This is a genomic window from Thalassospira australica (assembly GCF_044790785.1).
GTDB classification, from domain to species: domain Bacteria; phylum Pseudomonadota; class Alphaproteobacteria; order Rhodospirillales; family Thalassospiraceae; genus Thalassospira; species Thalassospira australica_A.
The window spans coordinates 277,844-333,330 of record NZ_CP085258.1; the positions used below are offsets into that span (position 1 = coordinate 277,844).

General features: G+C 56.3%; 58 protein-coding genes (2 of these 58 running past the window's edge). 25 read left to right on the forward strand and 33 right to left on the reverse strand.

All coding sequences use genetic code 11. The annotated features are described in order from the left end of the window. The 3 genes from LG297_RS01275 to LG297_RS01285 all read left to right on the forward strand — a co-directional run. Positions 1 to 386, forward strand: the 3' portion of a protein-coding gene (locus LG297_RS01275; protein ID WP_404424344.1) for an SIMPL domain-containing protein. The gene continues 349 nt to the left of window position 1, outside the view; the window shows 386 of its 735 coding nt (coding positions 350-735); the start codon falls outside the window, past its left edge; it ends in the stop codon at positions 384 to 386. Between the two features lie 80 nt (positions 387 to 466). Beyond that, positions 467 to 1,183: an rRNA large subunit pseudouridine synthase E gene (locus tag LG297_RS01280; protein WP_404424346.1), complete on the forward strand. Its 717-nt coding sequence runs from the start codon at positions 467 to 469 to the stop codon at positions 1,181 to 1,183. A 5-nt stretch (positions 1,184 to 1,188) separates the two neighbouring features. Next, positions 1,189 to 2,076, forward strand: coding sequence for a 23S rRNA (adenine(2030)-N(6))-methyltransferase RlmJ (locus tag LG297_RS01285; RefSeq protein ID WP_404424348.1), 888 nt, complete (start codon positions 1,189 to 1,191; stop codon positions 2,074 to 2,076). 82 nt (positions 2,077 to 2,158) lie between these two features. Here the strand turns inward: LG297_RS01285 and LG297_RS01290 are convergent, their stop codons facing one another. Beyond that, on the reverse strand, positions 2,159 to 2,869 hold the full coding sequence (locus LG297_RS01290; RefSeq protein ID WP_404424350.1) for a ChrR family anti-sigma-E factor: 711 nt from the start codon (positions 2,867 to 2,869) through the stop codon (positions 2,159 to 2,161). After that, positions 2,866 to 3,456 carry a sigma-70 family RNA polymerase sigma factor gene (locus LG297_RS01295; RefSeq protein ID WP_404424352.1) on the reverse strand — a complete coding sequence of 197 codons (591 nt, stop codon included), beginning with the start codon at positions 3,454 to 3,456 and terminating at the stop codon, positions 2,866 to 2,868. Before LG297_RS01295 ends, LG297_RS01290 begins: the two co-directional genes overlap by 4 nt. Positions 3,457 to 3,667: 211 nt before the next feature. On the opposite strand from LG297_RS01295, the gene LG297_RS01300 reads away from it, so the two are divergent. The 5 genes from LG297_RS01300 to LG297_RS01320 all read left to right on the forward strand — a co-directional run bounded on the left by LG297_RS01300 (position 3,668) and on the right by LG297_RS01320 (position 9,018). Next, positions 3,668 to 5,011 carry an NAD(P)/FAD-dependent oxidoreductase gene (locus LG297_RS01300; RefSeq protein WP_404424354.1) on the forward strand — a complete coding sequence of 448 codons (1,344 nt, stop codon included), beginning with the start codon at positions 3,668 to 3,670 and terminating at the stop codon, positions 5,009 to 5,011. Next, a complete protein-coding gene (locus LG297_RS01305; protein WP_404424356.1) occupies positions 5,008 to 5,829 on the forward strand; it encodes a DUF1365 domain-containing protein in 822 nt (273 codons plus the stop codon). The genes LG297_RS01300 and LG297_RS01305 overlap by 4 nt, the downstream gene beginning before the upstream one ends. A gap of 7 nt (positions 5,830 to 5,836) precedes the next feature. Then, positions 5,837 to 7,114: a class I SAM-dependent methyltransferase gene (locus tag LG297_RS01310; RefSeq protein WP_404424358.1), complete on the forward strand. Its 1,278-nt coding sequence runs from the start codon at positions 5,837 to 5,839 to the stop codon at positions 7,112 to 7,114. Next, positions 7,101 to 8,441: an MFS transporter gene (locus LG297_RS01315; RefSeq protein ID WP_404424360.1), complete on the forward strand. Its 1,341-nt coding sequence runs from the start codon at positions 7,101 to 7,103 to the stop codon at positions 8,439 to 8,441. Before LG297_RS01310 ends, LG297_RS01315 begins: the two co-directional genes overlap by 14 nt. 85 nt (positions 8,442 to 8,526) lie before the next feature. After that, the gene (locus tag LG297_RS01320) at positions 8,527 to 9,018 is read left to right on the forward strand and encodes a DUF3833 domain-containing protein (RefSeq protein WP_404424362.1); all 492 of its coding nucleotides are present in this window, start codon (positions 8,527 to 8,529) and stop codon (positions 9,016 to 9,018) included. Here the strand turns inward: LG297_RS01320 and LG297_RS01325 are convergent. Genes LG297_RS01325 through LG297_RS01335 form a run of 3 tightly spaced genes read right to left on the reverse strand, consistent with a single transcriptional unit; the run spans position 8,981 to position 10,969 of the window. Next, a complete protein-coding gene (locus LG297_RS01325) occupies positions 8,981 to 9,427 on the reverse strand; it encodes a nuclear transport factor 2 family protein (RefSeq protein ID WP_404424364.1) in 447 nt (148 codons plus the stop codon). The genes LG297_RS01320 and LG297_RS01325 overlap by 38 nt on opposite strands. After that, positions 9,420 to 10,196, reverse strand: coding sequence for an SDR family NAD(P)-dependent oxidoreductase (locus LG297_RS01330; protein ID WP_404424366.1), 777 nt, complete (start codon positions 10,194 to 10,196; stop codon positions 9,420 to 9,422). Before LG297_RS01330 ends, LG297_RS01325 begins: the two co-directional genes overlap by 8 nt. Continuing rightward, the gene (locus LG297_RS01335) at positions 10,193 to 10,969 is read right to left on the reverse strand and encodes a DUF6134 family protein (RefSeq protein WP_404424368.1); all 777 of its coding nucleotides are present in this window, start codon (positions 10,967 to 10,969) and stop codon (positions 10,193 to 10,195) included. Before LG297_RS01335 ends, LG297_RS01330 begins: the two co-directional genes overlap by 4 nt. A 190-nt stretch (positions 10,970 to 11,159) precedes the next feature. Between LG297_RS01335 and LG297_RS01340 the strand changes: the two genes are divergently transcribed. Continuing rightward, positions 11,160 to 11,969 (forward strand): RluA family pseudouridine synthase, encoded by an 810-nt coding sequence (locus tag LG297_RS01340; RefSeq protein ID WP_404424370.1) that lies wholly within the window; start codon positions 11,160 to 11,162, stop codon positions 11,967 to 11,969. On the opposite strand, the gene LG297_RS01345 is transcribed toward LG297_RS01340, so the two are convergent. Then, positions 11,895 to 12,821, reverse strand: coding sequence for an AEC family transporter (locus tag LG297_RS01345; protein WP_404424372.1), 927 nt, complete (start codon positions 12,819 to 12,821; stop codon positions 11,895 to 11,897). The genes LG297_RS01340 and LG297_RS01345 overlap by 75 nt on opposite strands. A gap of 317 nt (positions 12,822 to 13,138) precedes the next feature. Here LG297_RS01345 and msrA point away from each other — a divergent pair, with 317 nt between their 5' ends. Next, entirely contained in the window at positions 13,139 to 13,843 is a 705-nt protein-coding gene (gene msrA / locus LG297_RS01350; RefSeq protein ID WP_404424374.1) for a peptide-methionine (S)-S-oxide reductase MsrA, read from the forward strand. A gap of 12 nt (positions 13,844 to 13,855) precedes the next feature. On the opposite strand, the gene LG297_RS01355 is transcribed toward msrA, so the two are convergent. After that, on the reverse strand, positions 13,856 to 14,302 hold the full coding sequence (locus tag LG297_RS01355) for a MarR family winged helix-turn-helix transcriptional regulator (RefSeq protein ID WP_404424376.1): 447 nt from the start codon (positions 14,300 to 14,302) through the stop codon (positions 13,856 to 13,858). A gap of 126 nt (positions 14,303 to 14,428) precedes the next feature. Here LG297_RS01355 and LG297_RS01360 point away from each other — a divergent pair, with 126 nt between their 5' ends. The 3 genes from LG297_RS01360 to LG297_RS01370 all read left to right on the forward strand — a co-directional run bounded on the left by LG297_RS01360 (position 14,429) and on the right by LG297_RS01370 (position 16,822). Then, positions 14,429 to 14,563 carry a hypothetical protein gene (locus tag LG297_RS01360; RefSeq protein WP_404424378.1) on the forward strand — a complete coding sequence of 45 codons (135 nt, stop codon included), beginning with the start codon at positions 14,429 to 14,431 and terminating at the stop codon, positions 14,561 to 14,563. A 34-nt stretch (positions 14,564 to 14,597) separates the two neighbouring features. Continuing rightward, entirely contained in the window at positions 14,598 to 15,635 is a 1,038-nt protein-coding gene (locus LG297_RS01365) for an alpha/beta fold hydrolase (RefSeq protein ID WP_404424380.1), read from the forward strand. A 158-nt stretch (positions 15,636 to 15,793) separates the two neighbouring features. Beyond that, positions 15,794 to 16,822, forward strand: coding sequence for a D-cysteine desulfhydrase family protein (locus LG297_RS01370; protein ID WP_404424382.1), 1,029 nt, complete (start codon positions 15,794 to 15,796; stop codon positions 16,820 to 16,822). A 50-nt stretch (positions 16,823 to 16,872) separates the two neighbouring features. Here the strand turns inward: LG297_RS01370 and LG297_RS01375 are convergent, their stop codons facing one another. The 3 genes from LG297_RS01375 to LG297_RS01385 all read right to left on the reverse strand — a co-directional run bounded on the left by LG297_RS01375 (position 16,873) and on the right by LG297_RS01385 (position 18,928). Beyond that, entirely contained in the window at positions 16,873 to 17,319 is a 447-nt protein-coding gene (locus LG297_RS01375; protein ID WP_297011065.1) for a methylglyoxal synthase, read from the reverse strand. Between the two features lie 47 nt (positions 17,320 to 17,366). After that, positions 17,367 to 17,867 carry a hypothetical protein gene (locus LG297_RS01380; protein ID WP_404424384.1) on the reverse strand — a complete coding sequence of 167 codons (501 nt, stop codon included), beginning with the start codon at positions 17,865 to 17,867 and terminating at the stop codon, positions 17,367 to 17,369. Positions 17,868 to 17,998: 131 nt separating this feature from the next. Then, positions 17,999 to 18,928 carry a LysR family transcriptional regulator gene (locus tag LG297_RS01385; protein ID WP_404424386.1) on the reverse strand — a complete coding sequence of 310 codons (930 nt, stop codon included), beginning with the start codon at positions 18,926 to 18,928 and terminating at the stop codon, positions 17,999 to 18,001. 44 nt (positions 18,929 to 18,972) lie between these two features. Here LG297_RS01385 and LG297_RS01390 point away from each other — a divergent pair, with 44 nt between their 5' ends. From LG297_RS01390 to LG297_RS01400, 3 genes are read left to right on the forward strand one after another with little or no spacing between them, the layout of a single operon-like run. Then, the gene (locus tag LG297_RS01390; protein WP_404426922.1) at positions 18,973 to 19,185 is read left to right on the forward strand and encodes a zinc-binding dehydrogenase; all 213 of its coding nucleotides are present in this window, start codon (positions 18,973 to 18,975) and stop codon (positions 19,183 to 19,185) included. 32 nt (positions 19,186 to 19,217) lie between these two features. After that, a complete protein-coding gene (locus tag LG297_RS01395; RefSeq protein WP_404424388.1) occupies positions 19,218 to 20,000 on the forward strand; it encodes an NAD(P)H-dependent oxidoreductase in 783 nt (260 codons plus the stop codon). Positions 20,001 to 20,011: 11 nt separating this feature from the next. Beyond that, entirely contained in the window at positions 20,012 to 20,215 is a 204-nt protein-coding gene (locus tag LG297_RS01400; RefSeq protein ID WP_404424390.1) for a hypothetical protein, read from the forward strand. A gap of 20 nt (positions 20,216 to 20,235) precedes the next feature. Here LG297_RS01400 and lpdA read toward each other — a convergent pair whose 3' ends face one another. The 8 genes from lpdA to LG297_RS01440 all read right to left on the reverse strand — a co-directional run bounded on the left by lpdA (position 20,236) and on the right by LG297_RS01440 (position 32,065). After that, on the reverse strand, positions 20,236 to 21,642 hold the full coding sequence (gene lpdA / locus LG297_RS01405; protein ID WP_404424392.1) for a dihydrolipoyl dehydrogenase: 1,407 nt from the start codon (positions 21,640 to 21,642) through the stop codon (positions 20,236 to 20,238). Between the two features lie 24 nt (positions 21,643 to 21,666). Beyond that, entirely contained in the window at positions 21,667 to 22,944 is a 1,278-nt protein-coding gene (gene odhB, locus LG297_RS01410) for a 2-oxoglutarate dehydrogenase complex dihydrolipoyllysine-residue succinyltransferase (RefSeq protein ID WP_037990442.1), read from the reverse strand. Between the two features lie 105 nt (positions 22,945 to 23,049). Further along, positions 23,050 to 25,962, reverse strand: a complete 2,913-nt coding sequence (locus LG297_RS01415; protein WP_404424394.1) for a 2-oxoglutarate dehydrogenase E1 component — start codon at positions 25,960 to 25,962, stop codon at positions 23,050 to 23,052. A gap of 69 nt (positions 25,963 to 26,031) precedes the next feature. Beyond that, positions 26,032 to 26,907 carry a succinate--CoA ligase subunit alpha gene (gene sucD, locus LG297_RS01420; protein ID WP_404424396.1) on the reverse strand — a complete coding sequence of 292 codons (876 nt, stop codon included), beginning with the start codon at positions 26,905 to 26,907 and terminating at the stop codon, positions 26,032 to 26,034. Positions 26,908 to 26,909: 2 nt separating this feature from the next. Further along, complete coding sequence (sucC, locus tag LG297_RS01425; RefSeq protein WP_404426923.1) at positions 26,910 to 28,139, reverse strand: ADP-forming succinate--CoA ligase subunit beta; 1,230 nt, start codon at positions 28,137 to 28,139, stop codon at positions 26,910 to 26,912. 137 nt (positions 28,140 to 28,276) lie between these two features. After that, on the reverse strand, positions 28,277 to 29,227 hold the full coding sequence (mdh, locus tag LG297_RS01430; RefSeq protein WP_007089203.1) for a malate dehydrogenase: 951 nt from the start codon (positions 29,225 to 29,227) through the stop codon (positions 28,277 to 28,279). 574 nt (positions 29,228 to 29,801) lie between these two features. Continuing rightward, positions 29,802 to 30,926, reverse strand: a complete 1,125-nt coding sequence (zapE, locus tag LG297_RS01435; protein ID WP_404424398.1) for a cell division protein ZapE — start codon at positions 30,924 to 30,926, stop codon at positions 29,802 to 29,804. Positions 30,927 to 31,075: 149 nt separating this feature from the next. After that, positions 31,076 to 32,065, reverse strand: coding sequence for a zinc transporter ZntB (locus tag LG297_RS01440; RefSeq protein ID WP_404424400.1), 990 nt, complete (start codon positions 32,063 to 32,065; stop codon positions 31,076 to 31,078). 126 nt (positions 32,066 to 32,191) lie between these two features. On the opposite strand from LG297_RS01440, the gene LG297_RS01445 reads away from it, so the two are divergent. Then, positions 32,192 to 34,777: a mechanosensitive ion channel domain-containing protein gene (locus LG297_RS01445; protein WP_404424402.1), complete on the forward strand. Its 2,586-nt coding sequence runs from the start codon at positions 32,192 to 32,194 to the stop codon at positions 34,775 to 34,777. Between the two features lie 143 nt (positions 34,778 to 34,920). Here the strand turns inward: LG297_RS01445 and LG297_RS01450 are convergent, their stop codons facing one another. The 3 genes from LG297_RS01450 to LG297_RS01460 form a co-directional block, all read right to left on the reverse strand. Further along, the gene (locus tag LG297_RS01450) at positions 34,921 to 35,349 is read right to left on the reverse strand and encodes a hypothetical protein (RefSeq protein WP_404424404.1); all 429 of its coding nucleotides are present in this window, start codon (positions 35,347 to 35,349) and stop codon (positions 34,921 to 34,923) included. A gap of 74 nt (positions 35,350 to 35,423) precedes the next feature. After that, the gene (locus LG297_RS01455) at positions 35,424 to 36,707 is read right to left on the reverse strand and encodes a hypothetical protein (protein WP_404424406.1); all 1,284 of its coding nucleotides are present in this window, start codon (positions 36,705 to 36,707) and stop codon (positions 35,424 to 35,426) included. Positions 36,708 to 36,711: 4 nt separating this feature from the next. Further along, complete coding sequence (locus LG297_RS01460) at positions 36,712 to 37,560, reverse strand: CsgG/HfaB family protein (RefSeq protein WP_404424408.1); 849 nt, start codon at positions 37,558 to 37,560, stop codon at positions 36,712 to 36,714. A 286-nt stretch (positions 37,561 to 37,846) separates the two neighbouring features. Between LG297_RS01460 and LG297_RS01465 the strand changes: the two genes are divergently transcribed. Both LG297_RS01465 and LG297_RS01470 read left to right on the forward strand, forming a co-directional pair. Next, on the forward strand, positions 37,847 to 38,497 hold the full coding sequence (locus tag LG297_RS01465; protein ID WP_404424410.1) for a LuxR C-terminal-related transcriptional regulator: 651 nt from the start codon (positions 37,847 to 37,849) through the stop codon (positions 38,495 to 38,497). A gap of 314 nt (positions 38,498 to 38,811) precedes the next feature. Further along, positions 38,812 to 39,285 (forward strand): hypothetical protein, encoded by a 474-nt coding sequence (locus LG297_RS01470; RefSeq protein WP_404424412.1) that lies wholly within the window; start codon positions 38,812 to 38,814, stop codon positions 39,283 to 39,285. Between the two features lie 36 nt (positions 39,286 to 39,321). On the opposite strand, the gene LG297_RS01475 is transcribed toward LG297_RS01470, so the two are convergent. From LG297_RS01475 to nadA, 3 genes are all read right to left on the reverse strand, one after another. Continuing rightward, the gene (locus LG297_RS01475) at positions 39,322 to 39,993 is read right to left on the reverse strand and encodes a response regulator transcription factor (protein WP_404424414.1); all 672 of its coding nucleotides are present in this window, start codon (positions 39,991 to 39,993) and stop codon (positions 39,322 to 39,324) included. A 902-nt stretch (positions 39,994 to 40,895) separates the two neighbouring features. Next, positions 40,896 to 41,735: a carboxylating nicotinate-nucleotide diphosphorylase gene (gene nadC / locus LG297_RS01480; protein WP_404424416.1), complete on the reverse strand. Its 840-nt coding sequence runs from the start codon at positions 41,733 to 41,735 to the stop codon at positions 40,896 to 40,898. Positions 41,736 to 41,811: 76 nt separating this feature from the next. Next, positions 41,812 to 42,834, reverse strand: coding sequence for a quinolinate synthase NadA (gene nadA, locus LG297_RS01485; RefSeq protein WP_404424418.1), 1,023 nt, complete (start codon positions 42,832 to 42,834; stop codon positions 41,812 to 41,814). 275 nt (positions 42,835 to 43,109) lie between these two features. Between nadA and LG297_RS01490 the strand changes: the two genes are divergently transcribed. The 3 genes from LG297_RS01490 (at position 43,110) to LG297_RS01500 (ending at position 44,910) form a co-directional block, all read left to right on the forward strand. Next, positions 43,110 to 43,922 (forward strand): c-type cytochrome, encoded by an 813-nt coding sequence (locus tag LG297_RS01490; protein WP_404424420.1) that lies wholly within the window; start codon positions 43,110 to 43,112, stop codon positions 43,920 to 43,922. Between the two features lie 134 nt (positions 43,923 to 44,056). Further along, entirely contained in the window at positions 44,057 to 44,296 is a 240-nt protein-coding gene (locus LG297_RS01495; protein WP_404424422.1) for a hypothetical protein, read from the forward strand. Between the two features lie 287 nt (positions 44,297 to 44,583). Next, positions 44,584 to 44,910, forward strand: a complete 327-nt coding sequence (locus tag LG297_RS01500; RefSeq protein ID WP_404424424.1) for a hypothetical protein — start codon at positions 44,584 to 44,586, stop codon at positions 44,908 to 44,910. A gap of 48 nt (positions 44,911 to 44,958) precedes the next feature. On the opposite strand, the gene LG297_RS01505 is transcribed toward LG297_RS01500, so the two are convergent. The 7 genes from LG297_RS01505 to fsa all read right to left on the reverse strand — a co-directional run bounded on the left by LG297_RS01505 (position 44,959) and on the right by fsa (position 50,490). Further along, complete coding sequence (locus tag LG297_RS01505; RefSeq protein WP_404424426.1) at positions 44,959 to 46,350, reverse strand: glutamine synthetase family protein; 1,392 nt, start codon at positions 46,348 to 46,350, stop codon at positions 44,959 to 44,961. Positions 46,351 to 46,377: 27 nt separating this feature from the next. Further along, a complete protein-coding gene (locus LG297_RS01510; protein ID WP_404424428.1) occupies positions 46,378 to 46,869 on the reverse strand; it encodes a class I SAM-dependent methyltransferase in 492 nt (163 codons plus the stop codon). A 97-nt stretch (positions 46,870 to 46,966) separates the two neighbouring features. Continuing rightward, entirely contained in the window at positions 46,967 to 47,572 is a 606-nt protein-coding gene (locus LG297_RS01515) for a glutathione S-transferase N-terminal domain-containing protein (RefSeq protein WP_404424430.1), read from the reverse strand. 108 nt (positions 47,573 to 47,680) lie between these two features. Further along, positions 47,681 to 48,001, reverse strand: a complete 321-nt coding sequence (locus LG297_RS01520) for a YrhK family protein (RefSeq protein ID WP_404424432.1) — start codon at positions 47,999 to 48,001, stop codon at positions 47,681 to 47,683. A gap of 73 nt (positions 48,002 to 48,074) precedes the next feature. Then, a complete protein-coding gene (locus tag LG297_RS01525) occupies positions 48,075 to 49,037 on the reverse strand; it encodes a tyrosine recombinase XerC (protein WP_404424434.1) in 963 nt (320 codons plus the stop codon). Continuing rightward, positions 49,016 to 49,705 carry a DUF484 family protein gene (locus LG297_RS01530; RefSeq protein WP_404424436.1) on the reverse strand — a complete coding sequence of 230 codons (690 nt, stop codon included), beginning with the start codon at positions 49,703 to 49,705 and terminating at the stop codon, positions 49,016 to 49,018. The genes LG297_RS01525 and LG297_RS01530 overlap by 22 nt, the downstream gene beginning before the upstream one ends. A 128-nt stretch (positions 49,706 to 49,833) precedes the next feature. Further along, complete coding sequence (gene fsa / locus LG297_RS01535) at positions 49,834 to 50,490, reverse strand: fructose-6-phosphate aldolase (RefSeq protein ID WP_404424438.1); 657 nt, start codon at positions 50,488 to 50,490, stop codon at positions 49,834 to 49,836. Between the two features lie 186 nt (positions 50,491 to 50,676). Between fsa and LG297_RS01540 the strand changes: the two genes are divergently transcribed. Continuing rightward, a complete protein-coding gene (locus tag LG297_RS01540; RefSeq protein WP_404424440.1) occupies positions 50,677 to 52,911 on the forward strand; it encodes a primosomal protein N' in 2,235 nt (744 codons plus the stop codon). Positions 52,912 to 52,913: 2 nt separating this feature from the next. Here LG297_RS01540 and LG297_RS01545 read toward each other — a convergent pair whose 3' ends face one another. After that, a complete protein-coding gene (locus LG297_RS01545) occupies positions 52,914 to 53,756 on the reverse strand; it encodes a substrate-binding periplasmic protein (protein ID WP_404424442.1) in 843 nt (280 codons plus the stop codon). 69 nt (positions 53,757 to 53,825) lie between these two features. On the opposite strand from LG297_RS01545, the gene LG297_RS01550 reads away from it, so the two are divergent. Further along, on the forward strand, positions 53,826 to 54,146 hold the full coding sequence (locus tag LG297_RS01550) for a MazG-like family protein (RefSeq protein ID WP_404424444.1): 321 nt from the start codon (positions 53,826 to 53,828) through the stop codon (positions 54,144 to 54,146). Positions 54,147 to 54,189: 43 nt separating this feature from the next. Here LG297_RS01550 and LG297_RS01555 read toward each other — a convergent pair whose 3' ends face one another. Beyond that, positions 54,190 to 54,675, reverse strand: coding sequence for a hypothetical protein (locus tag LG297_RS01555; RefSeq protein ID WP_404424446.1), 486 nt, complete (start codon positions 54,673 to 54,675; stop codon positions 54,190 to 54,192). A 426-nt stretch (positions 54,676 to 55,101) separates the two neighbouring features. Here LG297_RS01555 and LG297_RS01560 point away from each other — a divergent pair, with 426 nt between their 5' ends. Further along, on the forward strand, positions 55,102 to 55,487 hold the 5' portion of the coding sequence (locus LG297_RS01560; protein WP_404424448.1) for a F0F1 ATP synthase subunit delta. It continues 172 nt past the right edge of the window; only the first 386 of its 558 coding nucleotides appear in the window; the start codon lies at positions 55,102 to 55,104; its stop codon lies off the right edge, out of view.

The following is a 55,487-nucleotide window of genomic DNA, read 5'->3' on the forward strand; positions in this document are numbered from 1 at the left end:
TTGAAAGCCGTTATATCGTCAGTCAGACGATTCAGGTCCGCACCGACAATGTCGAGGCCGTCGTTGGGGCAACGCAGGATATCGGCAAATTGCTTCAGGGCGGGATCGTTCTGGGCGGGCAGGGTTATAACCCCGGTCCGAGTTTCATGTTCACCAAACTTAACGACATCAAACCGGAAATGATTGCCGCAGCCACGGCCAATGCGCGTGAAAGCGCACAGCAATTTGCCACCGATTCCGGTGGTCATCTGGGCGGCATTCGCCGCGCGACGCAAGGGTTGTTCCAGATTCTTCCGGCCGATGGTGCGCCGAACACCATGGAAAGCCAGCAGATCAATAAAACGGTGCGTGTTGTCACCACCATGGAATATCTGATCGAGGATTGATCCTATTCGGCCGGACCTGTTGACGTGTCAGGGCGACTTGCCCGGTTGACTTGTCTGGCAAAAATGGTTCTATGCGGCGCATGGCGCAGCTTATCCTTTTTAACAAGCCGTATGGTGTTCTGACCCAGTTTACCGACCGTGAAAACGGTCGGACGACTTTGGCCGATTTTATCGATCTGCCCGGTGTCTATGCCGCCGGGCGGCTGGATCGTGATAGCGAAGGATTGCTGCTGCTGACCGATAACGGGCCCTTGAATGCCCAGATCGCCCACCCGAAATTCAAAAAGCCGAAAACCTATTGGGTTCAGGTCGAAGGCGAACCGACGGACGAAGCCCTTGCCGCCCTTCGTGACGGGGTCGAGCTGAAAGACGGCATGACCCGACCGGCGCGTGCGCGCCTGATGGGGGAGCCCGAAAATCTTTGGCCGCGTGATCCGCCGGTGAGGTTTCGCAAATCGGTGCCGACAAGCTGGATCGAACTAAGCATTACCGAAGGTCGCAATCGGCAGGTCAGGCGTATGACGGCGGCGGTGGGATTTCCGACCTTGCGTCTGATCCGTTATGCGATTGGTGACTGGACGCTGGATAATCTGGCGCCCGGTGACTGGCAGATGATCGAGGTCAAGGCACCCGAGCCCGGCCCGGTTCAGGTCAAACCCCTGCCCGGGAACATGCAGGCCAACCGGCGGCCCCGTACCGAGGGTGACGGTAAAAATACATTCCGGTCTGCACGACCGCAAAAGTCGCGCAACCCAAAACAGTCACGCGGTGGCAAGCCACGCGCACCCAAAGGATAAAGGCAATGCTGAGCTATCTGCACGGCTTTCACGCGGGCAATTTTGCCGATATTCACAAGCATGCCGCGATGCGGATGATCCTTGATTATCTGTGCAAGAAGGAAAAACCGTTTTGCGTGATCGATACCCATGCCGGTTCGGGCTGGTACGATCTGGGCAGCAGCCAATCGGCCAAAACCGGTGAATGGAAACACGGTATCGCCGCGGTACAGCAAAAAGCCAATCCTCCCAAACAGATGCAATCATTTTTGGATCAGATTGCTGCCTTCGATCCGATAGCCCATGGTCGAGACTATGGCGTGTTCGAGGATGATGACCTGAAGGGGCCGTTTTATCCCGGGTCGCCGTTTATCATGCGCGAATTGTTGCGCGATCATGATGAAATGATTCTGATGGAATTGCATCCGCGTGAATATGACCTGCTGGAATACAGTGTTGAACGCGATCCGCGTATTCACCTGCACAAGCGTGACGGGTATGAGGGACTGGTTGGCATGATGCCGCCCGCCATTCGGCGCGGTCTGGTCCTGATGGACCCGAGTTACGACGTCAAACAGGACTATCAGAAGGCGGCGAGTTCGATCAAACGCGCCTGGGAACGGTGGGAAAACGGCATCTTCATGCTGTGGTATCCGATCCTTGAGGCCGGATTTGATGCGGAACTGCGTGAAAACTTTGCCCGGATCAAAGCCAAGGGCGGTGTGCTGTGTGCAGAGCTTTCGACCAATCAGGGCGGGGCAAAGGGGCGGATGCGCGGGACCGGACTTATGATCATCAATCCGCCTTACGGGTTTGACCAGCAGTTTGACGAAATCGGACAGTGGCTGTGCGATGCCGTCAAATTGCCCGGCCCGGCAACCCACCGGACACATTGGCTGGTGCCGTCGCAATAAAGTCAGTTTCCGGAATGCCAAATGAAAAGGCCGCTGACACATCTGATGTCAGCGGCCTTTCTGCGTTGGGACGCAGTTTTTCTTACATGCCGATGAAGGGTTGCAGCAATTTTGGCAGCAAACGGTTGAATTTCATCGGGGCATCGGTCGCGATCAGACAGATGCATTCTTCGGCCGTGTCTGCAATCGGCTGATGATCGACATCATTGCCAAGATCGGCGACGTCACCGGCACGGAACCGGCCGATTTCATCGATATAGGACCCTTTAAGCAACAGGGTCATTTCATGGCCGTGATGCCCGTGATCGGGGATCGAGACGCCCGGTGCGATTTTCATCAGTCGCACGGTGCCTTTGCTTTCGATCGATTTCAGCTGGTAATGCTTTACGCCCGGTGCCAGCGTTTTCCACGGAATGTCTTCGAGTGACAAAACATCGTCGGGTAACAGGTTTGCCAACGGACGCGGAACGGATGGAATGGCGCTGCCGGTAATGCTTTCGCCAACCGCAACCCGGCGGGTCAACGGCATTTCGCGTATAACCACATTCCGGTTTTCGTTGGCGGTTTCGCGTTCGATCATTGCCATGACATGGTCAAGCGCATGGGCATCCATTGACATGACATTTGCCGTTTCGAGCGCCGCACCGCCAAGTGCCTCGAATTCTGCGACCTTTGCACGGCATTTCGGGCACAGTGTCATATGCGTTGCCACAAGCAATTCCATTGCCTGCGACATCTTGCCACTGGCGTAATCCATCAATGTCTGGTCTGTCGGGTGATGTTTGATATTCATGCTACACCCTCCAATCCACCACGAAGTTTGGTTAAGGCCAACCGCAACCGCGATTTGACGGTGCCCAGCGGAATATCAAGCTGTTCGGCAATTTCGCTGTGCGAGAGATCTTCAAAAAACGACAATTCAACAACCACTTTCTGATCGGCGGGCAGTTCTTCCATCGCGGATTTGACGAGAACGGCATGTTCATCCCGGTCGACGATTTCGTCGGCAAGCGGGCTATCGTCGATAATCAGCGTCGGATCGGAATCGTCCACTTCGATATGTTTGCGTTGCCGGAAACGATCAATCCGAAGGTTTCGGGCAATTGTAAAAATCCATGTGCTGGCGGCGGCCTTTTGCGGATCAAACAGATGCGCCTTGCGCCAGACCTGCATCATCGCTTCCTGTGCGAGTTCTTCGGCATTTTCGGAATTGCCGCCGAACCGGAACATGTAGGCTTTGACCCTTGGCGCGAAATGGGCAAACAGCTGTGCAAAAGCTTCGCGGTCCTGCGTCGCCGCGACCGCAACAATCCAGCTGGCACATCTTTTCGCCTCGGCGGGGTCAGCCGGACCGGGCCTTGATCTTGTCGTGCCGCTCATTTTCGTTTCTGGTCCCCTGCGGGGCCGCGCCATGATCGTGTTCATGGATCATCATACGTCGGCCGGAAAATTTTGGATCAAACGAAATTGTACGTTTTCTGCCAATTACTTACAATTATCAGCATTCGTTGTTATGCAGTGATCCGTAAATTGATGTCATGCGTAATCATATGTAGTTCAAACAATAACACTGCAAGCAGGCGCGGCACATATGACGCTTCGATCATCGGGGAAACTCAATATAGCTGTTGTTGGTTCGGGCATTTCCGGCCTGTCGGCGGCCTGGTTGCTTAGTCAGTCCCACAATGTCACGCTTTATGAAAAGGATGACCGTCCCGGCGGGCATTCGAATACCGTGGATGCGGGGCAAACACCGGTTGATACCGGCTTCATCGTCTATAATACCCGTTGTTATCCCAATCTTTGTGCCCTGTTTGACCATCTTGGTGTTGAAACGGCGGCGACCGATATGTCGTTTGCCGCCTCGATGGACAAGGGCGGGCTGGAATATGGTGGATCGGATCTGGCATCGCTGATTGCGCAGAAACGCAATATTTTCCGCCCGCGTTTCTGGCGCATGGTGCGCGATATCCTTCGGTTTTACCGCGAGGCACCGCTTGCGCTTGAAACCGGGCAGGCGGAAACGCAAAGCCTTGGTGATTATCTGACAGCCAATCGTTATTCGAAATCCTTTATCAATGATCATCTGTTGCCGATGGGGGCCGCGATCTGGTCCACCCCCGTCGATACGATGATGGATTACCCGTTGGCGGCGTTTGTCCGGTTCTGTCAGAACCACGGGCTTTTACAGATCAAGGACCGGCCGCAATGGCGCACGGTTGTTGGCGGATCGCGTCAGTATGTCGGCAAGATGATCAAGGATATTTCCGGTGGCGTGATCCTTGATAGCGCCATTGCCCATGTCGGACCGAATGGCAAGGGGGGCGTATTCATTGAAAACCGCTATGGCGAACGGACGGACTACGATCATGTTGTTCTGGCCTGTCACGGTGATCAGGCGCTTGCGCTTCAGGCCAATCCGGCGCCAGCGGTACGTAATCTTTTGTCGGCGTTTCAGTATGAGCGCAATCTGGCGATCCTGCATAATGATGACAGCCTGATGCCCCAAACCCGCAAGGTCTGGTCAAGCTGGAACTACCTTGCCGAAGAGCATGACGGGGAACAGAAAGTCTGTGTGACCTATTGGATGAACCGGTTGCAGCATCTTGACGAAGGGCAGCCGCTTTTTGTGACCCTGAACCCGGCGCGCGCGCCGCGTGAGGGCAGTGTCATTCGATCCTTCCTGTATGATCATCCGGTTTTTGATGCGGCGGCAATGGATGCGCAGAAACGGCTTTGGTCCATTCAGGGGCAGGATAACGTCTGGTATTGCGGCAGCTATTTTGGCTATGGCTTCCACGAGGACGGCATTCAGTCGGGCCTTGCCGTCGCGGAGGCATTGGGCGGTGTTCGTCGCCCGTGGAATGTTGAAAATGAAAGCGGTCGCATTCATCTGGGGCCAATCAGTATCCCGCAAAAAGAAGCTGCCGAATGACAGGTACATGGAAGTCCGCCCTGTTTGAAGGATCGGTGATGCATCATCGCCTTCGCCCGCGCGATCATAAATTGCGCTATCGGGTGTTTTCCTTTTTGTTCGATCTTGATGAAATCGATGGCTTGGCCGGGTCGCTGAAACTGTTCAGCCGCAACCGGTTCAACCTGTTTTCATTCCATGACCGTGATCATGCTGATCGTGGGCACGGGGATATCCGCAAACGTATCGAAGATATCCTGAACAAGCACGATCTTGACGATTGTGCGCATCGGATCGAATTGCTGTGTTATCCGCGCATTCTGGGCTTCGTTTTCAATCCGCTGTCGGTTTATTTCTGTCATCGGGCGGATGGTTCGGTGGGGGCGGTCCTGTACGAGGTGTCCAATACATTCGGGGACCGGCACAGCTATCTGATCCCGGTAGGCACTGATGCGATTGATGAAAAAGGCGTGCTGCGTCAAAGCTGTGCCAAGGGATTTTATGTGTCGCCCTTCATCGATATGCAGGCCGATTATCATTTCCGCATTTGCATGCCAGACGAAAAGGTCGCGGTTGCCATTCGTGAAACCGACAAGGATGGCGCATTTCTGAATGCGGCCTTTGTCGGTGATCGAACCGCCCTTTCTGATCGTAATCTGTTTATGGCTTTTGTTCGCTATCCGCTGATGACGCTTAAGGTGGTGGCGGGCATTCATTACGAAGCGCTGCATCTGTGGCGCAAAGGCATGAAGTTCCATAAACGTCCAAAGCCGCCAGCACATGATGTGACTTACGTGTTCGCAGCCAATAGCCAGACGGCCGAAGCCGCAAAAAGGTAATCAGGAAATGCCGGAACGCAATCGATCCTCTTCGACCATTGTTCGCCCGTTTCGTGACAGGTTCCTGCCCGTGATTGGTGGCATGACCGGAAGTCGCAATGTGCTGAAAATCATGCTGAAACGCATTCTGGCGCATTTGCATTACGGCCGGCTGACGATTGTTTTGCCCGATGGGGATACGTTGCAGTTTACCGGGGAGGAGCAAGCCGAAATCCGGGCCGTTCTGCATATTCATGACTGGAAGGCGATCCGCAGGCTTGCGACCGGGGGCGATGTTGCCTTTGCCGAGGCCTATATGGACGGTGCCTGGAGCAGCCCGGACCTTACCAAGGTTATGCGGGTGGCGATGCTTAATGAAAATATCGTGCGGGCACGTTTGGCGGGCGGCATGATTTCGCGCGTGATTGCCCGGATCGGGCATTTGCGCAATGCCAATACGGTCGAAGGATCAAAACGCAATATTGCCTATCACTATGACCTTGGAAACCGGTTCTATCAGGAATGGCTTGATCCGGGGATGACCTATTCATCGGGTCTTTATCGCCGCAAGGATATGACGCTTGAAGCCGCACAGGATGCGAAATATCGCCGGATTTGCGACCTTGCATCCCTGCAACCGGGGGAACGGGTGCTTGAAGTCGGGTGCGGCTGGGGCGGTTTTGCCGAAATGGCGGCCGGGTTGCACCGTTGCCATGTCACAGGACTGACCCTGTCACGTGAGCAACATGTTTATGCATGCCATCGTCTTCTGACGATGGGGCTTTCGGATCGCACAAAAATCGAATTGCGGGACTATCGCCATCAGGACGGGCAGTTCGACAAGATCGTTTCGATTGAAATGTTCGAGGCGGTTGGCGAAGAACACTGGCCGGTCTATTTCGACATGATCCGCAAGCGGTTGAAACCGGGCGGCAAGGCGGTTTTGCAAATCATCACCATCGATCATGACCGGTTCGAAAGTTACCGCAAGGGTGCCGATTTTATTCAGCGTTACATTTTCCCCGGTGGTTTGCTGCCCTCGCCAGAGGCGCTTGGCAAGGCCATCGACGAAGCCGGTCTTTCGCTGCGTCATTCCGAATTTTTCGGCAAATCCTATGCCCGGACACTGGCCGAATGGCAGCGCCGTTTCCAGCATGGCTGGGACAGCATTGCCGAGCAGGGGTTTGATATCCGTTTCAAACGGATGTGGGAATATTACCTGTCCTATTGCGAAACCGGGTTTGACGAAGGGTCGATCGATGTCGGGTTCTTTGTGATCGAACATCCCGAAAATGCCGCAAGCTGATCGCTCCCGCAAAACCGCAATTTACTATGCGCTGCCAGCAATGGCGGCCGCCGTGCCGACCATTCCGGCCTATGTCCTGCTGCCAAGCTATTATGGCGATGATCTTGGCCTTGGGCTTGCCCTTACGGGGGCGATCCTTTTGGCGGTGCGGATCATTGATATGCTGACCGATCCGCTGGCCGGGTGGCTTTCGGATTATACAGGGCGTCGCAAAATCTGGGTCGGGTTCGGGGCAGTGATTGCCGGGATCGGGATCTGGCTGCTGTTTGTGCCGCCCGATCAGCCGGGCGGCTGGCATCTTTTTGTTTCGGCGAGCATCCTTTTCCTTGGCTGGACGCTTTTTCAGGTGCCCTATCTGGCGTGGGGGGCAGACCTTTCTGGGGATTACCGGGAACGGACATTGATCACGTCCTTGCGTGAGGGTGCCGGGCTGATTGGTATTGTCATTGCCGGGGCGATCCCGGTTGTGATGATGAACGCAAGCCGGGCCGATGAAATCCGGTCCCTTGCGATCATGACCATTGTTGCGGGGGCGGTTTTCGTTACGCTTCTGATCGTCAGGGTCCCCGATAGTGCAGCCCGCCATAGTCGAGGTCGTATTGCCAAACAGACGGGTGTTTCCCTTCGCGCCCGGTTTCGCCAGTCGCTTCGTAGCCTGCGCCATAACCGGTTGTTCGTGCGGTTGCTTGGCGCATGGATGATCAATGGTCTTGCCGGTGGATTGCCCGCGGTCTGTTTCCCGCTTTTTGTGCGCTATTACCTGAAGCTTGATACGGATACGGAAAACGCGCTGATCCTTTTGTATTTTGTTGCGGCCATTGCCGCCATTCCGTTTTGGGTGTTTCTGGCGGGCCGGATGAGCAAACACCGCGTCTGGTGCGTCGCGATGATTCTGGCGGTTTCGGCATTTGCGTTTGTGCCGTTTCTGTCGGCTGGCGACTGGATCGGGTTTGCGGTGATCTGTGTGGTTACCGGTGCGGCATTGGGGGCGGATCTGGCGCTGCCACCGGCGATGCAGGCCGATGTCGATGACTGGGACCGGTACCGGTTTCATGCCAGCCGGACCGGCGTTTTGTTTGCGCTGTGGAACATGACCAACAAGCTTGCGATGGCGTTGGCCGCCGGGATTGCGTTGCCGATTTTGGGGGCTTTTGGCCTGACGGACGGGGGGGCGGAAAATTCCGCGGCTTTGGTTGTGCTTGTCATGATCTATGCGGTGCTGCCCATCGTACTGAAAGCAGGAGCAATCGGGATGATGTGGCGTTTTCCATTGGATCGCGCGCATCAGGTTGCCATTCGTCGGCGTCTGGCTCGCCGCACCTTCTGATCCTTGTATCCTTTGCGGGAGAAAGCTGATGCTGCGATCTTTTACGGCGCTTGTGGTGGTTTTGATAGTTACCGGGTGTGGGTCAATGAAACCGCAGGATTTTGCGCAAAAAGAGCCCCGCTTCGATGTGTTTGAATACTTCGAAGGCAATAGTCGGGCCTGGGGAATTTTTGAGGACCGGTTCGGAAAACTGCGTCGTCAGTTTACGGTCGATATCACCGGGACCATCGATGATGGCGTTCTGACGCTGGAAGAAGATTTTCTGTATGACGATGGTGAACAGGACCGCCGTGTATGGACGATCCGGAAGACCGGTGAGCACAGCCTGAGCGGGGAGGCCGATGACATTATTGGTACGGCCGCGGGCGTGCAATACGGCAATGCGCTGAACTGGAACTATGAAATGGATTTGAAGGTCGGTGACGGTAGTTGGCGGGTGACGTTTGACGACTGGATGTTTTTGCAGGGCGATGGTGTTCTTGTGAACCGGGCGCGGGTGCGCAAATGGGGGTTCGAGATCGGCGAGGTCACCCTGTTCTTTACGAAACAGCCATCCGCGCTGCGAGCCGCCGAATAAACCAGCCCAGCACCGGGATGCGCGCATAAAATGCCATGCCGGAATCCCAGTGATCGACATGGGATGAAATGCGCGTGCCATCATCGGAAAACGTCACCGCCGACATGCCGGTGACATCCCAGTTCCCCAGGACCGAAATTCCGGCCGTAAAGCGCCAGCGCAGAAAACCGAGATCGTTATCAACCGCGTGATGGGTGACGGTGAATTGCGGGTTTTCGGTGTCGCGAAACATCTTGTCGAGATATGCGCAAACCCGATCCGGGCCGTTGATGGTATTGAACGGATCGGTAAAGCTGTAATCCGGTGTGACGTGATGATGCAGGTTTTCAACCGTTTCCGGGCCCAGATTGGCAAAATAATCGCCATAGGCTTTCAGCGTTTCAAGTTTGGCTGACGGCACATCATCCATCGGATTTTCCCATCACTTTGCGGATCAGTTTAAAATAAAGCCCATAGGGCAGAATGCGCGCAAGTTTTAGCTGCCGGACAAAGGGCGGCGGGAAGGCGATTTCAAAACCGTTACCGCCCGTCAGGCCGCGATAAACGTAGTCCGCTGCCTGTTCCGGTGTTTGCAGATAGGGCATTTTAAAATCGTTTTTGTCGGTCAGGCGGGTTTTGACAAAGCCCGGATTGATCACCCGAAGACAGACACCCGTTTCCCCCAGTTCGGCGCGCAAGGTTTCGCACAGATTGATCAGGGCGGCCTTGGTCGGGCCATAGGCACCGGCCTTTGGCAACCCGCGATAACCGGCGACCGAGGCGACAACCGCGATTTCGCCCGAACCGCGTTTGCGCATTTTCGGGATCAGGATTTCAAGGCAGTTGACGGTGCCGAAATAATTGACGTCGAAATGGTCGCGGATGGATTTTGCCGAAAAATCGTCGACCGGCATCGGGGAATAAATCCCGGCGGCCAGAACCACCAGATCGGGCAGGCCAAACCGGTCTTCGATCAGGGTCATTGCATCGCGAACCGCATCGGGTTTGGTCACATCAAGCGGCACGGCATGGATGTTTTCCGACGATGCCGCCAGATCGGAAAGGGCATCGGCGGAACGGGCCGATGCGATGATTGTCGTGTTTGCATCCGCGTCGGATTTTGCGAATTTTTCGACAAGTGCAGCCCCGATCCCGGCGGATGCGCCGACGATCCAGACGGTTCTGAAATGTTTGGTCATCCGCGATGGTCCTTTTGGGCATTGTCGGTCTGGCAGCTTGTGCAGCGATAGGTGATTTCCGATCCATCCCGCGCCTTGAAGCGAAGGCCCACCCACCGGCCATCGGCATCGTACCATGCGTTGGTCTGCAATTGGCCATCATAGGTGAAATGTGTGGCATTGATCATTCCGCCACCGACAGCCAGAGATTCGCGGCCCGTCCGGGATATGGTGACGTCATTGGGGTTGCCGGTCAGGGTATTGAGAACCTGATCGGTTTGCAAAACGCCACAATGCCAGTGATCGGTGGGGAAAATACCGGGCGGAAGGGATTGGCTGCCATCGGGGCCATCGACGACAAGCTGCCCCTTTTCGCGCCGGGCCGCGATGCTGATTTGATCGCCATCATCGTCCACCTTGACCGACAGCGATGATAATTGACCATCCTGCCAGATGCTTTCGGATCGATAGCGGAAGCTATAGGCGTTAAAGCCCAGAAACGAGATATCGATATTGCTTTGGGCGACGACCTGAAGACCGTCCTGGCCGCGATTGAAACGCACGATATGCTGGCCGACCGGGGCATCGTTGCGGCGGATCTGAAACACCAGTTCATTGCCGTATCGCGCAATCGGATCGAAGTTGCGACAGGCCGCGTTGTGATCAAGGCCCGCGGACTGGGCGGGGGTAAGGGCTGAAAGGTCGCCGTTTTGCGCCATCGCCGAACCGGCATTCTGGACTGCCAGAACGGCAAGCGTCGCAAGCAGATATTTAACGGGTTTCGGGCGTGGCATGTGGTGGCGTACCCTGCTGTTGTCCCCGGCGATCATGGACTGAGCCAGCCGGATTTCGAAAATGGAATGCTGTGACTGGTACGCAGGGGAATGCGGTTCGGATCAGCTTTGCCGTGCCCTGCGATTGTGCGCGGCGATTGCGATGTGTCCGGCTTTGCGGTAAAGCAGGGCCAACAATGAAAGGCCGACCATGCCCCATCCGATAGCCGAAGATCTGATCGCAAGCGTTCTGCATCGCGATTCAAATGTCATCGTCCTGAACAAGCCGCCGGGATTGGCATCGCATGGCGGGCCGAAAACCTATTTCCATGTCGATGCGTATCTGCCTGACCTTAAATTCGGCATTCAGCCCGAACCGACCTTGGCGCACCGGCTGGATCGCGATACGGCCGGGTGCCTGCTGCTTTGTCGGCATCCGAAATCATCGAAAAAGATCACCCGCCTGTTTACCGAAAAACTGATCGGCAAAACCTATTGGGCGGTGGTGCGCGGTGCGGTTGCCGATGATCACGGCTTTATCGATGCGCCGATTGGCAAGACCAATGATGAGAGCGGCTGGCGGATGCTGGTCCATGAAGACGGACAGCCATCGAAGACCGAATATCAGGTGCTGGGGCGCGGCAAGGACGAAGCGGGCGGTGACATCACCTGGCTTGCCTTAACGCCCCATACGGGCCGCACGCATCAGCTTCGCGTGCATCTGGATCATATCGGGCATCCGGTGCTGGGCGATCCGTTTTATGGCCGGGGGGATGAACCGCCCCTGTTCGGGCAGCCGCCGACCCTGATGCTTTTGTCGCGCCAGATTGTTGTGCCGTTCCATGCCGACCGCGATCCGGTGGTGGTCGATGCGCCGCCGCCCGAACTGATGCGGCCGGGGCTTTCGGCATGCGGTTACGTGGGCGACTATGCCCCGCATGCGGCGTCAGTTGATGCTCAGTATGGCGGCGATGGCAGCGATGCTGAAGGCGGAGAGGAGGGTTTCGAGGGTGATGATTGAGGCCATGGCTTCGGGGTCGCCATTAAGCTGCCGGGCGAGGATATAGGCATTGCCCGCGCACGGCATCGCGGCATAAAGCACTCCCATCGCCAGAACCATACCCTCCACCCCGGCGAGATGCAGCGCAATGCCGGTGATCAGCGGCAGGATGGCGAGCTTGATCGTGGTTGATAGCGCAATCGCGCCCAATGCCTGTTTGCTGAGGATAAATCGCAATCCGGCCCCGACCGACAGCAGGCTGAGCGGCAGGGCGGCGGTTTTGAACAGGGCCGCGGTATTTTCAATCGGCAGCGGCACGTGAATGTTGCTGATATTCAGAACCGCCCCCGCCCCGGCGGCGATGATGATCGGGTTTTGCGCAAGGCCGAGCATGATGCGTTTGAAGCTGCCCTTGCCGCCCGCAAAGGCATTCAGCACTACAACCGCCAGCATGTTGGTGGCAATCACCATCACGGCAATAAAGACAATCGCCAGCGCCAAGCCCGCACTGCCATAAAGCGCATCGGCAACGGCGAGCAAGACATAGCTGTTATAGCGGACCGACCCCTGAAAGATCGAGGTAAAGAGCGGGGTGTTGCGGGTGATGAGCGGGCGCAGAAGCAGCAAAACCGCCGCAAGGGCAAGGGTCGCGCCCAATGTGACCATGACCGCGGTGCCGCCGTGGCCGGAACTGAAATCGGCACGGTAAATTTCGACAATCAGAAGCGATGGTAACAGCAGGTAATAAGTCAGCCGATCAATCCCGGCCCAGATGTCAGAACCGGTGATCAGATACCGTTTGAGTGCCGCACCAACCAGAATGGCGGCAAAGATCGGAAAGATGGCGGCGATCAGGTCATAGGCGAGTTGCATGGGGCGGTCGCATCAGTTTGTTTTGGGGCACTGGATCGGCAGGCCGACTGGTGGGTAACCTACCAGTAAAGAATACATGAATTCAGAACCTTGTCGCTTCATCAAGGCAACAATTCGTCGGGATGCAGATATGTCCGTTTCGCAAAGATACTTTGCGGCTCGGATTGAGGCTGCTGCGGGGGACCCGGCATGTCACGTGGCATTCACAAACACTTGAGTTTTCCCGGCGTATTTGCGGCTGGACAAATCGCCATTACGAGATCAATTTAATTATTGTCATATTTATTATGTTGATAATTAAATTGGGTGGTATCTCGATGTTCAGGAACAGAACAGGCTGGAAGATATTAAGCGCAGGCGCGCTTGTGCTGGCGGTGATTGCGGTTGTTGTGATCCGCAATGCACCTGCCATCAGCAAACCGACACTGATCCCCTCGCCGGTTGCGGATATAGAGGATCGCGGCAGTTCCCAGACGGCTGTTTTCGCCGGGGGATGTTTTTGGGGCATGCAGGGGATTTTCCAGCATGTCGAAGGCGTGACGCGGGTTGTTTCGGGCTATATCGGTGGCAGTGCCAAAACCGCGACATACGCGCAAACCGAAACCGGGCGAACCGGCCATGCCGAAGCCGTTCAGGTGGTTTTTGACCCGGACGTGGTGAGTTATGGGCAGCTCTTGCAGATATTCTTCTCGGTCGCGCATGACCCGACACAGCTTGACCGGCAGGGGCAGGATGTTGGCACCCAGTATCGTTCCGCCATTTTCCCGATGGATGATGCGCAGGGCAAAGTCGGCCAGGACTATATCGCGCAACTGGATGCGGCCGGGGTTTTTGGCAGCAAGATCGTGACGCGCGTTGAACCGGGAAAGGTTTTTTACCCGGCCGAGGCCTATCACCAGAACTATCTTTATAACCATCCGACGCAGCTCTATATCGCGCTGTTCGAGCAGCCCAAAATCGATAAGTTCAAAGAGGTTTTCCCCGATCTTTATCGCGACGATCCGGTGCTTTTGACCAACTGAGTCGCCAGATGATCAGTTCTGTTCCGCCGATGTGATCAGGTTGTCGCGAAGCTTTGCAATCGCCTTTTGCAGCACCCTGAACTCATCGGCCGAGAGGCCGGATGCCGCCACGGTTCTCGCACCAAATCCAAACCCCTTTTCGCGCAGAAGGCGGCCTTCTTCGGTCAGGCTGACAAGGACGCTGCGTTCGTCATGAATGTCGCGGGTGCGGGTGACATAACCCATTGCTTCAAGGCGTTTGACCATCGGGGTGATTGTGCTGGGTTCAAGGAACAGTTTTTCGCTCAGACTTTTGATCGACTGAGCGTCCTTTTCCCACAGGGCGATGATGGTGATGTATTGCGGATAGGTCAGGCCAAGCTGTTCAAGAACCGGTCTGTAAACCCGCGAATAGGCGAGATTGGTCGAATAGACGGTAAAGCACATAAAGTCGGCCAGGCTGGCAGTATCTGATCGCATGTCCGGTTTCTCCCTCTGATCACAATTAATTTATCAAGATAATGATTATGATCAAATAAAAAACGGTTGTGTCTAATTTAATTATCGTAATAATATTTATTAAGGTAATTAAAAAGGAGAAGCAGGATGCGTAAAATGGTGATTGTTCTGGCGGTGGCGGCCCTCGCGGCGTGGCCATGGGCGTGGGACACCGCCCCGCAGGACATTGCAAACATGTCGCTTTTCCCGATTGCCTCATCATCAACCGGTATTGGCCGCTAGAGTTCAGGCGGCAGACATTACAGGAAACCCCAGAATGACTGACTACACCCCCGTTGAGCCGATCAACAAAAACCGGCGCAAACTGATCCTTTCGGCGACGGCGGCCCTTGCGGCAAGCCAGTTTATGACGTTCGGAAACAGTGCCAAAGCAGCAATCGCGGGCACGATCCCCGACGCATTCACCGCCCTGCACACCGTTACCGCAGGTGATTTGAAAATCGCCTATGCAGAAATGGGTCCGAAGGACGGCAGGCCGGTGCTGCTGGTGCATGGCTGGCCCTATGATATTTTCAGTTTTGCCGAGGTGGCGCCAAAGCTTGCCGCTGCCGGATACCGGGTGATTGTGCCGTATTTGCGGGGTTATGGTCCCACGACCTTTGTTTCACCGGAGACGATCAGAAACGCACAGCAATCGATTTTTGCCGTCGACATGATTGCCCTGATGGATGCGCTTGGCATTGCCAAGGCGATTGTCGGCGGGTTTGACTGGGGCGCGCGGACCGTCAATATCATGGCCGCCCTTTGGCCGGAACGGTGCGAGGCGATGGTCTCGGTCAGCGGTTATCTGATCGGAAGCCAGGCGGGGAATCAGAAGCCGCTTCCGCCCAAGGCCGAACTGGCGTGGTGGTATCAGTTTTATTTCGCGACCGAGCGCGGGCGCATCGGCTATGAAACCAATCTGGAAGACTTCAACCGGCTGATCTGGAAACTGGCATCGCCGCAATGGGACTTTGACGATGCGACATTCGCCCGCACGGCCAAATCATTTGAAAATCCCGATTATGCGGAAATCGTCATCCACAATTACCGCTGGCGTCTGGGTACAGTATCGGGCGAGGCAAAATATGACGCGCTTGAAGCAAAACTGGCCACCATGCCGGTGATCGATATTCCGACAATAACACTTGAAGGGGCAGCGAATGGCGCGCCCCATCCTGCACCTGAAGTATATGCCAAGAAATTTTCCGGTAAATACCGGCATCGTACTCTTGGGGGCAGGATCGGGCACAACCTGCCGCAGGAAGCGCCGGGAGACTTTGCCGATGCCATTCTCGAAGTTGCCAGTTGGTAACGGCGGAGTGTCAACAGACTGATTTCGCGACATACCGGAGAGGCTACTTTACAGTCCGGGGTAGTTTGCGGAACATCCTGAATTGCAGGAAATATTTCCGAGTGCCGAACGGTTATCGAACCAGCCGTTTGTTTTGTTGCGAAGACCGAGGAGTGTCCATGTCCCTAACTGATTCGCTTAGAAAATTGCCGCGCTATGATCTTTTGGATGGTGAAACACCCATTCAACGTCTTCCCGGAATTGAAGAGGCAACCGCTGCATTTGCCAGGGGGATCGGCATTTATGTCAAACGCGACGATTTCATGTCAATCGGTGGCGGTGGCAACAAATTACGCAAACTCGAGTTTTTGCTGGGTGATGCCCTGAGGCAAGGAGCCGACACGATTGTCGCCACCGGAGGTCGCCAGTCAAACTTTGCACGTCTGGCCGCGGCATCAGCAGCAAGGGCAGGTTTGAAATGCGAGTTGGTATTGTCACGGATGGTGCCCCGCGACGGTGATGAATATGACCGGAACGGCAATGTTCTGCTTGATGATCTTTTTGGCGCCCATATTCATCATCTTGATGCGGGTGCGGACGCAACGGCCTTTGCCGAGGCCCGCGCCCGCGACTTACAGCAGGCTGGCAGGACTGCTTATGTCGCGCTCCTTGGGGGTTCTTCTGCGGTGGGAAGTGTCGGTTATGCTTCATGCGCGCTTGAAATCGCCAAACAGTCGGACGGACTTGGAATAGATTTTACCGAGATCGTGCTTCCGAATGGGAGTTCCGGCACGCATGCCGGATTAGCGGCAGGTTACAAGGCGCTTGGCCGTGACCCCAAACAAATCAGGTCGCATTCGGTGCTGGCAGTGCAAAGCAATGCAATTGCATCGACAATGGAAAAAGCAAACGCGGTGCTGGCGCTTTTGGGTATTGATGGTGCGCTTGATGAGACGGATATCAATATTTCAGGCAAGCAACTCGGAGACGGTTACGGTATCCCTACGGCAGCAATGTTTGATGCGGTTCGGTTGCTGGCAAACCGGGAAGGGCTGTTGACGGACCCGGTCTATAGCGGCAAGGCCTTTGCCGGGCTGCTCGACGACATTGCGACCGGACGTTATAAAGCCGGTGACAATGTGCTTTTCCTTATGACGGGCGGAAGCCCCGGTCTTTATGCCTATGCGCGTGATTTCCTGCGCCGCTAGATTCTGCTGTCAGGCTATGGGACTTTGCATGTCAGCTAAAATCCCAAGGCTCAGACTTTGCGGTTCGTGTAATCGGCGAAGGCCTGTTCGGGGGAATGGCCGCGATATTGTTCGCAGATTTCCTCGAATTTCGGGTTGCTGATCAGAAGGTCGGCGGTGCTGCGGTTGCATGCAATCGGCACTTCATACATGTTGGCCAGCCGGATCAGGGCCCGGACGTCGACATCGTGGGGCTGTGGCGTCATCGGGTCGGTGAAGAAAAACATCGCCTGCAATTCGCCATGCGCAATCATCGAGCCGAGCTGCTGATCGCCGCCGAACGGGCCGCTTTTAAGCGCCACGATATCAAGATCGGGAAACCGTTCCTGAAGCACGCGCCCCGTGGTGCCGGTGGCGAAAATCCGGGTGCCGGAAAACTGTGATTTGTGGGTTTCCAGCCAATCGGCCATTTCGCGTTTGCGACGGTCGTGGGCGACAAGTCCGATCGAAAGCGTCATGGGTGGTTTCTCCTGCGTCTTGATCCGGGCAATCCCGGCGGGTGATCTTAGCGGACCGGTCCTTCATAGGGCAATATGATGGCATAATTTATTGAGAATAAACGAGAATTTTTGCCGGGACCCGACAGTGAAAATTTTTGCAAAATGTTCTTGATTTGTTCTTTTGTTTGTGGCATAAAGACAAAATCAACGGGATAAATGGGCCCGGAGACATAACCCGCCAGGCGTGATGCGCTTCGGCGGGTTTTTGCGTTTCCGGGGGGCGGATTGTCCGTCAAAGCCAAGGGGATGACGTGATGAAAAAGCGACGATGTTGAGTGGTTGAATAGCAGGTGGTTTCCGCCAAGCGCGGAAGATCCGTGTGGGGCAAAGTCAATACGGCAGGAGTGCGTCTGGGCATTGAAATGGCCCGGAAACGGACGGCGTAAAATTTGACGAAACGAAAAGGCAGAACGGGAGAGATGCGCCTGCCGGGAAGGGGGCTGGGAAATTGCGGGGCCGGTTGCTATCCAATGGATTGCTCGCGACGGCATACGTTTGACTGCCACTGGGACAAATTCGCCATCCGCACAGGTCTCGCCTAATTGGCGGGATCAACCGAGAGCTGCCGCTCGCGATCGTTCCATATGGGATCGTTTTCAGGAAAACGGGCCTAGCCTTTTATACGCTGGGCGGAACGTCATGCCAAAGCAGCGAGCCTGTCACGCAGCCAGCTGTGTGCTGGATGGCTGGTGGTGCGGTCGTGCCAGATACTGGCGATGTCAAATCCGGGTATGTGGAGCGGCGGTTCCAGCACCTGCACCCGGTCTGACCAACCGTCTGCGATCCGACGCGGAATCACCGCGATCATATCGGATCGTGACACGATCTCCGGCACGATCAGGAAGCCCGACGTGGACAAGGCAACGGTACGACGGCGGCCGATCGCCTCAAGCGCCGCATCGGTAGGCCCGGCAAAGCCTCCGCCCAGTTTCGAAACGACGACGTGATCCAGCGCGCAGAACAAGTCCAGATCAAGAACCCCGTGCACGGCCGGATGCCCCTGTCGCGCGACGACCACATACTCCTCCTCGAAGAGTCGGCGCTGGCGCATCGCCGCCGGCGCTTCTTCGGGCCTTGCCAAAGCCAGGTCCACCTCGCCACGCTCCAACTGTGTCGTGAGTGCCATCAAGTCGAGCGTCCGCCAGGCGATGCGGATCATTGGCGCCTCGGCCCGCAAAACGACCGAGTAGCGTGCCAGCAGCGCATATTGGACGTAGTCGCTTGCCGCGATCACCACGGTCGCACGCAAGGTCTCCGGATTGAACGGCGCTCCTTGCTCGACGACGCGGCGAACACCCTCCAGTGCCTCCTGCAGTGGCTGCATCAGCTCAAGTGCCCGCTGGGTCAGAACCATCCCGCGCTGGCCCGGGATCAGGAGCGGATCACCGAATGCATCGCGGAGTCTTGCCAGCCGCGCAGACAAGGCCGGCTGGCTGAGGTTCAGCCGACGCGCGGCGCGCGTGACGTTGCGCTCCGCAAGCAGGACCTCAAGCGTTACAAGAAGTCCGAGATCAAGGTTCTTGGTATCCATCGCGTCGATAGCAACACATAAAACGTTCGATTTCAACACCCAAAGTAGTCGCACTACATTCGCCGAAAGCAGGCTAAGTCCTGCGGCGCCACAATCGACGAAACGGATACCAGTTCGCCTATGAAAGCTATCCAGGCTTATCCGCACCAAGGGCTCGACGACCTGACGCTGGTGGATCTCCCCGACCCCGGCAAACTCGGACCGACCGCTCCTTTCCGCTGGCCGAAATCGCGGACGCCTTCCGGTTCCAGGAATCTGGCGGCCATTTCGGCAAGATTGTCGTCGAATACTAATTATCCCAAAAAACTATCAAGGAGAGATCATTATGAAAGTTCTCGTTGTTTACGCGCACCCCGAACCCACTTCGCTGACACGCCAGCTGGTCGATGTGACTACTGAGACGTTGTCGGCAGCGGGACACACCGTAATCCATTCGGACCTCTACGGCATGAAGTGGAAGGCGGTGTTCGACGCCGATGACTTTCCAGTGCGTGACAACCCCGAACGGCTATCTTTCATCGCGGAGTCGGGTCATGCTTACGGAAGCGGAAATCAGACGCCCGACGTGATCGCCGAGCAGCAGAAGCTGCTTGCGGCCGATGCTGTGATCCTGCAATTCCCGCTGTGGTGGTACGGCGTGCCCGCCATCCTGAAGGGCTGGATAGAGCGGGTCTATGCCTTCGGCTTTGCCTACGGCTATCAGAATGGCTCCAACCAGTTCCGCTTTGGCGAGGGCATCCTCAAGGGCAAGCGGGCGCTGGTCAACGTGCAGACCGGCGGCCCAGCGGCCGACTATGGCCCGCGGGGTATCAACGGGCCGATCGAGCAACTGCTGTTCCCGCTGACTCATGGCGCGCTGTTCTATCCCGGCATGGACGTGCTTCCGACGCACGCGGTCTATGGCGCGGCTCACGTTTCCACGGCGGAAGAAGTGGAGGCGATCAAGGCGGCATGGCGTGTGCGTCTCGCCGGGCTGTTCACCGACACGCCAATTCCCTTCCGGTCGCAAAACGGCGGCGACTTCCCCGATCGCCACACCATGGCGGACCACGTTGCGCCGGGCAAAACCGGCCTCGACGCGCACTTTGCCGATCTGATCGAGGCATAAGAGCAACACCGATGTTGCCTGCATTATTCTCGCTTGCTGTGGCGGCCTTCGCCATCGGCACGACGGAGTTCGCCATGATTGGGCTTGTCCCGGATGTCGCGCGCGATCTCGCGGTAACGATACCCCAGGCACTCTTCTATTCCCATTTGCAAGGTAGTCGTGAAAAGACGCTTACCAAAAAAACGGCCGCCCCAAAGGAGCGGCCGTTTGTCTGATCGGGTTGCCCCGGATCGTATTACATGTGGATCGCGCGTTTGTCGGCGTCCAGGGCGGCTTCCTTGACGGATTCGCCAAGGGCCGGGTGGGCGTGGCAGGTGCGTGCGATGTCTTCGGCAGAGGCGCCGTATTCCATCGCCAGCACAACCTCGGCAATCAGATCGCCGGCTGCCGGGCCGACAATATGTGCGCCGACGACGCGGTGGGTTTTCTTGTCTTCGAGGATTTTAACAAACCCCTCGGTGCTTTCCATTGCCTTGGCGCGACCGTTGGCAGTGAAGGGGAATTTGCCGACCTTGTAGTCAACGCCTTCGTCCTTGAGCTGCTCTTCGGTTTTGCCGACCGCGGCGACTTCGGGCCAGGTGTAGACAACACCCGGGACCTTTCCGTAATCGACATGGCCTTCTTCGCCGGCCAGCATTTCGGCAAGGGCGACACCGTCTTCCTCGGCCTTGTGGGCCAGCATCGGACCGATGATGGCGTCCCCAATGGCAAAGATGCCCTGCACGTTGGTCTGGAAATGTTCGTCGGTCTTGACGCGACCGCGATCATCAAGTTCGACGCCGACCTTATCAAGGCCAAGGCCCTTGACGAACGGACGGCGGCCAATGGCGACCAGAACGACGTCGGCCTTCACTTCCTCGGCATCGCCGCCCTTGGACGGTTCAACCGTGAGCGTCACGCCGGACTTGCCGGTTTTCGCACCGGTGACCTTGTGACCCAGTTTGAAGTCGATGCCCTGTTTGGTAAAGATGCGCTGGGTCTGTTTGACCAGCTCGCCATCCATGCCCGGCAGGATACGGTCGAGATATTCGATCACGGTGACCTCGGAACCAAGGCGACGCCAGACCGAACCGAGTTCGAGACCGATCACGCCAGCCCCGATGACAACCATCTTTTTCGGGACTTTCCGAAGTTCGAGACCACCGGTCGAGGAGACGATGTTTTTCTCGTCGATCTCGACACCCGGCAGCGGGGTGACTTCCGAACCCGTGGCGATCACGATGTTCTTGGCATTGATGGTTTCTTCGCCGCCGTCCAGAAGGGCAACCTTGACCGAGGTGGGCGAGGTGATTTCGCCGGTCCCCTTGACATAGGTGACCTTGTTCTTCTTGAACAGGAATTCGATGCCCTTGACATTGCTGTCAACGACCTTGTCCTTGCGGGCCATCATCTTTTCGAGATTGACCTTCGGCTTGGACACTTCGATGCCGTGGGTATCGAAATGTTCCGTCGCTTCCTCGAACAGGTGGGAGGAATGAAGCAGGGCCTTGGACGGGATGCAGCCCACATTGAGGCAGGTACCGCCAAGGGTGCCGCGTTTTTCAACGCAGGCAACCTTGAGACCAAGCTGTGCGGCGCGGATGGCGCAAACATAACCGCCAGGACCGCCACCGATCACGACAACGTCGTAGTTCTCAGCCATGAGTTCTTTGATCCTTTTGTCTGATCAGATGTCGAGCAGGATGCGTTCCGGGTTCTCGATGCATTCCTTGACGCGTACCAGGAAGGAAACGGCTTCGCGGCCGTCAATGATACGGTGGTCATAGGAGAGTGCGAGATACATCATCGGACGGATTTCGACCTTGCCGTCGATCGCGACCGGGCGCATCTGGGTTTTGTGCATGCCGAGGATACCGGACTGCGGCGCATTCAGGATCGGGGAGGACAGAAGGGAGCCAAACACGCCACCATTCGAAATGGTGAACGAGCCGCCGGTCATTTCATCCATGCCCAGTTTGCCGTCACGTGCGCGTTTGCCGAAATCGACAATCGTGCTTTCGAGGTCGGCAAAACTTTTCTTTTCCGCCGAACGGATCACCGGAACAACCAGACCCTGCGGGGTACCAACGGCAACGCCGATATCGCAGTAGTTTTTGTAGATGAAGCTGTTGCCATCAATCTCGGCATTGACCGCCGGCCATTCATTAAGTGCGGTGGTGCAGGCCTTGATGAAGAAGGACATGAAGCCGAGCTTCACGCCGTGTTTCTTTTCAAAGCCGTCCTTGTACTGATTACGGCAGGCCAGAAGGTTGGTCATGTCCACTTCGTTATAAGTGGTCAGCATGGCCGCGGTGTTCTGGGCTTCTTTCAGGCGGCGCGCGATGGTCTGGCGCAGCTTGGACATCTTGACGCGTTCTTCGCCTTCGCGCAGTTCGCGTTCGGGCTTCGGAGCAGCAGGTGCCGCCGGTGCAGCCGCAGCCGCGCGCGGCGCCGATCCACCATTTTCGAGGAAGTTCAGAACGTCGCCCTTGGTCAGACGGCCGTCTTTGCCCGATGCCGGAATTTTCGACGGATCGAGATTTTTGTCTTCGACCAGTTTGCGAACGGCAGGCGGCAGCGGATGATCGGCATTGGCCGAGGTCGAAGCCGCCGGTGCGCTTGCTGCCGGGGCAGCAGCCGGTTTGGCTTCTTCTTTTTTCGGCTCTTCTTTCTTTGGCTCTTCCTTGGCTTCGGCTTTTTCTTCCTTGGCCGGAGCAGCGCCTTCGGCACCTTCCTTGATCATGGCGATCAGGGCGCCGACTTCGACTTCGTCACCTTCCTGGGCGACCAGTTCGGCAATCGCACCAGCGACCGGTGCGTTGACTTCGACGGTGACCTTGTCGGTTTCAAGTTCGACAATCGGTTCATCGGCTGCAACTGCATCACCGACTTTTTTGTACCATTTCGCAATTGTTGCTTCGGTAACAGACTCGCCCAGCGTGGGAACTTTAACTTCAGTCGCCATTTTTTCCTCGACCGTTTTTTCAATCAGACAGTTTGGGCCTGCCCGAATACGAATGAATTCTGAATGTGCGGGTCGAACGGGCGGTTTCCCGCCCGTCCGATAAAGTTATTTTACGCTCAGCGCGGCATCGACCAGTTCGGCCTGTTCGCGCAGGTGAGCCTTGAGCAAGCCCGTTGCCGGGGACGCGGCAGCCTTGCGACCGACATAGATCGGGCGACCGGCCTTGTGTTTGATCCCGGACAGCACGCCTTCGATACGACGATCGACGAAGTACCAGGACCCCATGTTTTCGGGTTCTTCCTGACACCAGACCACGTCGGCATTGGGATATTTGGCAAGTTCTTCTGCCAGTTCCTTGGCCGGCCACGGATAGAGCTGTTCGACGCGCACCAGGGCAACATCGTCAATCCCGCGGTTTTCGCGTTCAGCCAGCAGATCGTAATAGACCTTGCCCGCCGACAGGACGACGCGTTTGACCTTTTTGGCATCGGTCAGTTTGCCGGTTTCGCTGATCACTGATTTGAAGACGGTCCCCGGTCCGAATTCGGACAGCGGCGAGACCGCCTGTTTGTGACGCAGAAGCGATTTCGGCGTCATCAGGATCAGGGGCTTGCGGAACGAACGGCGGATCTGGCGGCGCAGGATGTGGTAATAGTTTGCAGGGGTCGTGACGTTGGCCACCTGCATGTTGTTTTCACCACAAAGCTGCAAATACCGTTCCAGACGGGCGGAGCTGTGTTCCGGGCCCTGACCTTCGTAACCGTGCGGCAACAGCATCACCAGACCCGACATGCGCAGCCATTTGGCTTCGCCCGAGCTGATGAACTGGTCAATGATGACCTGTGCGCCGTTGGCAAAATCACCGAACTGGGCTTCCCACAGAACCAGCGAATGCGGTTCGGCAAGGGTGATGCCATATTCGAAGCCCAGAACACCGGCTTCGGACAGGGGCGAGTTGAGGACTTCAAGCTCGGCCTGGCCGGTACGGATGTTGTTGAGCGGGGTGTATTTTGCCTCGTTGGTCTGATCGACCAGTTTTGCGTGACGCTGCGAGAAGGTGCCGCGCTGGCAATCCTGACCGGACAGACGCACAGGTGTGCCTTCGCACATCAGGGTGCCGAAGGCGAGGGCTTCACCGGTTGCCCAGTCGATGCCTTCGCCGGTTTCGAACATCTTGGCCTTGGCCTTGAGCTGGCGCAGGATTTTCTTGTTGATGTCATAGTCGCTGGGCGGGGTCGAAAGTGCCCGGCCAACTTCCTGCAACAAGTCGTTTTCCACACCGGTCTGACCGGTCCAGTCCGCATCTTCGCCGTGCGAGGAGGCGAGGCCCGACCATTTGCCTTCGAGCCAGTCTGCCTTGTTCGGGCGATAGGCTTCGGAGGCCTTGAATTCGTCGTCAAGGTGGCTCTGGAATTTCTGATCCAGTTCCTTGACGCGTTCTTCGGTCAGAAGACCTTCCTTGACCAGCTTTTTGGCGTAGATGTCCTTGGTGGTCGGGTGTTTGCCGATCACGTCATACATCTTGGGCTGGGTGAAGGCCGGTTCGTCGCTTTCATTGTGGCCAAAGCGGCGATAGCAGAACATGTCGATGACAACGTCCTGTTTGAATTCCTGACGGAATTCGGTCGCGATGCGTGCGGCGTGAACCACGGCTTCTGGGTCGTCACCATTGACATGGATGATCGGCGCCTGAACGACCTTGGCAATATCCGAGCAGTAAGGCGAAGAACGGCTATCGGACGGCTTGGTGGTGAAACCGATCTGGTTGTTGACGACAAAGTGGATCGTACCGCCGGTACGATAGCCTTTGAGGTGCGACAGATCGAAGGTTTCAGCGACAAGACCCTGACCGGCAAAGGCCGCATCCCCGTGAAGGAGGATACCCATGACCTGTTCGCGCGCGGTGTCCTTGCGCTGTGCCTGTTTGGCGCGGACCTTGCCCAGAACGACGGTGTTTACCGCTTCGAGGTGGGACGGGTTCGCGGTCAGCGACAGGTGAACAACGTTGCCGTCAAATTCGCGGTCAGCGGACGTGCCAAGGTGATATTTGACGTCACCCGAGCCCATCACGTCGTCCGGCTTGGACGGGTTGCCCATGAATTCCGAGAAGATCGCCTGGAACGGTTTGTTCAGAACGTTGGCCAGAACGTTCAGACGACCACGGTGCGGCATGCCGAACACGACCTCGCGGATGCCAAGCTGGCTGCCGCGTTTGAGGATCTGTTCAAGGGCCGGCATCAGGGCTTCGCCACCGTCGATGCCGAAACGCTTGGTGCCGACATATTTGGTGTGCAGATAGTTTTCGAAACCTTCGGCTTCGACCAGACGTTCAAGGATGGCTTCCTTGCCGCGTGCGGTAAACTGCGTCTGGTTGCCGATGCTTTCGACGCGCTGCTGAATCCAGGATTTCTGTTCGGGTTCCTGGATATGCATGAATTCGATGCCGATCGAGCCGCAATAGGTTTTGCGGGCCAACGATACGATCTGACGAACGGTCGCGGTTTCAAGGCCAAGAACATTGGCGATGTAGATCGGACGATCCATGTCGGCTTCGGTGAAGCCATAGGTTTTCGGATCGAGTTCCGGGTGCGGATCGCGCGGGGCAAGGCCCAGCGGATCAAGATTCGCTTCGAGATGGCCGCGCACGCGATAGGAGCGGATCAGCATCAGGGCGCGAATCGAATCATGTGCCGCGGCACGGATGGCGTCGGAGCTGACCGGCGCGGTCTGTTGTGCGGCGTGGGCCGCCGGTGCGTAACCGCCATTGGCGGGACGTTCGGCGTGGCCCTGTGAGACGTCGTATCCTTCCATACCGCCAACAACCTTGGTTTCCCGCGGCTGCCAGCTGGGTCCCTGCATTTCGGCAAGGAGATCGGAGGCGTCGTCCTGCAACCCGTCAAAAAACTCGGCCCAGCTCTGATCAACCGCAGTTGGGTTGCTCTGATACCGGGCATAAAGTTCAGCGATGTAGGTTGCGTTCGACTCGTTCAGAATCGTGTCGATATCTTGAGGTTTCATTTGTGGTCTTGGAAGGCATGGTCCCGAAAGAGACCACGCCTCCCCCTGCCTTTCCTCTGACTACCCTGATTACCCGTTCAAAGCCTTGAGCATGGTCGAGCCAAGGCTTGCCGGGGAATCGGCAACAAGAATACCAGCGCTGCGCATTGCTTCCATTTTCGCATCCGCAGTGCCCTTACCGCCGGAGATGATCGCACCGGCATGGCCCATGCGTTTACCCGGAGGCGCGGTCACACCGGCAATGAAGCCGGCAACCGGCTTTTTGACTTTGGAAGCCTGCAGGAATTCGCATGCTTCTTCTTCGGCGGAACCACCGATTTCACCGATCATGATGATGCCTTCGGTTTCCGGGTCCTTCAGGAACAGGTCGAGGCAATCGATGAAGTTGGTGCCGTTGACCGGGTCACCACCGATACCGATACAGGTCGACTGACCCAGCCCTGCGGCGGTGGTCTGTGCGACGGCTTCGTAGGTCAGCGTGCCGGAACGTGAAACGATACCGATTTTGCCGCGACGGTGAATGTGACCCGGCATGATGCCGATCTTGCATTCGTCCGGCGTGATGACGCCCGGGCAGTTCGGACCGATCAGACGGGTTTTCGAACCCGAAAGGGCGCGCTTGACGCGAACCATGTCGGCAACCGGAATGCCTTCGGTGATGCAGACAGCCAGTTCGACCTTGGCGTCGATGGCTTCGAGAATTGCATCAGCCGCGAAGGGCGGCGGAACATAAATCACCGATGCATTGGCACCGGTCACATGGACCGCTTCGTCAACGGTGTTGAAGACCGGCAGGTCAAGGTGCTTGGTGCCGCCTTTACCCGGCGTCACGCCACCAACCATTTTGGTGCCATAGGCAATTGCCTGTTCGCTGTGGAAGGTCCCCTGCGAACCGGTGAAACCCTGGCAGATAACTTTGGTGTTTTTATTGACGAGAACAGCCATAGTTACGCGGCCTCCTTCACAGCTTTGACCACCTTTTCGGCGGCATCGGCAAGGTTATCGGCCGAAACAATCGGCAGACCCGATTCTTCGAGGATTTTCTTGCCAAGTTCGACATTCGTGCCTTCGAGGCGAACGACCAGCGGAACGTTCAGGCTGACTTCGCGGGCGGCTGCCACAACGCCGTCTGCGATCACGTCACAGCGCATGATGCCGCCAAAGATGTTGACCAGGATGCCTTCGACATTCGGGTCCGACAGGATCAGCTTGAAGGCCGTGGTCACGCGTTCCTTGGTGGCACCGCCGCCAACGTCAAGGAAGTTTGCCGGTGCGCCGCCATAAAGCTTGATGATGTCCATGGTTGCCATGGCAAGGCCTGCGCCGTTGACCATGCAGCCGATGGTGCCATCAAGCTTGATGTAGTTGAGGCTGTGTTTTGCAGCTTCAAGCTCGGCCGGGTTTTCTTCGTCTTCGTCGCGCAGTTCTTCGATGTCCGGGTGACGGAACAGCGCGTTGTCGTCGAAGTTCATTTTGCAATCGAGCGCGATGATGTCGCCATCACCGGTGACGACCAGCGGGTTGATTTCAACCATCGCCGCATCGGTTTCGAGGAAGCAGTTATACATGGCGGTCATGAATTTGACGGCCTTGGAAACCTGTTTGCCTTCGAGACCCAGCGCGAATGCCAGTTTGCGACCATGGAAGCCCGAGAAGCCGGCAGCCGGATCGATGTCAACGGTGACGATCTTTTCCGGGGTTGCTTCGGCAACTTCTTCGATGTCCATGCCGCCTTCGGTGGAGGCCATGAAGATCACGCGCGAAGTGGCACGGTCAACAAGCAGCGAAAGATAAAGTTCGCGTGCGATGTCGCAGCCTTCTTCGATATAGACGCGTTTGACTTCCTTGCCATCCGGGCCGGTCTGGTGGGTGACCAGGGTCGCGCCGAGCATCTGACCGGCATTGGTGCCGACTTCCTCGACGCTTTTGACGACGCGAACGCCGCCTTTATCGCCAGCGGATGCTTCCTTGAAGGTGCCTTTACCGCGGCCACCTGCATGGATCTGGGATTTCACCACGTAAACCGGACCAGCCAGAGACTGGGCCGCTTCGGTGGCTTCCTGAGCGGTGTAGGCAACCTTGCCGTTCGGCACGGTCACACCGTATTTGCGAAGAATTTCTTTCGCCTGGTACTCATGAATATTCATGTTCGGTCGCTTTCTTGCCTTCCGTACGATTTCCTGTGGGTCAGAAATCGTGGTTTCAATGTCCCTGTCAAAAAGGGGACGTTGTTGCGAGGCCCGCGTTCATTGACGTTATAATAACGACAATGAATGAAAAACGGGCCGGTCACTGACCAGCCCGCTTCGCGATCTTAGAGCATGCCCTTGGCAGCTTCGACGAGGCCGCGAACTGCGTTCACGGAATTGTCGAAGTTTGCCTTTTCGGACTCGTCGAGATTGATTTCGACGATGCGTTCAACACCGCCTGCGCCCAGAACAACCGGGACGCCGACATAAAGGCCGTCAACGCCGTATTCGCCGCTAAGGTAGGCGGCAACCGGCATGACGCGTTTCTGGTCTTTCAGGTAGCTTTCCGCCATCGCGATTGCCGAAGCAGCCGGGGCGTAGAAAGCGGAACCGGTTTTCAGAAGAGCGACGATTTCTGCGCCACCGTCACGGGTGCGCTGAACGATCTGGTCGATCTTTTCCTGGGTGGTCCAGCCCATTTTGATCAGGTCGGGAACCGGGATGCCGGCAACGGTCGAATAACGGATCGACGGGACCATGGTATCGCCGTGACCGCCAAGAACGAAGGCGGTGACATCCTTGACCGAAACATTGAATTCTTCGGCGAGGAAGTAACGGAAGCGTGCAGAGTCCAGAACGCCAGCCATGCCGACAACTTTCTTCGGATCGAAGCCGGTTGCCTGCTGCATCACCCAGACCATCGCATCAAGCGGGTTGGTGATGACGATGACGAATGCGTCCGGGGCATGTTCCTTGATGCCCTGACCAACCTGGGTCATGACCTTGGTATTGATGCCGATGAGGTCATCACGGCTCATACCCGGTTTGCGGGCCACACCGGCAGTCACGATAACGACATCAGCGCCTGCGATGTCCTTATAGTCACTGGTGCCCTTGAGGTCGGCATCAAACATGTCGACGGGGGAGGATTCAGCAATGTCGAGAGACTTGCCCTGTGGCATGCCATCAACGATGTCGAAAAGGACGACGTCGCCAAGCTCTTTCAGGCCGACGAGGTGGGCCAGAGTACCACCAATATTGCCGGCACCGACGAGCGCGATCTTGTTGCGGGCCATTCCGTTACCTTCTTCCCTATTGCGCTTCCTGGGGGTCGAAACTCAACTTGGGAGCGCGATTGAAAATTTAAACCTGCGAACGCGAAAGAATCGTTCGTAAACACCGAGTGTCGTAAACTGATTCGGCCGCTTTTACAAGGGGAAACGCCGCTGTTTTCACGAGGAAAACCGCCGGTTCCCGGTTTGTTGCAACTATTGTCTAAACGCTTAAAAACCGATCATGTTGCAGATGCGAATAAATGCAAATCGGCAGCAAAACCAAAGCCTGTTTGCGCCTTGGCGCTGCCTAAAGGAAAGGCACAACACGCTTTTGCCGCGAATTGCGGCGCATGATCTTATCTTCTGGCGTCCAGCCTTGCAGGAAACGGCCATCTGCCATGCGGCAGGTGGTGCATAAGGAAATGGTGCTTCAGGCAGATTCTGCATTTTTGGAAACACAAATGCGCGCCCCACGCAAGAATCGGCATCCCAACCATCACCTGTTGGTTTTTTTTTGTGCCGTAATTAAACCTGTGTGGGTGGAGTCGTTTTTGAGAGGTTCAAATTCGCCTGAGCCGCAGGGTCATCAGACCGATCAGGTCAGATGCGGCATGTCGAGATATTCCTGGCTGCGCATTTCGGTCAGGCGCGACACGGTGCGCTGGAATTCAAATGAATAATCGCCGTCGGTATAGATTTCCGACGGATCGCATTCAATCGCACAGATCAGCTTGGTTTTATGTTCATACATCGCATCGATGAGGGTTCCGAACCGCTTGGCCCAGTCGCGGCGCGAGTCCGGCAGTTTCGGGATCAGGTCGATGACGATGGTGTGGAAATGGGTGGCAATCGCGATGTAGTCACCCGGTCCGAGCGGCTTGGTGCAAAGTTCGTCAAAGGTGAAGCGCGCCACACCGGCCCCGACGGCGGAAATTTCGATCTTGCGGCCCTTGTTGGTCAGGCTGTCGGGCGCGACGCGGGCGCCTTCGGTGACGGTTGCGAACATCTCGTCAATTTTTGCCTTCGCATCCGGTCCGGCCGGGAACAGGAAAACATCCGCCGCGGTCAGGTTGCGCATCCGGTAATCGGTCGGGCTGGCGAGTTCGAGCACATCAAGCTTCTGTTTGATCATGTCGATGAAGGGCAGGAAGTTCTGGCGTTGCAGGCCGTCCTTATAGAGATCATCGGGCATGCGGTTGGATGTGGTGACAATCACCACGCCATGATCGAAAAGCTGTTCGAACAGGCGGCCCAGAATCATCGCATCGGTGATGTCGGTGACCTGCATTTCATCAAAGCACAGAAGCCACGCATCATTGGCCAGATCCTTTGCAATCGGCGGGATCGGGTCGGCGTCGTCCTTTGATTTGGTTTTGCGGAAACGGTGCATGCGATCATGCACATCCTGCATGAAGTCGTGGAAATGCACCCGGCGTTTGCGATCCACCGCGACGGTTTCGTAAAACAGATCCATCAGCATGGATTTGCCGCGCCCGACTTCGCCGTAAATATAAAGGCCCTGCGGCGGTTCGGGTTCCTCGCGGCGGCGTGTCAGGCCAAACCGTTCGCGCCAGCCACCTGACCCGGTTTGCGGTTCGTAATGGTTCAGCGCCTTGAACAGGCTTTGCAGTTTTTCCGCACAGAGTTCCTGCATGGGATCATGGGACAGCTCGCCCTTGGTGATTTTCGCGCGGTAACGTGAAAGCGGGCCGTCGGTCATCAAGGATCTCGTCATGCAGTGAAGGTGAATAAGGGCGGATGGTCAAAGTCATAGCGCCAAGCCGCTTTGCAATGCAACAAGGCTGTGTCGCATGGCTTGATTGCATCATGTGCAAAAGACCGGGTGGCTCAGAGGGGGCATCAGCGGGTTCAGACCAGGCGCATCTTTTTGAACAGCCAGATTTCAAAGACGACGATGACGGCGAGAATGATGGAAACGCCGAGAAATCCGAACGGGCTTTCGGCGGCGGGAATTCCGCCGACATTGATGCCCAGAAGCCCGGTCACGAAACTGATCGGCAGGAACAGACCGGCAATCACCGTCAGCCAGTACATGGTGCGGTTCATGCGTTCGGTTTCCAGCGCCATCATGTTTTCATTAACGATCTGGATGCGTTCGCGAAGGGAATCAAATTCTTCGACCAGACGGATGTTTTTATCGGTGAGCGTGCGTGCGCGCCGTTTGTAGCGTTTATCAAGCCATGCGGTTTTCTGTTCGACATACTGGCCCAGCGCATCGCGTTGCGGGGAGAGGTGACGGCGCAGACGAGATAACTGATGGCGGACATCCGAACAGCGGCGGCGCAATGAGAGGGTCTTGTTTTCCGGGGTGTCTTCCTGATCGTCTTCGATGGTGTCGACCTCTTCCTCGAGGCCGTGTACGACATTATCGACCCGGAAAACCAGCCGTTCGGCAACGGTGAGGACGAAATCATCGGGATTGCGCGGTGCGTTGTTTTGCGCAATCGCGGTGCGGATATCGTCAAACGCCTTCAGCGACCGGTTGCGCAGCGTAATCACCAGATTGCCCGATACCCAGAAGCGCACCGAAATCATATCGGCGGGATCATTTTCGGCGTTCAGATTGACGCCACGCAAATTCATCGAATAGCCATGATCGTAAAAGAAGACCGATGGCCGGGTGCCGCGTGTGGACAGGTTATCGGCGATGGTGGGATCGAGCCCGACAATATCGATCAGCCAGCGCCGGACACCTTCCGCCATCCAGTCGAGATGCACCCAGAGAAACTGGTTTTCGCCTGTCTGGGGAAGGGATTTGACGATGTCCTGCCATTCAAGGGAGGTTCCCTTGCCGTCACTATCGAGGATGAAAGCATTGATCAGGGCGGATGAAGACATAGGACGGGCTCCGTCTGGTGCAAAACGGTTCGTGATTCGTTATCAACGACAGTGTAACCTGCTTGCAAATCAGGAGAAACGGGTTTCGGTCACCGGCCCGACAGGGATAAGCATGGAATACCTATCATGACGACAATTCGCCCGATTGTATTGTGGTTTATGGCGGCAATCATGGCCGCCGTTCTGATCGGCGGTAGCGCGAGTGCGCAGGATACCCCGCAGGAAAACGTTCAGAAGGTCGAGCTTGAAAAAAGCCAGCAACTGATATCGGGCTGGAATGACAGTCTTGATGGCGTTGATGTGGCCCTGTCGGTCGAAGAGGTCACAGGCCGTGTGATCAATGAAAGCCGGGTGACGGTTGAAAAGGTGGTCGAAGGGGCGGCGACGTTGCGATCAAGTGCGTCGGAAAGGCTGAACCGTCTGAATGCCGCCCTTGGCAAACTGGGTGAAGCACCCGCCGAAGGCGAGAGCGAGGTCCCGGCCGTTGCCGCCGAGCGCAAGCGCCTTAATGAGGACATTGCGACGATCAGCGGCGTGATCAAGCAGGTCGAACTGGTTGATTTTCGTGCCACCGAAATTTCCGACCGTCTGGCGCGGATTTCACGCGAAAGATTTACCCGCCGCATTCTGGGCCGGGTCGATGTGCCGTGGGACGGAGAAAGCTGGGGCCAGGTCTGGTCTGGTGCCATAGAACTGCCCGAGATGATCAGTGGCCGGTATTCCGATCTTGAGCTTGACGGTGCGGCGGGGGATCAGCTTGCCGAGATCGCCCCGGCACTTGTGTTGCTGGCATTTGTGGTGATGGCCGCCCTGATCGGGGGCGAGGTGGTGGTGCTGCGCTGGTTGCCGGAACGATGGCGCAATGCGCCCAAAGAGGACCGGGTTTCATTGATATCGGGGACGCGGTTCCTGTTTACGGCGATGGTGCCCGGGATTGCGTTGCTGGTGGCGTTTCAGATGGTGGACCGGCAGCCCGACCTTCTGGATGGCAGCATGGGCGATTTTGTCTATCAGTGTTTTGCCGCCCTTTTGTTCCTGCTGTTTGTCGGGGCGTCGATCCGGGCCATTTATTCGCCGTTCCTGCCGGGGATGCGGCGCGCGGGCACGACCGTGACGGGCGCGCGGGTTGTCGGACTTCTGTCGTTGCTGGCGGCGGTGATTTATGCGTTTGATCTGGTGCTGTTGCAGGGGGCGACCACGCTTGGCACGTCGCTTGAAATCGCGCTGGTGCAAAGTGTTTCCAATGTTTTCCTGATTTCGATTGTCCTGTTTGTCTGTTCGCTTGGCGTGTTCTGGGAACATGGCGGGCCGGACCGGCACGAATTATGGGCCAAGGCCGAAAGACGGTCGCGCCGGGGATTGCGGATTGTTGCGGTGCTGCTGCCGGTGCTCAGTATCCTTGGTTATGTGGCGCTGGCGCGGTTTATCCTTGAAAACCTGATGCTGGCACTGGCGTTTGCGACCAGTTACTGGCTGCTGCGCGGATATGCGCGCGCGCTTGTGCATACCTATCTGGTGAAACCGTCATCGCCCGATGATGACGGCACCAGCGATGCGGTGCATGGCACGCTTTATTTCTGGTTGCGTGTGACCATCGATGTCGTGATGTTTTCGATTGCGGTGCCGCTGGCGGTGCTGATCTTTACCGATATCGCGTGGGCGGAACTGCTTGATGTCGCCGAAAAGGCGTTTGTCGGCATACAGGTGGGCGGGATCAATTTCTCGCTGCGTGCGATTCTGATCGCGATTTTGCTGTTTCTGGCGGTTCTGGGCGTCATGCGGTTTTTCCAGCGGATGCTCAATACGCGCGTTCTGCCCAATACCAAGCTTGATGAAGGATTGCAGCATTCGGTTTCGGCGATTTTCGGCTATGTCGGGATCTGCCTTGCGGTGTTGCTGGCGATTTCGGCGGCGGGCATGGATTTGTCCAACCTTGCGATCATTGCCGGTGCGATTTCGGTCGGTATCGGTTTTGGCATGCAAAGTATCGTCAGTAACTTTGTGTCGGGCCTGATCCTTCTGATCGAACGGCCGATCAAGGTCGGGGACTGGATCGTGGTCGGGGCCGATCAGGGGCTGGTGAAGGATATCCGGGTGCGTGCGACCGAGATCGAAACCTTTGACCGGTCATCGGTGGTGATCCCGAACTCCGAACTGATTTCCAACCGGGTGATGAACTGGACGCTGAAAGATCGCAGCGGGCGCGGGATTATCCGGATCGGTGTTTCGTATGGATCGGATGCCAACAAGGTGCGGGAAATCCTGCTGGAGATCGCGGATAAGCGCCGTGAAATCCTGAGCTATCCGGCACCGCAGGTGGTGTTTATTGATTTCGGGGCCAGCTCGCTTGATTTCGAATTGCGTTATTTCCTGCGCGATATCGGCGATGTCCTGTCGGTCGGCAGTGCGGTGCGGTTCGAGATCCTTGAACGGTTCCGGGCCGAGGGTGTTGAAATCCCGTTCCCGCAGCAGGATGTGCATTTCCGCGATATCGACAAACTGGCGGCTGCCATCCGCGAGGCCGGACAGGGCAAGGCCATGCCGGTGATCGAGGCAAAGGATGATGTTCCCGAAGCAGGTGCCGAAACAGGTGAAGGCACCGACCCGGCCGCCCCGCCGTCAGAGGCGAAAGACGAAAACCGCGACAAGGATGCGGCTGCGCGCAGCATCCCCGATGCCGGGGGCGACCCGGACGGGGATGCGCCGCGATAAGCGGTAAGGGTTGCTCGAAAAAAAAGATCCCGGCCCTAGTAGGGGACTCTAGAGTGGCCGGGAGAGGTGCTGCTTAGGGGGAACAGCTATCGTGCCGTTCGGCATAGGGGAGTTGACGGCACTTCGCGGCAGATTGTTCTTGTTTAGTTGTTGCCGGATATGTTTTCGAGCGCATCGCTCAAATCCGAGTTGTTGGTGGTTGTTTGGGTCGATGCATTGGCAGTTTGGTCGCCGGTTGAGTCCTGACCTGTATTGATGTCGCCATTGGAGTTGTTCAGGATGATGCAGGCGGAGTTTGCCGTGGCTTCGGACTGACCGCCGCTGCCGCCGCAAACAAGTTGCGTCAGGCTGCTGCTGCCCGATGTGCTGGCGGTTGTGCCATTTGTACCGTCCAGCAGACCTGATTCCGCCTGTTTCATAATGACGGCGATCTGTGCCCTGTTTTGGGCGGTTGCGGCCCAGGGTTTTTCAAACATCTGTCCGAATGCGGATTGCAACGGTAAGGCAACGATAAAAGCCGCCGCCAGAATACCGGTTTTCAACGCAACGTTCGGCGTTAATGCGGTTTTCATAGGATGTTCCTTTCGCGCACTGTCCGGGCGAAAAAGGAGGGGCAATTTGCCCCTCCGTTTCGTCGCAAGGCGGTTTATTCGACGTCAATGGCAGGAGCACCGACTTTGATCGACAGGTTGTTGCCGATTGCCGTTGCCGTACCGTTGATAACCGGCTGATCAAGCGAGCCCAGACCGGTGTAATTGTTCAGATTGATGTGATGCACGTTCGAGGTTGCCGAAACATCGGCATAGGCGAACTGGGTGACATCGGCGATGAGAGCAACGTCAGGCTGGATGCCATCGTTGTCGTCGTCGTTGCCATTGCCACAGCCCATGAAGCAGAAGGCAGATGACATTTCGCCGGTATCGGGTTCTTCAACATCCGGAGTACCGCCAGCAACCACAGAGATGTTCATGTTGTTGGCAAGTGCAGTGGCACCGGCATCAACCGCGAAATTGTCGATATAGCTTGCATTCGAGGTTGCGGTGATTTGAGACGGACCGACATCACCATTCAAAGCAAGAGCAGCCAGAGCAAGAGCACCCGAGAGATTGGAATTCGGGTTGGTCGGATCGTAGTTGAAGCTGGCGAGTTCTGATTCACCACCATTCGGTTCGTCAATTTCCCCACCAGTTCCGGCCGGGTCAAATGCAAACTGACCGGCATGAACATTCACAACGCCCTGACCTTCGATCGAGGCGTTGTTGGCAAGAGCCGTTGCAGTGGCATCAAGCGACGGCAGTTCTGTTGCGGCATCATAGGAAGCGCCTTCGACTTCCAGCCCGTCAACCGTGACGGTGAAGATTACGCCGTCCGGTTCGTCGGCCACACCATTGCCCGCGCCAATACCGTCTGCACCGAACGGATTGGTAACAGCGCCGTTAACGGTAATGTTGGCATTGGTGAAGGAGCCGGTTGCATCACTGATGCCGCCTTCGATGTCGGGAGAGCCCGCAACGTCAGCACCATCGGTAGTGAAAGTGGCCGGGTTGGTTCCCTGACCGGCTGCGATGCCATCGACATTGCCGCTGGTCTGGCCAGTGAATGCATCCACGGGTGGTTCGATTCCACCGAGAACGTCATTGTCCCAGGCTTCGCCTTCGAAGCTGAAGGTGCCGGATGCGGTGCCGCTCATGGGCTGATTGTTGTAAATGTTGTTGACGTTGGAAGTTGCAGTGGTGTCCCCCAGTTTGATCTGAAGGGATTCAATCATCGCAAATTCGGACGGATCAACGATGTCGAGATCAAGATCGACATCGGTGTTGACTTCGGCATCCCAGGACCATTCGACATAATCAAAGGCCTGGGCTGGAGCCGTCAGTATCAGTGTGCCGGCTGCCAATACGGTGCCCAGCAACAATTTAGACTTAAACATTTGGTTACTCCTGTTGACCATCTGCAGGTGAAGAGAACCGCTCAAGATGCTCGCTCATATCGCTTCCTTTATTAAGCGTGCATTCCGGTGTTTGTGGCAGTCCCAGAAAGTCGGTCATGATTTGATAGACCCCCATTTCTGCAACGGCCCTGACGCCAAGCTGAAGCGGCTCGTTCCGGATGCGCCCGGCGTCAAACTCGACTAGATTGATTCCGAAAAAGCGAAAAATGCCGGCGCTGATCTCGTAGCCGAGGACCTGTTTTTGCAGGGAGCTGACATAGCGCACGGCGAAATTGCGTGAATCGATAACGCGTAAATCCATGGCGACATTGATGACGATGGTGCGTCCGCCACCGCCTATCCCGCGTACAAACAGCTGTGCGCCTTCGCTGAGGATGTTGTAGTTAAGTTCGGTCACGGCACCGACCAGGATGAAGTCGGATGCCGGGATTTTTCCGTATTCTTCGACTGTCCGGGTCAGCCGCCCCTGTTCGGCCAGCCTGACTTCGGCCAGCGGGATGCGCAGATCGAAACGTTCAACGAGATTGGCGCGGCCCGATTTGTAAAGCGCGCTCATGACCATTTCAGTCGTGCCCTGTGACACGGCGTGGCCATTTTCGTCATAGTTGACCTGCCCGGTTTTGTCGGCAATTTCACCAACAGCAAAAATCGGCAAGCGCTTTGCCTCGATCTTCGAAAGTTGTCTCAGGCAAAGGCTATAGGGTGTTTCATTATCTGTGACCGGAAAGGAGACCATCGGGTCAATGCCATTGCCGGAGTACGACCCTACGCCAGCGGCGCACCCGGAAAGGCTGGTAAGCGTTAATGCTGCGGCTGCAATTTTACGAAACATCTTTTCGACCCCTTAATGAAAAGACGGGCTGCGTCTTTCAAGTCATGTCGTTCGATGTTTTATTATTGCATTGTTGTTGGGTTTGTTTCTTTTTATAAAGTATTGGTGGTGTGGAAATTTATATATGAAGTTTAATTACATTGTATATTTAAGTAATTATTTTTAGATTTATTTACTATTAGGTGTTAGCCATAAAGAGATACCTTTTCTACTGAAAGGTGATTGTCTTTGGGGGATGAAATGCTTGATTCTTATGAAATCAGTTTTCTGTCAGGTTGGGCATTTTATGAAGGCGTCAGAAGATCGGGATGTTTATGGCCAAGGCTTGCTCGTTGTCGGCTATGAGCAGGCTGATGCGCAGGAGTTGTTCGGGGCATATACACATTTCGATCTGGTGGCGGACCCCGATTTCAATCACATCAATCGCGAGACGGACACCTTTGCCGCGGCAATAATCAGTCACAAAAGACTGGGACTTCTTCACAATACCCAAATCCGCTATCTGGTCAGGCTGTCGCGCAGTATGCCGTTGATCTCGTTTGTCGAAGACGGTCTTTATTTCGATGCGCGAAACTGTGCCTGTGTTCCGGATGGACTTTTATATCGGTGCCGGCGCGACCTTCTTGCCGATGTGTGCGGATTTGGTCGCGAGGGCTACTGGATATTGCCTGGCAAAATCAGATGTGCCGACTTGTTGCTCGGAAACAACCGGGCCGCATTGCGCGAGAGTCTTGATAGCGGGGAGCAGCGTTTGCTGCGTCAGCTTGTGGCCGGATACGGCAATACGGAAATCGCCCGTTCTGAAAATATATCGATTGGTATCGTGAAGACCCGGCTGCTTGAAATCTATCAAAAGCTGGGTGTTGAAACCCGGACACAGGCGGCAATCATCGGGTTCTATCTTGGTTATGGCGGTAATATTGATCCCGTGACCTGACGGCCTGACCGGCCTGTATCAAGTATCTTTATGTAAATATGCCAATCTGCGGGTAGATGCTGCCGCGGAAAGAAGATTCTTGCAGATCATTGTAGGTAATTCTGTCCTCCAATACTCCTGCTGATCGGGTGACATCCGGATTTTAAGGTGGAAACCCTTTTGCGCGGGCTGTTTTCTTGCCGAAGCTGATACATATCTTGAGTATGAATATTTTTTGGCGGTAAAGCTGTTTTACAGGCCTTCATGAAACATGAGGTGAAAAAATGAACCGTTTTTTCGGGTATGTGCAGAAATCCTTTGCAGTGATTCCCGCTATGACTTTTGTTTTTGTTCTGGCGTGGGCGCAGCAAAGCCATGCCCAGTTCAACAACAAACCCTATTCCTTTAATACGCCGACCGGGTCACCGGGCATGAGTGCGGCCGGTCGGCGGGCGATGCTGAACGATCAGTTGTTTGATATGCAGCCGCGCAACATATTGCGTGGAGAGAACGGGGATTTGCTTTCGGTTGAAAAAAGCAAAGGCGGGACTGCGATTGTTACCGACAGTTCGGGCGATATTCTGCCGGGCTACAGGGGCATACGGCTTTTTGATGTGAATGTGTATGCCGGTGCCTTCAACAGCTATTTCACCTCAAACGGTGCGGACGGAGGTTTGTCCTATGCCAGTTACAATCATGATACGATAACAGGCTGGATAAACCTGGTTGATCAGCAGAACGGGCCGATGATTCCGTATTATACATCGTCTCCGATAGATGCCTGGACCATGATGGTGGCGCGGAACTGACATCATGGTGCAGCCGGGGCAGGAAACAGGACATTCCTATTTCGGGCTCCGGCTGCAGAGTGCCCAGATTGCCGCCTGGGTTCGGTTATCGACCTTGATTTTTCTCAGGATGCTTTTGACATGCACCTTGACGGTTGCCTCGGAAATATTGAGGCGAATGGCGATACGCTTGTTTGAATCGCCGCTGGCAAGACAGCCGAGGATTTGCTGTTCGCGTTGTGACAGTTCGATATTCTCGAATGTGCTGTCAGACATCGCAATCGAAGACATATATTGAAAGCGTTCCATCATCACATTGGCGAGATTGGAGGGATAAATCTTTTCCCCTTCACGGATCAGGCGCAAGGCAAGTTCGATGGTGGTTTTTGACACATCGTCAAGCAATGCGCCGCTGACGCCGATTTCAAACAATTGAAACAATTCTTCGGCTTGATAGTCGCTTGCGAGGGTCAGGATTTTGACTTCGGGCGAATTGCGGTGGAAATCTGCCAGAAGCCCGATCTGGGTTTCGAAATTGTCGATACTGTAAAGAATGGTATCGAGGCACTCGTTGCTTTGGACATCATTGATGAGTTTATCGAGATTGGCAGCACCAGTGATCAGGGTGCCATTCATATTACCCAGAATGGTGGTCAAGCCGCTGCGCAACAGCGCGCTGGAATGAACCACGGTAATTCTTGATATTGAATTGTCGTCTCTTGTCAGCATGATCCGTGTCCCTAAATTGTTATAGGAGGTTCACTCACGCTGGTGCGGCGAAGCCCCCTCGGGGATATTTCTTCCCCGCTTCAGAATAGAAACGATATGGGTTAGATGACCTCTAGATTTGCGCGATGTTGCCTCCAACCTGGTCAATATGCTCACGGTAATCCGGATATTTTCTTCGTTCTCTAGTCCAGATCAGTGTCCCTGAATACGCCAGGGATTCATGCATATCGGTGCTGTGAATCCCTCGGGTATTTTTTTCCTCTTAGAATAGAAGCGATATGGTGCCGATAAGCCTAAGGTTTTCCATAATGCTGTCTACGCTCTGATCAATATGATCACGATAGTCTGGATATCGCGTTTGATCTATAATCCAGCAGGATTAATCAACCAAGGATACGCCTCAAAAGAGTTAGTCAGTATGTCTATTACGGGTATTTATATTTTATAATAATGCCGTAGCGGAAGGGGCCGGTGCAGTTTTTACGCCTTTCGGTTGATCGAATATTTAGAGGTCTTAGTTTGATCTCAGTGCAATGTTTTTTGTAGTATATTGATAATACTTGTTTTTTACTTCGTCAGTTTTCAAGGGGCGGACGGTTTTTAAGAACATTCTGCATTTCGAGAACGGATCGGAGACTAAATATCCTGATAAAGATTTGGTATTATATGCATGAAACTCAACGTTCGACTCGTAAGTCTGAGACGAATATTTTAAATCGTGATGTGGAAAATATAGAGTACTTCCACCCTGAGGGGGGAGGGGCAGATATCAATAAGTGCTGCTGTAATCCTTTGCCCCATCGGGGCCATCAGGGCGCGGTCGTGTTGCGATAGCCAGCGGATTTCGGCAATCTTTTAAGGGGCGCGAGCCCCATATAGCTGCAACAAATGTGGATCAGGCGTCAGAGAATGGCGACATCCAGCCCGATATCGACCGCCGGGGCCGATTGGGTGATGCGCCCGACCGAGACATAATCCACACCCGTGGCGGCAATCGCACCAATGGTTTGAAGATTTACGCCACCTGATGCCTCGGTCTTGCAGCGACCCGCCACAATCGCGACGGCCTGACGGAGCATATCCGGACCCATATTATCCAGCAGGATGATATCGGCACCGGCATCTGTGGCTTCACGGACCTGATCGAGCGTATCGCATTCGACTTCGATCTTTGGTAGGTTGGCCGCGCGGGCCGATCTGACGCATTCGGTGATCGAGCCGACAACGCCGATATGGTTGTCCTTGATCATCACCCCGTCATAAAGACCCATGCGGTGGTTTTGCGCCCCACCCATGCGGGTGGCGTATTTTTCCATCTTGCGCCAGCCCGGAAGAGTTTTGCGGGTATCAAGCAATCTGGCCGTCGTATCGCCCATCGCCGCGACATAGGTCCGCGTGGTGGTGGCGATGCCCGATAGATGTTGCAGGGTGTTAAGGGCGGTGCGTTCCGCGGTCAGGATGCCGCGTGCATTGCCCTCCACCACGGCCAGCACGTCCTTGGCCGCAATCGCATCACCGTCCTCGCACTGTTTGGTGATTTTGGCATCGGGGACCAGTTTGCGGAAACATTCAAGGGCGATATCCAGACCGGCGACCACGATATCCTCGCGCGTTTCAAGGGCGACGCGCAGGCGCGCATCGGCGGGGATGACATTGTCCGATGTGATGTCGCCGGGGCCGATATCCTCGGCAAAGGCGCGGTCGATGAAGTCCGAAATTTCAGCCGGGGTCAGGACGGTCATGGTGGGGCCGTATGTTTTGGTGTGGGGATGGAAAACAGCCCCGCAAGTTGCTGCGGGGCTGTTGATCGGTTTGGCCTTAAGCCGCGTGATCCTTTTTGAGCGGAATGCCTTTTGACATTTCCAGCATCCGTTCAAGCGGTTTGACGGCGGCAACACGCAGATCTTCGGGCATGACGATCTGCGGGCCATTATTGACCAGGCACAGATACAGTTTTTCCAGCGTGTTCAGTTCCATGAACGGGCAGTTATTGCACGCACACGAGCCATCGGCACCCGGAACCGGAATGAATTCCTTGTGCGGGGCGGCTTTTTCCATCTGGTGGATGATGTGGGGTTCTGTCGCGATCAGGTATTTCTGATCCGGGCCGTTGATCACATATTCCAGAATGGCGCGGGTCGACCCGATGTGATCGGCATGTTTCAGAATGCCGTCATGGCATTCCGGGTGGGCCGCGATTTTCGCATCCGGGTTCTGGGTTTTGAGGCGGATCAGTTCGCGTTCGGAAAACTGTTCATGCACGATGCACGAGCCGTTCCAAAGCGTCATGTCACGGCCGGTTTTTTTGGCAAGATACGCGCCAAGATGACGGTCGGGTGCCCACAGGATCGGTTTATCGAGCGGGATCTGATCGATGATTTCAGCCGCGTTCGACGAGGTCACGATGATATCGGAGGCGGCCTTTACCTCGGCCGAGCAGTTGATATAGGTGACCGACACATGATCGGGATGCTGTTCGCGGAATTTGCGGAACGGTTCGGGCTGGCACGAATCTTCGAGCGAGCAGCCGGCCTTTGAATCGGGCAGCAGCACGGTTTTGTTCGGGCTGAGGATTTTGGCGACCTCGGCCATAAAACGCACACCGCAGAACACGATGACATCGGCATCGGTTTCGGCGGCCTTGCGGGACAGATCAAGGCTGTCACCGACAAAGTCGGCCAGGTCCTGAATTTCTCCGTCCTGATAATAATGGGCCAGAATGATCGCGTTTTTCTCTTTCTTGAGGCGGGCGATTTCCGCTTCAAGATCAAGGGTGGGATCAATCTGCATTTCAGACATCGCGTTCGGCGCGGCCTCGGCGATGGTGGCAATCTGGTTCATGGCGTCGTCTCATCTCGCCTGTTGCAAGCCGGAGATAAGCAGCGGGTCCCGGCATTGCAAGTTAATGACAGTTTGAAACCTGAATATCGCCATTGGGCCGGGATGGCAAGGAATTGGGCGGCAATGAAGGGCAGCCATGCGTCGGCAAGGGTATTTGCGATTACACAATCATCAGTTTGCCGCGGTTATGATATTCTTGTTGCGGGACAATTTGCCACAGATCGCCAGAGAGGGGGGGGCCAGGCATGAAAACGTGTCGAGGATACGGGTTTTGGGTGCTGCTTTGTGTTTTGCTGCCGTTTGTGGGCAAGGCCGCCAGTGCCGCCGAATTACAGGTGACGTCGCCCACGGGCGAGGTTTCGGTTTATCAGACCGATGAATTGCTCAGCCATCCGGAGGCACGCGAGATTACGGTGGCCGGGGATGAGGGATATGGGCGCGATATGACCTATCGTGCGGTGCCGGTCGCGGCCCTGATCGGGGATGCGGCGACGGTTGAGGGCGAGATGGGGCTTGAGGTCATAGCCCTTGACGGGTTTGTTGCCAATATTCCCCTGCCGCTCGTGTTGCTTGACGGGCAGGACGAAACCGCACAGGCGTGGATTGCCATCGAGCCCGAAGATGCGCCGTGGCCGAACCTGCCGGGCAAAGAGGTTTCGGCCGGGCCGTTCTCGATGGTGTGGGTGGATGGTGCGGCATCAAACATCCGGTCCGAACAATGGCCCTATCAGGTGGCAAAAATCGGTTATGCCGCCTTTCCGGCGGCACGGTGGCCGCAGCTTGCCCTTGGTGAAGAGGCACCGGAAGATGCCAAGCGCGGGCAGGCGGTTTTCATTGATCAGTGTTTTGCCTGTCACCGGATGAACGGGGCGGGGATTACCGAACTGGGGCCGGATTTGAACCTGCCGATGAGCCCGGTCGATTATTTCAAGCCCGATGCACTGTTCATGCTGATCCGCGATCCGGCAACGGTGCGCCATTGGCCCGACATGCAGATGCATGGCTTTACGACCGATCAGCTTTCGGATGCGGAAATTCGCGATGTGATTGCCTATTTGCAGGCAATGGCGGGCAGGAAAGACGAATAGGGATCGGATTGATCCATCGCGTCCGGGGCCCGGTGAAACAGGCCAGCCAGCCGGGACCTAACATATCAGCGTTGCAGAACGAGGAGTGTGCATTTGCCCGGTATGGGGCCATAAAACGCGCATGGCTGATGCAGATGAGAGTCTTTGATATGGATTGGGTCCCGATCATCTTTGGTACGTTCAAGGTTGCCGCGCTGGGTACGGGCATGTTCTTTGCCATCAAGTGGCATTACGATCAGGGAAAGAAGATCGGCAGGCGGAAGGTGCTGCTTGCAAGTGCCAAGATGGTGGCAATCTTTTTGGCGGCGGTGATTGGCGTGGGGCTCCTTGCCTTTGGCCTTGGCAGGATGCTTGGTCTGAACCTGAGCTACTGATGATGGCGATGCGGTGACGCCATAAAAATAAAAAAATATGTTCGTTGTAAAATATAGAAAACCGTTCATATAAATAAAAATTGGCGGGATATTTTCGCGATTTACCAGAATCGCAAATTTTGGTTATTCATAAACTCATCAGTTATTTTTCAGCCGTTGATTTTTTGAAGAATAAAATCTGTTCCCGCGTGCCTTTACATGCCTCAAATAAACTGCGGTTATTTGGCGATGGGGTTGCTTCCTGTCGTTTTTCTTAACCAATGCGCATCTGCGCGCTAGGAGCTATTTTGACAAATCGTACCACATCGAAAATCCTGACTTTCGCGCGGCCGTTCAGCCTGCGCGGGCTTGCGGAAGTCTTGCCGGCCGGGGCCTATAAGGTGATTACCGAAGAGATGCTGCCGGAAAATGTGACCTATCCGACCTATCAGTGGGTTTCGACCAAGATGCACCTGCATACCAATTCCGAGCGAACCGGCGATGCCCGGATGATGGATGTTGATCCCCGCGATCTTGAAGTCGCCCATCTGCGCGACCAGAAAATGATGGATTCGCGCCCGCGGGTGGCGTTTTCAGCGCACAAATCCAACAACCGCGCCAAGCGCGTCTTCTGATTCTGGTCCCCGGTCAGGAAAGCCTGGCCGGAACACCGGCCCCATTATTCAGACCGAAAACCCGTAATATTCCCATTCCGCTGCGCTAACCTTGAGCGCCATATGTTCGTATTCGGCCTGCTTTATGCGGGTAAATGCGGTGTGGAAGCGTTTGCCCAGCGTGCGTTTGTTGAAATCGGACGCACTGAAGCGGTCAATGGCGTCAAGCCAGTGGCGCGGCAGGTCGTTGGGGCCTTTGTCGTGGCCGATTTCATCGGTACTTGGCTGGCCGGGATCGATTTTGTTTTCGATGCCGTCAAGGGCAGCGCCGAGTGTCACGGCGGCGGCGAGATAGGGATTGGCATCGACGCCCGCGATGCGGTGTTCGAAATGCCGCGTCTTGCCCGGAGTGCCCGGCACACGAAGCGCCACGGTGCGGTTTTCAACACCCCAGTCATCGGAGGCCGGGGAATACATGGCGGACGCAAACCTGCGCCATGAATTCATGAAAGGGGCGAGGATCAGCATGGTGTCGCCAATCGTACCGCGAATGCCGCCGATGGCGTTGAGCATCAGCGGGCTAAGCGTCCCGTCCGCCTGATCGGCAAACAGGTTATTGCCGTTTTCGTCCGCCAATGAGAGATGCAGATGCATGCCCGAACCGGCTTCGGTGCCGAACGGTTTGGGCATGAAGACGGCCTCCATCCCGAAACGGCGCGCTGCGGTGCGGATCAGGCGTTTGGCGATGATGACATCGTCGGCTGCGCGCATCAGGTCGCGATAGCGGATCGTCATTTCATACTGGCCCGGACCGTATTCGGAAATCAGGGTTTCAAGCGTCAGATCAAGATGCTTGGCCCCTTCATAGACCGCATCAAAAAGCGGCGACATTTCATCGATTTCATCGACCGACATGGTGTTGCGCAGCAGCGAGCGGCGTTTGGTCATCGCGTAGGATGCCGGGTGATAAAGCCCGCTCGCGTCGGCATCCCGGTCCACCAGATAGAATTCGAGTTCGAACGCGCCCATCGGGGTAAGCCCGAGATCATTGGCGCGCTTGACCTGATTTAAGAACACATTGCGCGGATCGACATCGTGCGGGGTTGTGTCCTCGTTATACATGCTGATCAGAAGCTGCCCCCGGCCCGTGTGGGGCAGATAGCCCAGCGTTCCCGGCACCGGCCAGCAACGGCCATCGCCGCCGCCGCCCGTTTGAACCAGCCCGCAATCATCAACATCCTCGCCCGTAACGTCCTGCCCGAAGATCGAGGTCGGCAAACCGCGCCCGGATTTATAGATGCCTTCAAGCTCGTGACGGCGGATCATCTTGCCGCGTCCGATGCCGTGAAAATCGGTCAGGATGATGTCGATGGCCTCGACATCGGGGTATTTGGCAAGGAATGCCTCGGCTTCGGATATATTGGAGCCGCTGGGGGACGAGGGGGCGTTGGTGCTGGACACGGGTGGAATTCCTGATGGGGGGTGGTTTTAGCCCTGATAACGGCGGAAGAAATAGCGATCCTGCGGGACGCCTTCGGGGAGCGGTTCGGCAATGGTGCCGGGCACGTCGATTTTCTGATCGGAGGCGACAATCGCGCCCTTGATCAGGGATGGCGGCAGGGTCTTGCCGATGAAAGAGGCGATTTTGGCGTTCAGGGCTTCGTCCCCCGTTCCGACATCGGAATGGACGAGTGCGACCTTGCCGGCAAAGCGTTCAACCGCCATCGGCAGGGTTTCGAAAATGTCGCCCAGAAACAGGTGATCGTCATCGGGGATGCATTTGGGGTGGGCGGCGACTTGACGGTCAAAGACAAAGATTTCGCGATCCGGCATGATTTCACGCAAATGATCAAAGGTGCGGCCATTGCCAAGCCCGATTTCAAGAACAATACCGTCATGGTCCTTGATCATTTCGGCGGCGGCATTCAGGCAGTCGCGCTGGGCCTGCAGGCGGCGGATGACGCTGTTAAGGCGGGACATTTATTCTTGTTCTCCGGGCGGTGAATGTGAAATCGCGATATCATCCGAAAGCGGCCCGGTGCAAGGCGGTCAAGCCGCACCGGGTGCCTTGAGGGGGTTAGCCCTTGAATGCCGTGGCGTCAAAGGCAGGAACGCGGGCACGGAAGGCATCAAGCCATGTGACGAGTGCGCCGTAAGTTTCGCGCCATTTGCCATCGAACCGAAGATCAAGATAACCCAAAGCACAGGCAAGGGCGACATGGCCGATGGTCAGGTCGCCTGCCAGTGACGGCGGGCTGGCTTCAAGGTGATCAAGGGCGCGTTTCACCTTGTCGGACTGATAGGAAAGCCAGTCGGATGAACGTTTTTCCTCGGGGCGCATGCGGTGTTCATAGACCTGCAAGATCGAGGCATCGACAATGCCATCGCCAAGCGCCTGAAGGGTGAGGGCTTCCCACCGGGCGTCGCTTTCGGTCGGATGCAGGGTGATGCCATCGACCTGCGCATCAAGATATTCACAGATCACGCGGCTATCGAAAATCTTGCGGCCATCATCAAGGATCAGGATCGGAATTTTACCCAGCGGGTTCTGTTTGCGCAGGGTGTCTTCCGGATCGTTGGTGTTGGACATTTCGATGGTGAGCTGATCGTAAATGCCAAGAATTTTTGCGACGATTTTGACCTTGCGGCCAAAGGGTGACGGGTCGCTGGAGCGCAGGATCATGGGGTTCCTCCGGTGCATTTCAACAAGTTGCCCGCAGTGTAAGGGGGAAATGCCGTTTCGAAGAACCCCAAATTTCATGTTTTAAAAATTCGTGTGCCAAACCGGGCGTTATCGCGACCGTTCGTCGGACAGATTGGCGCTTTGCGAACCTGAAAACGGGGAAAGTTTTTTCCCGGCCTCTTTGCCAAGTCTGGCCAGATGAAGTTCGCGACCCAGACGGATGGAAGGCCGCAGGGCAAAGAAGACGGAGCCGATAATGAAAAGCCATGTTCCGGCATGCATCAGGTTATCCTGAAGGAACATGATGCTGCCGATGGTGAACATCACGGCGGCCAGCCAGTCGACCGTGGTATAGGCGATTTCATAGGCGCTATAGACCTGCCGGTGGCGTGAGGATGCGTCAAAGCGGCGGGTTCGGAAAAGCTTCATGGCGGACTCCCGTTTGTGATGGGTGCTTTGTCCGTAACGCATGAAGGCGGTAAACGTTCTTGAAAGATGTGGCTTAGCGACGCGCGCGGGGGTGGGTGCCGTGATAGACGGCCATCAGGCGTTCGGTATCGACCGAGGTATAGCGTTGGGTGGTCGAGAGCGAGGCATGGCCCAGCAGATCCTGAATGGTGCGCAGATCACCACCACCGGCGAGAAGATGGGTGGCAAAGGAATGGCGCATGGCGTGCGGGGTGGCGGTATCGGGCAGGTTCAGGAGGCCACGGATTTTGCGCATTTCACGTTGGGCGACCTGTGCGACCAGCCGCCCGCCGCGCGCGCCAACAAAAAGCGGATCATTGCCGTTCGGGGCATAGGGGCAGGTGCGGACATAATCCTCGATCGCGTCGCGGACGATCGGTAAAACTGGCACAAGGCGCTGTTTGTTGCCCTTGCCGGTAATGACCATCGAATCGCCCGTCGGGCGTTGATTGGCGTTAAGGTCCAGTGCCTCGGATATACGCAGGCCACAGCCATAAAGCAGGGTGAAAAGGGCGAGATTGCGTTTGGCAAGCCACGGTTCATCCTGCCACGCGCCGGCATTATCAAGGACGGCCATTGCATCGGCGGGACTAAGCGGTTTGGGGACCGATTGCGGCAGTTTCGGATTGCGGATCGAATTGACCGCGGCGTTTTGCCCGCGCCCGGTGCGATCCAGGAAGCGATAGAAATTGCGCAGTGATGACAGCGCACGCGCGGTCGAGCTTTTGGCCATGCCATCCATGCTGCGCCGGGCAAGCCAGCTTCGGAAATCGCGCGGGTTCAATTGCAAAAGATCGGCGATATCGGGTGTATCACCACGATGTTCCCGGACAAAACCAAGGAAGGCATACAGATCGGCGAGATAATTTTCGGTGGTGTGGTCCGATGCGCGGCGTTCGGCAGACAGCCATTGCCGCCAGTCGGCAATGGCGTCGCGCACGTCACCCGGCAGGGACAGGGCCAGAAGGCCCTTATTCATTGTGGCGCTGTCAGCCATCGGCGGGCACCAAATTCAATCACGGAGGCCAGGAACATGATCAGGTCATGGGCCTGTGCCGGGCTGAAATAATCGGGTTCGGCCACACCGAATGCGACAAGCCCGACCGGATCGCCATAAAACGGTGCGAGGCGGACAATGGCGGCGGATCGGATGTTATCGGCCTGCGGGCCAAAAATCGCCTCGTCCCCGGCATTGTCGGGCAGAAGCCAGACATCGTTTTCCTCGCCCAGAACCTGATCAACCGCACCGACCGTAAGACGACGCACACGCCCGCCACAACGGGGCACGGGGGCATCTTCGCTTTCTTCGAAACAAAGGGCGATGGCATCAAGATCAAGCAGTTCGGGCACAAGATCCTGAAGGGCTTCGACGAAGACATCAAAGCCGCGCGCATTGAGCAGGGCCAGAACCGCGCGATGGATGCGGCTTTGGGTTTCGAGGTTGGATTTGGAGATATTGATCAGTTCGCTGGTGGCGCCGCGCAGCTTTTCGCGTTCATCGCGCAGGCGGGCGACGACATATTGCTGCATGTCGGCAACCCCGGAACCCAGTTCGCGCACCGGCATGTCCAGACTATCAAGCAGGTCCGGCCGGTTGGCAAAAAAGTCGGGATGTTCGGCGAGATAGGCCGCGACGTCGTCGGCGCGCAATGCTGTCTTTTCCATCTGATCCGGTAATTTGCAGTGAAACGAAAAACCCGGCAGCCACAATGCGGGTTGCCGGGTTAAATGCGTGTTAAGGACCGGTGATAAAACCGACCAAAAGCGGGGATGCCGAGCTTTAAGGACGAACCTTAGAGGATCGACTGGCCGGTTTTCGCCCAATCGGCGACAAAGGTTTCAAGGCCCTTGTCGGTCAGGGGGTGTTTGAACAACTGACCGAGAACCTGTGGCGGGATGGTGACGACATCGGCACCCAGACGGGCCGAATCGACAACATGCTGCGGGCCACGTGCGGACGCGACGAGGATTTCGGTCTGCCAGTTCGGGTAGTTGTTGTAAACTTCGGCGATGTCGGCAATCAGCTGCATGCCATCGGACGAAATATCGTCAAGGCGGCCAACGAACGGCGACACATAGGTCGCACCGGCCTTGGCGGCCAGAATGGCCTGACCGACCGAGAAGCAAAGGGTGACGTTGGTCTGGATGCCTTCGTCGGTGAAGGTGCGGCAGGCTTTGAGCCCGTCCGGAGTCAGCGGCAGCTTGACGACGACATTGTCGGCGATTTTCGCAAGTTTGCGGCCTTCGGCAACCATGGTTTCATAGTCGGTCGCGGCAACCTCGGCGCTGACCGGGCCGTCAACCACGTCACAGATTTCCTTGATCAGATCAAGGAACGAACGGCCGGATTTTGCGACGAGCGACGGGTTGGTGGTCACGCCATCAACGAGGCCGGATTTGGCGATTTCGCGGATTGCGTCGATGTCGGCGGTGTCGATGAAAAACTTCATTGGATTTCCTGCTCAGGAGCTTTTGAAGATCGTTGTTCGATGATGCGGTTAGCTGATAGGGTCCGGTTCCATTCAAATGACGGTACCAGACGCCCTGTGCTGTGGGACCGTTTTCTTTTGTGCCACAAGCCGGTTATGCATAATCATGCGACCAACCCAGAGGCATCCTGACGGGGTTTATAATATATGAGCGCCGCAAAGGCCATATCGGGAAATCTGTTTGGTGATGATCCGGCCTTTCAGGTCACGGGCGAAACGATCAGCGTTCTGCCGCCGCTGCCCTTGGCGGGCCCGTATGATTATCTTGTCCCCGAGGGCCTGAACGTCCAGCCCGGCGACTTTGTCGAAATTCCACTGGGCCGTCAGACCCAGCGCGGCGTCGTCTGGGGTAAGGCCAGGGGCGACGTCGATCCGGCCAAGCTGCGCGAAATTTATGGCGTTTTGCAGGCACCGCCGATGGCCGATGTGACGCGAAAGTTCGTCGATTGGGTGTCGGCCTATACCATGGCGCCGCAGGGGGCTGTGTTGCGCATGGCGATGAGTGTTTCTGATGCGCTGGAGCCGCCCAAGCCGATTTTCAGATTTACCCTTGCCGATCCGGCAGATGGCGAAAGCAGCCTTCGCATGACGCCGCCGCGCAAGCGGGTGATGGCGTTTTTGCGCGACCATCCGCCGATGGAACAGGCCGATATCATGCGCGAAACCGGTGCCGGAGCGAGCGTGATCAAGGGACTGGTCGAGGCAGGCGTGGTGCGGCGTTTGATGGTCACCCCGCCATCGCCGTTTGAGGCACCCGACCTTGAAATCCAGCGCCCGCATCTGTCGGAGGCGCAGGAACGTGCGGCGGATATGCTGTGTGCCAAGGTGGCGGGGGATGGTTTTTCGGTCACGTTACTGGATGGTGTGACCGGGTCGGGCAAGACCGAGGTTTATTTCGAGGCGATCCGCACCGCGTTGGAAAAGGGTAAGCAGGTGGTGGTCCTGTTGCCGGAAATCGCCCTTTCGGCGCAATGGTTGCAACGGTTCCGCGACCGATTCGGGGTTGAGCCGGCCCTTTGGCATTCCGAAGTCGGGCAGGCGCGGCGACGCGATACATGGCGGGCGGTGGCCGATGGATCGGCAAAGCTTGTGGTCGGGGCACGGTCGGCGCTGTTTCTGCCCTATGCCAATCTGGGCCTGATCGTGGTGGATGAAGAACACGAACATGCGTTCAAGCAGGAAGACGGCGTGATTTATCATGCGCGGGATATGGCAGTGGCGCGTGCGCATCTGGGCGGGATACCGGCGATTCTGGCGTCCGCCACCCCGTCGCTGGAGACCTTGGCGAATGTGGAAGCCGGACGGTATGAGCGGGTCGAGCTTTCGGAACGGCACGGCATGGCGGTTCTGCCAAGTGTCGAGATTGTTGATATCCGGCAGGACAAGCCGGAACGTCAACGCTGGATCACGCCGACACTGAAAAAGCGGCTGGCGGAGACATTTGCCGCCGGGGAGCAGGCGATGCTGTTCCTGAACCGGCGGGGTTATGCGCCGCTGACCCTTTGCCGGGCGTGCGGGCACCGGTTCCAGTGCCCGAATTGTACCGCTTGGCTGGTGGAGCACCGGGCATGGGGCAAATTGCAATGCCATCATTGCGGTTATCAGGCCAAGGCCCCCGATAGCTGCCCGGCCTGTGGGGCGGAGGAAAAGCTTGCGGCGTGCGGGCCGGGGGTGGAGCGGCTTTATGAGGAAGCGGTCGAGACATTCCCGCAAATCCGCATCGAGGTCGCGACATCGGACAATATCGCCGGGCCAAAGGCGGCGGCGGAGCTGGTCAACCGGGTGCATAATCACGAGGTTGATTTGCTGATCGGGACGCAGATCTTGGCCAAGGGCTATCATTTCCCGATGCTGACGCTTGTGGGGGTGGTTGATGCCGATCTGGGCCTTGCGGGTGGGGATTTGCGCGCGGCCGAACGCAGTTATCAGTTGATGACCCAGGTGGCGGGGCGTGCCGGACGTGGGGATCGACCCGGCATGGTGTTGCTGCAAACCGCGGACCCGTCCAACCGGGTGATCAAGGCGATTGCCGCGGGGGATCGCGATGCGTTTAACGAGGTCGAACTCTCGCAGCGCATGACGCATGGCATGCCGCCGCATGGAAGGCTGGCGGCCCTGATCATTTCGGGGAAAAAGGAAAACGAGGTCGATGAAGCGGCATGGCGGATCGGGCGGGCGGCACCGCGCGGCGATGGCATTGTCGTACTGGGACCGGCCCCAGCGCCGTTATCGTTGCTGCGCGGGCGGTATCGCAGGCGTTTCCTGATCCGCACCGACAAACAGGTGCGGTTGCAGGCGATGATCCATGACTGGTTATCAAAGGTGAAAACGCCGGGCAGTGTCCGGGTGCAGATCGATATCGATCCTTACAGCTTTATGTAGGGTTAATTCTGATATTGGGACTGCCACCAGTCGAGCCCGTCCGGGCCGAGGTAATCCTGAAAGATGGTGGCAAGGCGGCCGTCGCTTCGCATTTCGAGGATGATCTGGTCATAGCGTTTGAGAAACGCGTCCTTGTCCGGGTAATCCGATGCCTTTGAGAACACGTTATAATAGGGCGCACGGCGAAGCGGCGGGTAGATGAAGGCGATCTGTTCGCGTTGCCCGTTGCGCAGGGTTTCGTAAAGCGTGCTGAGATAATTGACCGGCACGACATCAAAACGGTTTTCCAGCAGCATCGGGATCAGCAGATCGTTCTTGGCGACGATTTCGATATCAAGCCCGGATTGCCAGAAGGTATCGGTATAGGAATATTCCGCCGCCGCCCCCACGCGGTGGCGGGCGAGATCGGGAAAATCATCGAAGGTGATCCGGTCACGGTCTTCGGCCCGCACGGCAAAGCGCCAATCGAGCAGAAGATGGGCTTCGTCGGGGTAGTGCAGATACTGGCTGCGTTCGTCGTTTTGCGACAGGGTCAGGATGATGTCGCTGCTGCCGTTCTGGGCATTATGCAGAAGGCGGCGGCCATTATCGACAAGCTGAAAGCGGTAATCGGTGATGCCCATGTCGTTTAAGACTTCGGTCATGATGTCGATATCAATACCGCGCGGGTCGCCATCGACCATCCATTTCAGCGGGGCTTCGGACAGGCCTTCGATGATCAGGGTGCGGGCGGAGGCCACGGTTGAAAAGGTGGCAATCAACAATAATGCGATGAAGGCGCACGGATACGTCATGCGATATCGGATCGATCCCGCCATATGCACGAACTCCCAGCATCGCGCCATATATTGTCTCCCGTCTTGATTGCGGGTTATGGATATCCGGAACTTTATAAATCCCATGGATAAGATTTGATGACGAATGTTAAGAATTCAACAAAGGTGATCGAAAGCCAGCAAAGCATATGTGACTGGGCCGAGGGAATTTTTGGCCCGGTGACCGATCCGCGTGCGCTTGTCACGCGTGCCATGACGGAAATGAAAGAGCTTGATGAGGCGGTTTCTGAGCGCGATCGTGCGGAGATCGGGCGCGAGGCGGCGGACGTTTTGATTTTGCTGTATCGGCTGGCCGATCAGTTCGGGCTCGACCTTGATGGCGAAGTGCAGGCGAAAATGGCGATCAACCGGGCGCGCCAATGGTCGGTCAAGGGCGATGGCACCGGGTCGCATGTCTAGTTGACGGATCGGGCCACCGGTACGGTGACCCGATATGGAAATGTCAGTTGGCGCTGTAAACGTTGGTTGCCTTGCTTGCCAGCCATGCCGGGATCGATTGTTTGTTTGGGCCGATGGTGGCGCTGTTGAAATTGTCGGCTTGCAGATAGACGTGAGTGGGGGTGATGCCCTCCGCACTCATCCAGCTATCGGATGGGACCTCTTCGGCCGGAGTTTCGGAAAGCGGGGCGGTTACGGCGTTGCAGGCAATTTTGTAAACCGTGGTTTTACCGCCAAAGGCATTGAGGCGGCTGTCGGCCATGGTCTTGTAATCTGCCGGTGCCAGATCGACAAAAACCGAAAGGGCGGTTCCGGCCTGATCCTGATCATCGTAATAGGCGCGCGAGGTGGACGGCACGAAGGGGCTTGCGGTGCCGGTTTCGACAAAACGGAAATAACCGCTGCTGCACGCAAACGCGTTGATCGGAAGCAGGATGGCAAGCCCGGCAATCAGCATGCCGGTCAGACCGGTCATCTGGGACAGTTTCATTTAAATCTCCTTGGCGATGATATGAATGCCCAAGAGTGACGTTTCCGTGGTCCGGATGTGATGTCGATTACATTGTTCGGGGACAAAAAACGGTTATCGATCAGGGGTTGTACGGACGGCATCGTCGAAAAAATCGGGGATTCGTTCCTTAAAGGTGATTTCACCAAACGGAAATCCGCCGGTAGCGGGAAAACCGGTATTATTAAATAGTTGTAAAAAGCCTCGAAAACCAAGCGATCCGGGGCTGTTTTGCCCCAACTTCGGGGAAGAATGAAAAAGACCGCCCAAATGGCGTTGCGCGGGGGTTGCCCCTGTCATGGACATGTGATACCAAACGCTCGCTTCTCGGCGGGAACACCTTCCGAGAGACCATTTTTTTATACGTATCCGAGTCGTTCTCATAACCAGAATTGAGGGCTTTCACCGGTGTCCCAAAATACTGCCGCGACCGGGCTTCAAGGGCGTTACGCCACAGCATTATTCGAATTGGCCCAGTCGGCCGATGCGCTTGATGCTGTCAAAAGCGATCTTGAATTGCTCGACCAGGCCATCGTCGAAAGCGATGACCTGCGGAATGTGCTCCGTAGTCCCGTGATTTCCCGGGATGTGCAGGCCAAGGCAATGGCGGCCCTTCTGGACAAGCTTGGCGTTTCCGACTTGACCAAGAAGACCGTTGGCGTTCTGTGTCAGAAACGCCGCCTTTTCGTTCTGCCGGATGTTATCAGTTCCTACCTTTCCATGCTCTCAGCTTTCAAAGGCGAAGTGACCGCACAGGTGACCTCGGCTTCCGAGCTGAAGAAAGAGCAAATCGA

What these genes read in the sequence shown, in the direction of transcription:
- LG297_RS01280 (WP_404424346.1), top strand. Translation starts at nt 467, where the DNA reads ATGGCGCAGCTTATCCTTTTTAACAAGCCGTATGGTGTTCTGACCCAG.
- LG297_RS01285 (WP_404424348.1), top strand. Translation starts at nt 1,189, where the DNA reads ATGCTGAGCTATCTGCACGGCTTTCACGCGGGCAATTTTGCCGATATT.
- LG297_RS01290 (WP_404424350.1), bottom strand. Translation starts at nt 2,869, where the DNA reads ATGAATATCAAACATCACCCGACAGACCAGACATTGATGGATTACGCC.
- LG297_RS01295 (WP_404424352.1), bottom strand. Translation starts at nt 3,456, where the DNA reads ATGAGCGGCACGACAAGATCAAGGCCCGGTCCGGCTGACCCCGCCGAG.
- LG297_RS01300 (WP_404424354.1), top strand. Translation starts at nt 3,668, where the DNA reads ATGACGCTTCGATCATCGGGGAAACTCAATATAGCTGTTGTTGGTTCG.
- LG297_RS01305 (WP_404424356.1), top strand. Translation starts at nt 5,008, where the DNA reads ATGACAGGTACATGGAAGTCCGCCCTGTTTGAAGGATCGGTGATGCAT.
- LG297_RS01310 (WP_404424358.1), top strand. Translation starts at nt 5,837, where the DNA reads ATGCCGGAACGCAATCGATCCTCTTCGACCATTGTTCGCCCGTTTCGT.
- LG297_RS01315 (WP_404424360.1), top strand. Translation starts at nt 7,101, where the DNA reads ATGCCGCAAGCTGATCGCTCCCGCAAAACCGCAATTTACTATGCGCTG.
- LG297_RS01320 (WP_404424362.1), top strand. Translation starts at nt 8,527, where the DNA reads ATGAAACCGCAGGATTTTGCGCAAAAAGAGCCCCGCTTCGATGTGTTT.
- LG297_RS01325 (WP_404424364.1), bottom strand. Translation starts at nt 9,427, where the DNA reads ATGGATGATGTGCCGTCAGCCAAACTTGAAACGCTGAAAGCCTATGGC.
- LG297_RS01330 (WP_404424366.1), bottom strand. Translation starts at nt 10,196, where the DNA reads ATGACCAAACATTTCAGAACCGTCTGGATCGTCGGCGCATCCGCCGGG.
- LG297_RS01335 (WP_404424368.1), bottom strand. Translation starts at nt 10,969, where the DNA reads ATGCCACGCCCGAAACCCGTTAAATATCTGCTTGCGACGCTTGCCGTT.
- LG297_RS01340 (WP_404424370.1), top strand. Translation starts at nt 11,160, where the DNA reads ATGCCCCATCCGATAGCCGAAGATCTGATCGCAAGCGTTCTGCATCGC.
- LG297_RS01345 (WP_404424372.1), bottom strand. Translation starts at nt 12,821, where the DNA reads ATGCAACTCGCCTATGACCTGATCGCCGCCATCTTTCCGATCTTTGCC.
- msrA (WP_404424374.1), top strand. Translation starts at nt 13,139, where the DNA reads ATGTTCAGGAACAGAACAGGCTGGAAGATATTAAGCGCAGGCGCGCTT.
- LG297_RS01355 (WP_404424376.1), bottom strand. Translation starts at nt 14,302, where the DNA reads ATGCGATCAGATACTGCCAGCCTGGCCGACTTTATGTGCTTTACCGTC.
- LG297_RS01360 (WP_404424378.1), top strand. Translation starts at nt 14,429, where the DNA reads ATGCGTAAAATGGTGATTGTTCTGGCGGTGGCGGCCCTCGCGGCGTGG.
- LG297_RS01365 (WP_404424380.1), top strand. Translation starts at nt 14,598, where the DNA reads ATGACTGACTACACCCCCGTTGAGCCGATCAACAAAAACCGGCGCAAA.
- LG297_RS01370 (WP_404424382.1), top strand. Translation starts at nt 15,794, where the DNA reads ATGTCCCTAACTGATTCGCTTAGAAAATTGCCGCGCTATGATCTTTTG.
- LG297_RS01375 (WP_297011065.1), bottom strand. Translation starts at nt 17,319, where the DNA reads ATGACGCTTTCGATCGGACTTGTCGCCCACGACCGTCGCAAACGCGAA.
- LG297_RS01395 (WP_404424388.1), top strand. Translation starts at nt 19,218, where the DNA reads ATGAAAGTTCTCGTTGTTTACGCGCACCCCGAACCCACTTCGCTGACA.
- LG297_RS01400 (WP_404424390.1), top strand. Translation starts at nt 20,012, where the DNA reads ATGTTGCCTGCATTATTCTCGCTTGCTGTGGCGGCCTTCGCCATCGGC.
- lpdA (WP_404424392.1), bottom strand. Translation starts at nt 21,642, where the DNA reads ATGGCTGAGAACTACGACGTTGTCGTGATCGGTGGCGGTCCTGGCGGT.
- odhB (WP_037990442.1), bottom strand. Translation starts at nt 22,944, where the DNA reads ATGGCGACTGAAGTTAAAGTTCCCACGCTGGGCGAGTCTGTTACCGAA.
- LG297_RS01415 (WP_404424394.1), bottom strand. Translation starts at nt 25,962, where the DNA reads ATGAAACCTCAAGATATCGACACGATTCTGAACGAGTCGAACGCAACC.
- sucD (WP_404424396.1), bottom strand. Translation starts at nt 26,907, where the DNA reads ATGGCTGTTCTCGTCAATAAAAACACCAAAGTTATCTGCCAGGGTTTC.
- mdh (WP_007089203.1), bottom strand. Translation starts at nt 29,227, where the DNA reads ATGGCCCGCAACAAGATCGCGCTCGTCGGTGCCGGCAATATTGGTGGT.
- zapE (WP_404424398.1), bottom strand. Translation starts at nt 30,926, where the DNA reads ATGACCGACGGCCCGCTTTCACGTTACCGCGCGAAAATCACCAAGGGC.
- LG297_RS01440 (WP_404424400.1), bottom strand. Translation starts at nt 32,065, where the DNA reads ATGTCTTCATCCGCCCTGATCAATGCTTTCATCCTCGATAGTGACGGC.
- LG297_RS01445 (WP_404424402.1), top strand. Translation starts at nt 32,192, where the DNA reads ATGACGACAATTCGCCCGATTGTATTGTGGTTTATGGCGGCAATCATG.
- LG297_RS01450 (WP_404424404.1), bottom strand. Translation starts at nt 35,349, where the DNA reads ATGAAAACCGCATTAACGCCGAACGTTGCGTTGAAAACCGGTATTCTG.
- LG297_RS01455 (WP_404424406.1), bottom strand. Translation starts at nt 36,707, where the DNA reads ATGTTTAAGTCTAAATTGTTGCTGGGCACCGTATTGGCAGCCGGCACA.
- LG297_RS01460 (WP_404424408.1), bottom strand. Translation starts at nt 37,560, where the DNA reads ATGTTTCGTAAAATTGCAGCCGCAGCATTAACGCTTACCAGCCTTTCC.
- LG297_RS01465 (WP_404424410.1), top strand. Translation starts at nt 37,847, where the DNA reads ATGAAGGCGTCAGAAGATCGGGATGTTTATGGCCAAGGCTTGCTCGTT.
- LG297_RS01470 (WP_404424412.1), top strand. Translation starts at nt 38,812, where the DNA reads ATGACTTTTGTTTTTGTTCTGGCGTGGGCGCAGCAAAGCCATGCCCAG.
- LG297_RS01475 (WP_404424414.1), bottom strand. Translation starts at nt 39,993, where the DNA reads ATGCTGACAAGAGACGACAATTCAATATCAAGAATTACCGTGGTTCAT.
- nadC (WP_404424416.1), bottom strand. Translation starts at nt 41,735, where the DNA reads ATGACCGTCCTGACCCCGGCTGAAATTTCGGACTTCATCGACCGCGCC.
- nadA (WP_404424418.1), bottom strand. Translation starts at nt 42,834, where the DNA reads ATGAACCAGATTGCCACCATCGCCGAGGCCGCGCCGAACGCGATGTCT.
- LG297_RS01495 (WP_404424422.1), top strand. Translation starts at nt 44,057, where the DNA reads ATGAGAGTCTTTGATATGGATTGGGTCCCGATCATCTTTGGTACGTTC.
- LG297_RS01510 (WP_404424428.1), bottom strand. Translation starts at nt 46,869, where the DNA reads ATGTCCCGCCTTAACAGCGTCATCCGCCGCCTGCAGGCCCAGCGCGAC.
- LG297_RS01515 (WP_404424430.1), bottom strand. Translation starts at nt 47,572, where the DNA reads ATGATCCTGCGCTCCAGCGACCCGTCACCCTTTGGCCGCAAGGTCAAA.
- LG297_RS01520 (WP_404424432.1), bottom strand. Translation starts at nt 48,001, where the DNA reads ATGAAGCTTTTCCGAACCCGCCGCTTTGACGCATCCTCACGCCACCGG.
- LG297_RS01525 (WP_404424434.1), bottom strand. Translation starts at nt 49,037, where the DNA reads ATGGCTGACAGCGCCACAATGAATAAGGGCCTTCTGGCCCTGTCCCTG.
- LG297_RS01530 (WP_404424436.1), bottom strand. Translation starts at nt 49,705, where the DNA reads ATGGAAAAGACAGCATTGCGCGCCGACGACGTCGCGGCCTATCTCGCC.
- fsa (WP_404424438.1), bottom strand. Translation starts at nt 50,490, where the DNA reads ATGAAGTTTTTCATCGACACCGCCGACATCGACGCAATCCGCGAAATC.
- LG297_RS01540 (WP_404424440.1), top strand. Translation starts at nt 50,677, where the DNA reads ATGAGCGCCGCAAAGGCCATATCGGGAAATCTGTTTGGTGATGATCCG.
- LG297_RS01545 (WP_404424442.1), bottom strand. Translation starts at nt 53,756, where the DNA reads ATGGCGCGATGCTGGGAGTTCGTGCATATGGCGGGATCGATCCGATAT.
- LG297_RS01550 (WP_404424444.1), top strand. Translation starts at nt 53,826, where the DNA reads ATGACGAATGTTAAGAATTCAACAAAGGTGATCGAAAGCCAGCAAAGC.
- LG297_RS01555 (WP_404424446.1), bottom strand. Translation starts at nt 54,675, where the DNA reads ATGAAACTGTCCCAGATGACCGGTCTGACCGGCATGCTGATTGCCGGG.